51 protein-coding genes, 1 tRNA gene and 1 riboswitch (1 of these 53 only partly in view) are annotated in these 55,587 nt (G+C 72.7%); of the genes, 23 read left to right on the top strand and 29 right to left on the bottom strand.

The genetic code is table 11. The annotated features are described in order from the left end of the window. Positions 1-76: 76 nt before the first annotated feature. Together QMF80_RS17400 and QMF80_RS17405 are read right to left on the bottom strand one after the other, a co-directional pair. Complete coding sequence (locus tag QMF80_RS17400; protein WP_283454255.1) at positions 77-1,207, bottom strand: sensor histidine kinase; 1,131 nt, start codon at positions 1,205-1,207, stop codon at positions 77-79. Continuing rightward, positions 1,204-2,001, bottom strand: a complete 798-nt coding sequence (locus QMF80_RS17405; RefSeq protein ID WP_283454454.1) for a response regulator transcription factor — start codon at positions 1,999-2,001, stop codon at positions 1,204-1,206. Before QMF80_RS17405 ends, QMF80_RS17400 begins: the two co-directional genes overlap by 4 nt. A 120-nt stretch (positions 2,002-2,121) precedes the next feature. On the opposite strand from QMF80_RS17405, the gene QMF80_RS17410 reads away from it, so the two are divergent. The 4 genes from QMF80_RS17410 to QMF80_RS17425 all read left to right on the top strand — a co-directional run bounded on the left by QMF80_RS17410 (position 2,122) and on the right by QMF80_RS17425 (position 5,992). Continuing rightward, complete coding sequence (locus tag QMF80_RS17410) at positions 2,122-2,853, top strand: glycosyltransferase family 2 protein (protein WP_502962869.1); 732 nt, start codon at positions 2,122-2,124, stop codon at positions 2,851-2,853. Further along, complete coding sequence (locus QMF80_RS17415; protein WP_283454259.1) at positions 2,850-3,503, top strand: TIGR04282 family arsenosugar biosynthesis glycosyltransferase; 654 nt, start codon at positions 2,850-2,852, stop codon at positions 3,501-3,503. Before QMF80_RS17410 ends, QMF80_RS17415 begins: the two co-directional genes overlap by 4 nt. Continuing rightward, positions 3,500-4,243: a class I SAM-dependent methyltransferase gene (locus tag QMF80_RS17420; RefSeq protein ID WP_502962870.1), complete on the top strand. Its 744-nt coding sequence runs from the start codon at positions 3,500-3,502 to the stop codon at positions 4,241-4,243. The genes QMF80_RS17415 and QMF80_RS17420 overlap by 4 nt, the downstream gene beginning before the upstream one ends. An 87-nt stretch (positions 4,244-4,330) precedes the next feature. Further along, complete coding sequence (locus tag QMF80_RS17425; RefSeq protein ID WP_502962876.1) at positions 4,331-5,992, top strand: GMC oxidoreductase; 1,662 nt, start codon at positions 4,331-4,333, stop codon at positions 5,990-5,992. Positions 5,993-6,059: 67 nt separating this feature from the next. Here the strand turns inward: QMF80_RS17425 and QMF80_RS17430 are convergent, their stop codons facing one another. From QMF80_RS17430 to QMF80_RS17445, 4 genes are all read right to left on the bottom strand, one after another. After that, positions 6,060-6,539: a carboxymuconolactone decarboxylase family protein gene (locus QMF80_RS17430; RefSeq protein ID WP_283454459.1), complete on the bottom strand. Its 480-nt coding sequence runs from the start codon at positions 6,537-6,539 to the stop codon at positions 6,060-6,062. A 5-nt stretch (positions 6,540-6,544) separates the two neighbouring features. Further along, positions 6,545-7,624: an NAD(P)H-dependent amine dehydrogenase family protein gene (locus QMF80_RS17435; RefSeq protein ID WP_283454262.1), complete on the bottom strand. Its 1,080-nt coding sequence runs from the start codon at positions 7,622-7,624 to the stop codon at positions 6,545-6,547. A gap of 83 nt (positions 7,625-7,707) precedes the next feature. After that, a complete protein-coding gene (locus QMF80_RS17440; protein ID WP_283454264.1) occupies positions 7,708-8,184 on the bottom strand; it encodes a hypothetical protein in 477 nt (158 codons plus the stop codon). Then, a complete protein-coding gene (locus tag QMF80_RS17445) occupies positions 8,184-9,344 on the bottom strand; it encodes a molybdopterin-dependent oxidoreductase (protein WP_283454266.1) in 1,161 nt (386 codons plus the stop codon). The genes QMF80_RS17440 and QMF80_RS17445 overlap by 1 nt, the downstream gene beginning before the upstream one ends. Before the next feature lie 113 nt (positions 9,345-9,457). Between QMF80_RS17445 and QMF80_RS17450 the strand changes: the two genes are divergently transcribed. After that, the gene (locus QMF80_RS17450; RefSeq protein WP_283454267.1) at positions 9,458-10,951 is read left to right on the top strand and encodes a glycosyltransferase family 87 protein; all 1,494 of its coding nucleotides are present in this window, start codon (positions 9,458-9,460) and stop codon (positions 10,949-10,951) included. On the opposite strand, the gene QMF80_RS17455 is transcribed toward QMF80_RS17450, so the two are convergent. Further along, complete coding sequence (locus QMF80_RS17455) at positions 10,873-11,955, bottom strand: magnesium and cobalt transport protein CorA (RefSeq protein ID WP_283454461.1); 1,083 nt, start codon at positions 11,953-11,955, stop codon at positions 10,873-10,875. The genes QMF80_RS17450 and QMF80_RS17455 overlap by 79 nt on opposite strands. 370 nt (positions 11,956-12,325) lie before the next feature. On the opposite strand from QMF80_RS17455, the gene QMF80_RS17460 reads away from it, so the two are divergent. After that, positions 12,326-12,805: a peroxiredoxin gene (locus tag QMF80_RS17460; RefSeq protein WP_283454269.1), complete on the top strand. Its 480-nt coding sequence runs from the start codon at positions 12,326-12,328 to the stop codon at positions 12,803-12,805. Positions 12,806-12,889: 84 nt separating this feature from the next. Here the strand turns inward: QMF80_RS17460 and QMF80_RS17465 are convergent, their stop codons facing one another. Next, positions 12,890-13,678 carry a DUF6585 family protein gene (locus QMF80_RS17465; protein WP_283454270.1) on the bottom strand — a complete coding sequence of 263 codons (789 nt, stop codon included), beginning with the start codon at positions 13,676-13,678 and terminating at the stop codon, positions 12,890-12,892. A gap of 221 nt (positions 13,679-13,899) precedes the next feature. On the opposite strand from QMF80_RS17465, the gene QMF80_RS17470 reads away from it, so the two are divergent. Then, positions 13,900-15,420, top strand: coding sequence for an MFS transporter (locus tag QMF80_RS17470; RefSeq protein ID WP_283454271.1), 1,521 nt, complete (start codon positions 13,900-13,902; stop codon positions 15,418-15,420). A gap of 31 nt (positions 15,421-15,451) precedes the next feature. Here the strand turns inward: QMF80_RS17470 and QMF80_RS17475 are convergent, their stop codons facing one another. Continuing rightward, complete coding sequence (locus QMF80_RS17475; protein ID WP_283454272.1) at positions 15,452-16,396, bottom strand: amidohydrolase family protein; 945 nt, start codon at positions 16,394-16,396, stop codon at positions 15,452-15,454. 136 nt (positions 16,397-16,532) lie between these two features. Next, complete coding sequence (locus QMF80_RS17480; RefSeq protein WP_283454273.1) at positions 16,533-17,837, bottom strand: cytochrome P450 family protein; 1,305 nt, start codon at positions 17,835-17,837, stop codon at positions 16,533-16,535. A gap of 256 nt (positions 17,838-18,093) precedes the next feature. On the opposite strand from QMF80_RS17480, the gene QMF80_RS17485 reads away from it, so the two are divergent. The 4 genes from QMF80_RS17485 (at position 18,094) to QMF80_RS17500 (ending at position 21,178) form a co-directional block, all read left to right on the top strand. Continuing rightward, entirely contained in the window at positions 18,094-18,651 is a 558-nt protein-coding gene (locus QMF80_RS17485) for a hypothetical protein (protein ID WP_283454274.1), read from the top strand. Positions 18,652-18,675: 24 nt separating this feature from the next. Then, positions 18,676-18,987 carry a hypothetical protein gene (locus QMF80_RS17490; protein ID WP_283454276.1) on the top strand — a complete coding sequence of 104 codons (312 nt, stop codon included), beginning with the start codon at positions 18,676-18,678 and terminating at the stop codon, positions 18,985-18,987. 68 nt (positions 18,988-19,055) lie between these two features. Then, positions 19,056-19,892, top strand: coding sequence for an SDR family NAD(P)-dependent oxidoreductase (locus QMF80_RS17495; protein ID WP_283454278.1), 837 nt, complete (start codon positions 19,056-19,058; stop codon positions 19,890-19,892). Then, the gene (locus QMF80_RS17500; RefSeq protein ID WP_283454280.1) at positions 19,889-21,178 is read left to right on the top strand and encodes a preATP grasp domain-containing protein; all 1,290 of its coding nucleotides are present in this window, start codon (positions 19,889-19,891) and stop codon (positions 21,176-21,178) included. Before QMF80_RS17495 ends, QMF80_RS17500 begins: the two co-directional genes overlap by 4 nt. Positions 21,179-21,327: 149 nt before the next feature. Here QMF80_RS17500 and pgm read toward each other — a convergent pair whose 3' ends face one another. Continuing rightward, positions 21,328-22,977 (bottom strand): phosphoglucomutase (alpha-D-glucose-1,6-bisphosphate-dependent), encoded by a 1,650-nt coding sequence (pgm, locus tag QMF80_RS17505; protein ID WP_283454282.1) that lies wholly within the window; start codon positions 22,975-22,977, stop codon positions 21,328-21,330. A gap of 286 nt (positions 22,978-23,263) precedes the next feature. On the opposite strand from pgm, the gene QMF80_RS17510 reads away from it, so the two are divergent. After that, positions 23,264-23,650, top strand: a complete 387-nt coding sequence (locus tag QMF80_RS17510; protein ID WP_349372217.1) for a C40 family peptidase — start codon at positions 23,264-23,266, stop codon at positions 23,648-23,650. Positions 23,651-23,840: 190 nt separating this feature from the next. On the opposite strand, the gene QMF80_RS17515 is transcribed toward QMF80_RS17510, so the two are convergent. Beyond that, positions 23,841-23,914, bottom strand: a tRNA-Pro gene (locus QMF80_RS17515). A 137-nt stretch (positions 23,915-24,051) separates the two neighbouring features. On the opposite strand from QMF80_RS17515, the gene QMF80_RS17520 reads away from it, so the two are divergent. Together QMF80_RS17520 and QMF80_RS17525 are read left to right on the top strand one after the other, a co-directional pair. Continuing rightward, on the top strand, positions 24,052-24,753 hold the full coding sequence (locus QMF80_RS17520) for a thiamine pyrophosphate-binding protein (protein ID WP_283454283.1): 702 nt from the start codon (positions 24,052-24,054) through the stop codon (positions 24,751-24,753). 8 nt (positions 24,754-24,761) lie between these two features. Further along, entirely contained in the window at positions 24,762-25,700 is a 939-nt protein-coding gene (locus QMF80_RS17525) for a transketolase family protein (RefSeq protein WP_283454286.1), read from the top strand. Between the two features lie 339 nt (positions 25,701-26,039). On the opposite strand, the gene QMF80_RS17535 is transcribed toward QMF80_RS17525, so the two are convergent. The 8 genes from QMF80_RS17535 to QMF80_RS17570 all read right to left on the bottom strand — a co-directional run bounded on the left by QMF80_RS17535 (position 26,040) and on the right by QMF80_RS17570 (position 33,226). Then, positions 26,040-26,591 (bottom strand): GAF domain-containing protein, encoded by a 552-nt coding sequence (locus QMF80_RS17535; protein ID WP_283454287.1) that lies wholly within the window; start codon positions 26,589-26,591, stop codon positions 26,040-26,042. Then, positions 26,588-27,235 (bottom strand): GTP-binding protein, encoded by a 648-nt coding sequence (locus tag QMF80_RS17540; RefSeq protein ID WP_283454289.1) that lies wholly within the window; start codon positions 27,233-27,235, stop codon positions 26,588-26,590. The genes QMF80_RS17535 and QMF80_RS17540 overlap by 4 nt, the downstream gene beginning before the upstream one ends. Next, the gene (locus tag QMF80_RS17545; RefSeq protein WP_283454291.1) at positions 27,213-27,626 is read right to left on the bottom strand and encodes a DUF742 domain-containing protein; all 414 of its coding nucleotides are present in this window, start codon (positions 27,624-27,626) and stop codon (positions 27,213-27,215) included. The genes QMF80_RS17540 and QMF80_RS17545 overlap by 23 nt, the downstream gene beginning before the upstream one ends. After that, positions 27,623-28,054, bottom strand: a complete 432-nt coding sequence (locus tag QMF80_RS17550) for a roadblock/LC7 domain-containing protein (RefSeq protein WP_283454293.1) — start codon at positions 28,052-28,054, stop codon at positions 27,623-27,625. Before QMF80_RS17550 ends, QMF80_RS17545 begins: the two co-directional genes overlap by 4 nt. 41 nt (positions 28,055-28,095) lie before the next feature. Continuing rightward, positions 28,096-29,820 (bottom strand): sensor histidine kinase, encoded by a 1,725-nt coding sequence (locus tag QMF80_RS17555; RefSeq protein ID WP_283454296.1) that lies wholly within the window; start codon positions 29,818-29,820, stop codon positions 28,096-28,098. A 253-nt stretch (positions 29,821-30,073) separates the two neighbouring features. After that, positions 30,074-31,234, bottom strand: coding sequence for an MBL fold metallo-hydrolase (locus QMF80_RS17560; RefSeq protein WP_283454297.1), 1,161 nt, complete (start codon positions 31,232-31,234; stop codon positions 30,074-30,076). Between the two features lie 151 nt (positions 31,235-31,385). Beyond that, positions 31,386-32,162, bottom strand: a complete 777-nt coding sequence (locus QMF80_RS17565; RefSeq protein ID WP_283454464.1) for an SGNH/GDSL hydrolase family protein — start codon at positions 32,160-32,162, stop codon at positions 31,386-31,388. 236 nt (positions 32,163-32,398) lie between these two features. Further along, entirely contained in the window at positions 32,399-33,226 is an 828-nt protein-coding gene (locus tag QMF80_RS17570) for a YhjD/YihY/BrkB family envelope integrity protein (RefSeq protein ID WP_283454298.1), read from the bottom strand. Positions 33,227-33,877: 651 nt separating this feature from the next. Here QMF80_RS17570 and QMF80_RS17575 point away from each other — a divergent pair. From QMF80_RS17575 to QMF80_RS17590, 4 genes are all read left to right on the top strand, one after another. After that, positions 33,878-34,096, top strand: a complete 219-nt coding sequence (locus tag QMF80_RS17575; RefSeq protein ID WP_283454299.1) for a hypothetical protein — start codon at positions 33,878-33,880, stop codon at positions 34,094-34,096. Positions 34,097-34,241: 145 nt separating this feature from the next. Next, entirely contained in the window at positions 34,242-35,048 is an 807-nt protein-coding gene (locus tag QMF80_RS17580) for an HlyD family efflux transporter periplasmic adaptor subunit (protein WP_283454466.1), read from the top strand. After that, positions 35,045-37,282, top strand: a complete 2,238-nt coding sequence (locus QMF80_RS17585) for an NHLP family bacteriocin export ABC transporter peptidase/permease/ATPase subunit (RefSeq protein ID WP_502962871.1) — start codon at positions 35,045-35,047, stop codon at positions 37,280-37,282. Before QMF80_RS17580 ends, QMF80_RS17585 begins: the two co-directional genes overlap by 4 nt. A gap of 1 nt (position 37,283) precedes the next feature. Further along, positions 37,284-40,154 (top strand): NHLP bacteriocin export ABC transporter permease/ATPase subunit, encoded by a 2,871-nt coding sequence (locus tag QMF80_RS17590; RefSeq protein WP_283454301.1) that lies wholly within the window; start codon positions 37,284-37,286, stop codon positions 40,152-40,154. 281 nt (positions 40,155-40,435) lie between these two features. On the opposite strand, the gene QMF80_RS17595 is transcribed toward QMF80_RS17590, so the two are convergent. Further along, on the bottom strand, positions 40,436-40,588 hold the full coding sequence (locus QMF80_RS17595; protein WP_283454303.1) for a hypothetical protein: 153 nt from the start codon (positions 40,586-40,588) through the stop codon (positions 40,436-40,438). A 350-nt stretch (positions 40,589-40,938) separates the two neighbouring features. Between QMF80_RS17595 and QMF80_RS17600 the strand changes: the two genes are divergently transcribed. From QMF80_RS17600 to QMF80_RS17615, 4 genes are all read left to right on the top strand, one after another. Next, the gene (locus tag QMF80_RS17600) at positions 40,939-43,290 is read left to right on the top strand and encodes a sensor histidine kinase (protein WP_283454304.1); all 2,352 of its coding nucleotides are present in this window, start codon (positions 40,939-40,941) and stop codon (positions 43,288-43,290) included. Then, complete coding sequence (locus QMF80_RS17605) at positions 43,287-43,709, top strand: roadblock/LC7 domain-containing protein (protein WP_283454306.1); 423 nt, start codon at positions 43,287-43,289, stop codon at positions 43,707-43,709. The genes QMF80_RS17600 and QMF80_RS17605 overlap by 4 nt, the downstream gene beginning before the upstream one ends. Positions 43,710-43,804: 95 nt before the next feature. Next, positions 43,805-44,080, top strand: a complete 276-nt coding sequence (locus QMF80_RS17610; RefSeq protein ID WP_283454308.1) for a DUF742 domain-containing protein — start codon at positions 43,805-43,807, stop codon at positions 44,078-44,080. Then, entirely contained in the window at positions 44,067-44,666 is a 600-nt protein-coding gene (locus tag QMF80_RS17615; RefSeq protein WP_283454311.1) for a GTP-binding protein, read from the top strand. Before QMF80_RS17610 ends, QMF80_RS17615 begins: the two co-directional genes overlap by 14 nt. Positions 44,667-45,297: 631 nt before the next feature. On the opposite strand, the gene QMF80_RS17620 is transcribed toward QMF80_RS17615, so the two are convergent. Together QMF80_RS17620 and QMF80_RS17625 are read right to left on the bottom strand one after the other, a co-directional pair. Next, entirely contained in the window at positions 45,298-45,999 is a 702-nt protein-coding gene (locus QMF80_RS17620; protein WP_283454313.1) for a LuxR C-terminal-related transcriptional regulator, read from the bottom strand. A gap of 2 nt (positions 46,000-46,001) precedes the next feature. Next, the gene (locus QMF80_RS17625; protein ID WP_283454315.1) at positions 46,002-47,021 is read right to left on the bottom strand and encodes a M23 family metallopeptidase; all 1,020 of its coding nucleotides are present in this window, start codon (positions 47,019-47,021) and stop codon (positions 46,002-46,004) included. Between the two features lie 4 nt (positions 47,022-47,025). Then, positions 47,026-47,177: riboswitch (cyclic di-AMP (ydaO/yuaA leader) on the bottom strand. A 321-nt stretch (positions 47,178-47,498) separates the two neighbouring features. Between QMF80_RS17625 and QMF80_RS17630 the strand changes: the two genes are divergently transcribed. Next, a complete protein-coding gene (locus tag QMF80_RS17630; RefSeq protein ID WP_283454317.1) occupies positions 47,499-48,305 on the top strand; it encodes a tyrosine-protein phosphatase in 807 nt (268 codons plus the stop codon). Positions 48,306-48,396: 91 nt separating this feature from the next. Here QMF80_RS17630 and QMF80_RS17635 read toward each other — a convergent pair whose 3' ends face one another. From QMF80_RS17635 to hpnE, 6 genes are all read right to left on the bottom strand, one after another. Next, positions 48,397-49,803, bottom strand: coding sequence for an aspartate aminotransferase family protein (locus tag QMF80_RS17635; RefSeq protein WP_283454319.1), 1,407 nt, complete (start codon positions 49,801-49,803; stop codon positions 48,397-48,399). Continuing rightward, positions 49,800-50,831, bottom strand: coding sequence for an adenosyl-hopene transferase HpnH (gene hpnH, locus QMF80_RS17640; RefSeq protein ID WP_283454321.1), 1,032 nt, complete (start codon positions 50,829-50,831; stop codon positions 49,800-49,802). Before hpnH ends, QMF80_RS17635 begins: the two co-directional genes overlap by 4 nt. A gap of 5 nt (positions 50,832-50,836) precedes the next feature. Then, the gene (locus tag QMF80_RS17645) at positions 50,837-51,490 is read right to left on the bottom strand and encodes a phosphorylase family protein (protein WP_283454322.1); all 654 of its coding nucleotides are present in this window, start codon (positions 51,488-51,490) and stop codon (positions 50,837-50,839) included. Further along, positions 51,487-53,538, bottom strand: a complete 2,052-nt coding sequence (shc, locus tag QMF80_RS17650) for a squalene--hopene cyclase (RefSeq protein WP_283454324.1) — start codon at positions 53,536-53,538, stop codon at positions 51,487-51,489. The genes QMF80_RS17645 and shc overlap by 4 nt, the downstream gene beginning before the upstream one ends. A 121-nt stretch (positions 53,539-53,659) precedes the next feature. Next, a complete protein-coding gene (locus QMF80_RS17655) occupies positions 53,660-54,841 on the bottom strand; it encodes a polyprenyl synthetase family protein (RefSeq protein ID WP_283454327.1) in 1,182 nt (393 codons plus the stop codon). Further along, positions 54,838-55,587, bottom strand: partial view of a hydroxysqualene dehydroxylase HpnE gene (gene hpnE / locus QMF80_RS17660; RefSeq protein ID WP_283454328.1) — the 3' portion only. The gene runs 624 nt beyond the window's last position; the window shows 750 of its 1,374 coding nt (coding positions 625-1,374); its start codon lies off the right edge, out of view — the gene reads right to left on this strand; the stop codon is at positions 54,838-54,840. Before hpnE ends, QMF80_RS17655 begins: the two co-directional genes overlap by 4 nt.

The raw sequence follows: 55,587 nt of genomic DNA on the forward strand, positions 1-55,587 counted from the left end.
GGGGCGGAGCCCCCGCCCCCGGGCCGCGCCCGCCTAAGCCAGCGGCCCCTACACCCCCGCCCCCGCCCGGCAAGGGCTACCGCACCGGCAGCGTCACCTCGAACCGGCACCCTCCCGGCACGTTGCGGACCTCGGCCCGCCCCGCGTGCGCCTCCACGATCCCCCGCACGATCGCCAGCCCCAGCCCCGCCCCCGCCGGAGGCACCGGTCCCGCCCCCGCCGGGGGCGTCCGCGCGGCCGTCCCCCGCCACCCCGTGTCGAAGACCCTCGGCAGGTCCTCCGCCGCGATCCCCCCGCACCCGTCGGTGACGGACAGCACCACCCCGTCCCCCCGCCGCTCGGCGGCCACCGCCACCGTCCCGTCGGCCGGGGTGTGCCGGATCGCGTTGATCAGCAGGTTCGCCAGCACCCGGGTCATCTCCTTGCCGTCCACCTCCACCGGCACCCGTTCCACCGCGTCCCCCACCAGCCGCACCCCGTGCTCCCTGGCCAGCGGGTCCACCCCCGACAGCGCGTCGCCGATCAGGTCGTAGGCCGACATCCGGCTCGGGGTCAGGGACAGCGCGCCCGCGTGGATGCGGGAGAGTTCGAAGAGGTCGCCGACCATGGAGTTGAGCCGCTCCACCTCGGTACGGATCTGCCGGTGGTAGCGCGCCGGGTCGGCGGCCATGCCGTCCTCCAGCGCCTCGGACATGGCCCGCAGTCCGGCCAGCGGGGTCCGCAGGTCGTGCGAGATCCAGGCGACCAGTTCCCGCCGGGAGGTCTCCAGCGCCCGCTCGCGTTCCCGGGAGGCCGCGAGCTTCGCGCTCGTCGCGGCCAACTCCCGTGAGAGCCCGGCGAGTTCGGCGGTCGCCGGCGCGGCCGGCGCCGCGAAACTGCCGTCGTCACCGAAGTCGCGCGCGGCCAGGGACAGTTCACGGCTGCGGGCGACCACCCAGCGGCCCAGTATCAGCGCGGTGGCCAGCGAGACCACGGCGGCCATCGCGGCCACCAGGGTGACCACGCCCAGGTCGTGCCGGGACAGGAACATCGCCTGGGCGACCGCGAGCGTGCCGGCGAGCATGGCGGTGACGGTCACGGCGCCGACCACGGCCAGCGACACGGTCATCGACCGGTGGCGCACCAGCCGCAGCACGAGGGCGCCGAGCGCCCCGGCGCAGGCGGCCCCGCCGAGGGCGAAGAGCGCGATGAGCAGGATGTCCTTCATGCCGCCTCCTCCCGTCCGGCGTCGAAGCGGTAGCCGACTCCCCACACCGTCTGGATGAGCCGGGGACTGCCGGGATCGTCCTCGATCTTGGCCCGCAGCCGCCGCACGTGCACGGTGACGGTGGAGAGGTCCCCGAAGTCCCAGCCCCACACCTCCCGCATCAGGTCCTCCCGGCCGATGGCCCGCCCCGGGTACCGCAGGAAGTGGGCCAGCAGGTCGAACTCGCGCAAGGTGAGGGCCAGTTCACGGCCGTGCTTGGTGGCCCGGTGGGTGGTCGGGTCGAGCGCGAGACCGGCGCCCGCGAGTACCGGCGGCCCGACGGCGGGAGCGGCCGCGGGGGAACCCGCCGTGCCCGCCGCCCGGCTGCGGCGCAGCACGGAGGTGACGCGCAGGACGAGTTCGCGCGGGCTGAAGGGCTTGGTGACGTAGTCGTCCGCTCCCACCTCCAGCCCGGCGATCCGCTCGTCCTCGTCCCCGCGCGCGGTGAGCATGATGACGGGCACCGGTCCGGTGGCGCGCAGCCTGCGGCACACCTCCAGGCCGTCGATGCCGGGGAGCATCAGGTCCAGGACCACCAGGTCGGGCCAGGCCCGCCCGGCGCTCGCGAGGGCGGCGGGGCCGTCCGCGGCGTGTTCCACGACGAATCCGGCGCGGTGCAGGTAGCCGCTGACCACCTCGGCGACCGTGGGGTCGTCGTCCACGACGAGGATCCGGCCGCCCGGGTCGGCGGCGGCCCCGGAAGCGGACACGAGCCCGGACGCGGGCGCGGGCGCGGAGGGGTGTGGGGAGTCCATGCTCATGGGTCCAGCCTCCCACCCGCGCTCCGGCGACGGAGTGGAGCGGACCCCCGGCGGGGGTGACGTCCGCGTTTCGTAAGGAGTCGATGCCCCTTTCCGGGGCTCGTGATTCCTACGGTGAAACCTGTGACCGTAGACGTCGTACTTCCCTGTCTGAACGAGGCCGAGGCACTGCCCTGGGTACTCGCCCGCATCCCGTCCGGCTGGCGCGCGCTGGTCGTGGACAACGGCTCCACCGATGGTTCCGCCGAGATCGCCCGCGCGCTGGGCGCCACGGTGGTGTCCGAGTCCCGGCGCGGTTTCGGCGCCGCCTGCCACGCCGGTCTGCTGGCCGCCGAGGCGGACATCGTCTGTTTCTGCGACTGCGACGCCTCCCTCGATCCCGGACTGCTGACCGGGTTCGTGGCGGCCGTCGCCGCCGGTGAGGCGGACCTGGTGCTGGGGCGGCGCCGCGCGCGGGGGCTGCGCAGCTGGCCCGTGCACGCGCGGGCCGGGAACCTGGCGCTGGCCCGGCTGCTGCGCCGCCGTACCGGGCTCGCGCTGCGCGACCTGGGCCCGATGCGGGCCGGGTGGCGGGCCGGGCTGCTGGGACTGGAGCTGACCGACCGGCGCAGCGGCTACCCCCTGCAGATGGTGGTCCGCGCCGCCGACGCGGGCTGGCGGGTGCGGGAGGTGGACGTGCCGTACCTGCCGCGCGCGGGGAAGTCGAAGGTGACCGGGACCTGGCGGGGCACCTGGCAGGCGGTGCACGACATGAGCCGGGTACTGGCGGAGCCCGCGGGCGCCCCGGCCGCCGCTCCCGCGGGTGGCCCGGCCGAGGGCGGGGCCGCGGCGGGGGGTACCCGGTGACCACACTGCTGGTGATCGCGAAGGAGCCGCTGCCGGGCCGGGTGAAGACCCGGCTGACCCCGCCGTTCACGCCCGAGGAGGCGGCCGCCCTCGCGGAGGCCTCGCTCCGCGACACGCTCGCGGCGGTGGCGGCGACCCCGGCCGCGCGGCGGGTGCTGGTGCTGGAGGGGCGGCCGGGGCCCTGGCTGCCGACCGGTTTCGACGTGGTTGCGCAGTGCGCCGGAACCCTGGACGAGCGGCTCGCGGCGGCGTTCGCGGGCTGCGACGGACCCGCGCTGCTGATCGGGATGGACACGCCGCAGGTCACGCCCGAGCTGCTGGGCCGGGCGGCCGACCCGGCGGGCTGGGCGGCGTACGACGCCTGGTTCGGGCCGGCCGTCGACGGCGGGTTCTGGGCGCTGGGGCTGGCCGACCCGGATCCCGCGCTGCTGCGCGGCGTACCGATGTCGGTGCCCGGGACGGGCGCCGCGCAGTACGCGCGGCTGCGCGCGGCCGGGCTGCGGGTGGGGCGGCTGCCGGAGCTGCGGGACGTGGACAGCGCGCAGGACGCCCGGCTGGTGGCGGCGCAGGTGCCGGGGAGCCGGTTCGCGGCCCGGTTCGCGGCGCTGACGGCGCCAGCCGCGACGGCGCCGACGGCGGCCCGCTCGTGACGGCGCTGAGCGCGGTGGACACCGCGGGCGCGGCCGGTACGGGCGCCACGACGGCGGCGGCGTGGACCGCCGACCCCTACACCCGCGCCCTGCGCAGCGGCCGGGGCCCGCTGTTCCTGCGGCGCGGGGACGGCTGGCTGCTGCCGCTGGACGTGGAGCGCTGGTGCGAGGCCCCCGACCGGGCCGACTGGACGGTGCTGGACCGGTGCCGGGGCACGGTGCTGGACATCGGGTGCGGGCCGGGCAGGCTGGTCGCCGCGCTCGCCGGGCGGGGTCACCGGGCGCTGGGCATCGACGTGAGCCCGGAGGCGGTGGCCCGGACGACCCGCTCGGGCGGGGCCGCGCTGCACCGGTCGGTGTTCGAGCCGCTGCCCGGGGAGGGCCGTTGGGACACCGCGCTGCTCATCGACGGGAACATCGGGATCGGCGGGGATCCGGCCGCGCTGCTGGGGCGGATGGCCGGGGTGTGCGGGCCCGCCGGTTCGCTGATCGTCGAGTGCGTTCAGGGCGTGCCCGGGGAGGTCGACGAGCGGTGCGAGGTCCGGGTCGACGACGGCCGGGGCGGGCTCGGTACGCCGTTCCCGTGGGCCCGGGTCGGCGCCGGGGCGCTGGCCGGACACGCGGCGGCGGCGGGCTGGGTTCCGGCGGAGCGGTGGACGTCCGGCGCGCGGGTCTTCGTACGGCTCGCCCGGCTCGTCCGGCCGGGTCCGCAGGGGCCGAACCGGCCGCAAGTTACTTAGACGTATCTAGTGACTTAGCACGCAAGCAACAGTAGAACTTGTTCCCACTCGGCCCAGAGTGAGGAAGATCACATGAGTGATTCCACCATGCCCGACAAGGGATCCAAGGGGTTCTCGCGTCGTGGGTTCATCGCAGGAACAGGTTCTATTCTAGGGGCGATGGCAGTCGCTGGCCGCGCCAATGCGGCACAGATGCGCGGCGGGGCGGCGGCCGGCGCGGCCGGCGCGGCCGCCGGTCCCGCAGCCGCCCCGATCGCCGACGGGGCCCACGTTCCGGTCCTGGTGATCGGGACCGGGTACGGCGGTTCCGTCGCCGCGCTGCGCCTCGCCCAGGCGGGCGTCGACGTCCAGATGATCGAGATGGGCATGGCCTGGGACACCCCCGGGCCGGACGGCAAGATCTTCTGCAACACCCTCAACCCGGACCAGCGGTCGTACTGGCTGCGCAGCAGGACCAAGGCGCCGCTGAACTACTTCCTCGGCTTCCCCATCGACAGGGACATCCCGAAGTACACCGGCATCCTGGACGCCGAGGACTTCGCGGGCATCACCGTCTACCAGGGCCGCGGCGTCGGCGGCGGCTCGCTGGTCAACGGCGGCATGGCGGTCACGCCCAAGCGCGAGAACTTCGGCGCGGTCCTCCCGTCGGTGGACCCCGACGAGATGTACAGCACGTACTACCCCCGGGCCAACGCCGGGCTCGGCGTGGGTCTGATCGACCCGGCCTGGTTCGACACCGTGGACTGCTACCAGTTCGCCCGGGTCGGCCGCAAGCACGCCCAGCGCTCCAACTTCCCCTACGTCTTCGTGCCCGACGTGTATGACTGGGACTACATGAAGAAGGAGGCCGCGGGCACCGCCACCAAGTCGGCGCTGGACGGGGAGATCCTGTACGGCAACAACAACGGCAAGAAGTCCCTCCAGAAGACCTACATCGCGGCCGCCAGGGCCACCGGCAAGGTGTCGGTCTCCCCGCTCCACAAGGTCACCACCGTCTCCCCCTCGGGCGGTGGCGGCTACACGGTCGTCATCCAGCAGCTCGACACCACCGGCGGCACCGTCGCCACCAAGAGCGTGACCGCCGACAAGGTGTTCTTCGCGGCGGGCAGCGTCGGGACCAGCAAGCTGCTCGTCACGCTCAAGGCCACCGGCCTGCTGCCGAACCTCAACAACGAGATCGGCAAGGGCTGGGGCGACAACGGCAACGTCATGTGCGGCCGCGCCAACCACCTGTGGGACCCCACCGGCAAGCTCCAGGCCACGATCCCCTGCGGTGGCATCGACAACTGGGCGGCGGGCGGCGCCTTCGCCGAGGTGGCACCGCTGCCGACCGGCATCGAGACGTACGCCTCGTTCTATCTGTCCATCACCAAGAACCCGAACCGCGCGCAGTTCACCTACAACGCCTCCACGGGCGGCGTGGACCTGGACTGGCAGACGGCCTGGAAGCAGCCGGCCATCGACATGGCCAAGACCATCTTCGACAAGATCAACTCCAAGGAGGGGACGATCTACCGGACCGACCTCTTCGGCACCTACAAGATCTGGGGCGACCACCTGACCTACCACCCGCTCGGCGGCGCGATCCTGAACAAGGCCACCGACAACTACGGGCGGCTGCACGGGCACCCCGGGCTGTACGTCATCGACGGAGCGCTGATCCCCGGAAACACCAGCGTCAACCCGTTCGTGACGATCACCGCGCTCGCCGAGCGCAACATCGAGAAGATCATCGCCACGGACCTGTGACCTGGCGGGACGCGAGACGGAGGCGGGGCCGACCGGGTTCACCGGTCGGCCCCGCGCCTTTCCCTCGTCACTGGCCGGGCAGCACGCAGACGCTGTCGAGGCCGAGCACATGGTTGAGCCGTCCGAAGGCCAGCCAGGAACCGATGCTCATGCTCAGTTCGACGATCTCGACCTGGCTGTAGTGCGCCTTCATCCGGTCCCAGAAGTCCTCGTCCAGGCCGTGGTGGTCGAGGGTGTAGCGCTCCGCGTACTCGGCGGCCAGCCGGGCGCGCTCGTCGAAGGCGTCGGTCGTACGCCACTCGCTCACCGCGTCGGGGAAGGCGTCCTCGACCTTCTCGCCGTCGCGGTCGGTACGCCAGTCGAGGCAGAAGGCGCACCCGTTGATCTGCGCGACGCGCAGCCGGGCGGCCTCGAACTCCCTCAGTCCCAGGGTGGTGTGGGCGTAGACCGAGAGCGAGAAGTTCGCGGCGGCCATTCCGATGCCGGGGACCATGTCGCCCCAGACGTACTCGATGGGGTGCTGGCCTTCGGGGATGTCGATGTGCATGGCGTTCATGCCTGCTTCCTTCCGAGTCTTCCGACTGCCGGGCGCAGCGGTACGTCGAGCGCGTCGTAGAGGCCGGGTTCCGCGTCGGCCAGCCAGTCGATGGCCCCCACCAGGCGTCCCACGGCGGTGGCGTTGCCGCCCGCGGAGCGGTTGTCGCCCTCGTCGGTGGCCTCGATGGTGACCTCGATGCGGGGGCGGCCCTCGATGACGACGCGGTGCGCGCCGGCGCCGTCGGGCGGGCTGGGCCAGTCCGGGGCGCAGGAGGCGTGGATGCGGGTGACGTGCTCGATGACGATGCGGGGTTCGCCCTCGACGATGCCCTGGACCTCGAAGCGGATGGCGCCCTGGGTGCCCACTTCGAACTCGCCCATGGTGGGCGTCCGTACGGTGGTGTCGAGGGCGCGGCGGTCCGAGGTCTCGCGGATCTCGTCGAGTTCGACGCCGAGGGCGCGGGCCATCATCCGGATCTGGCCGCCCCAGACCATGGTGGGGACGGACGGCATGAGCATCATCGGCTCGAAGTCCATCGGCTGGCCCATGCCGACGAGGTGGCGGACGGAGTCCGGCTGGTCGTAGGTGGAGTAGTCGAAGATCTCCTGGCAGCGGATCACGTCCACGGTGGTACCGAGCCCGCTGATCAGCAGGGGCAGTACGTCGTTGCCCCAGCCGGGGTCCACGCCGGAGGCGAAGAGGGAGCCGCCGCCCTCGGCGACCGCGGCCACGATGGGGTCGCGGAACTCGGGCGGGGCGCTGCGGTGGTCGTAGAGCGGGTACAGGGCGGGGCTGACGACGACGGCCCCGGAGCGGACCGCCCTGGCGAGGTCCGCCAGGGCGTCGTCGGGGCGGATGTCGCCGGAGGCCGCGTAGACGACGGCCCGGTGTCCGGCGGCCAGGACGGACGCGATGTCGTCGGTCGCCGGAACCCCGAGTGCGTGGGTGAGCCCGGCGAGTTCGCCCGCGTCGCGGCCGACCTTGTCGGGGTTGTGGACGATCACTGCCGCGAGTTTCAGGGCCGGATGGGCCTCGACGGCGCGGATGGCCGCGCGGCCGACGTTGCCGGTGCCCCAGACAACCGTGGAAATCATGCGCGGAGGGTAGCGAGCGGGCCCGCAGGTTCCTAGTGCCACGGCCCCTGGAACTTGTGCCGCGTCAGGCACCAGAACCGGATTCAGTTGTGGTCAGGGGCGTCACGGGTGTCAGGGGTGTCCCGGGCGCGGGCGCGCCGCCGGGCGGCGAGGAACCCGGCGGCGGCCAGGGTGAGGAGGAGGACCGCGCCGAGCACGATCAGCAGGTTGCGCCCGTACGGCAGCGGCAGCGCGGACGGGTTGGGCGCGGCCCCGGGGCGCAGCAGCAGCGGGAGCGTGATCAGCGTCAGCGCTCCCCCGGTGAGCAGGGCGCCGCGTACGAGGCCACGCGCGGGTCCGGCGGCGAACGCGGCGGCGCCGAGCAGGCCCACCGCGAGGACGAGCGGGGCGATGAGCCCGTCGTGCAGGACGAGGCCGCCGCCGAGCCAGATCAGTACGCTCAACGGGTCGGGCAGGGCGACGACCTGGCGCAGCCCTACGGCGATCAGGAGCAGACCGAGCGCGCCGAGCAGCCACCTCCCGGGGGCGGTTGTCCGCCGCCGCGTGCCGGAGCGGGCCATCAGAGCACCTCCAGCAGGGTGACCCACTTGGTCTGGAGCACGCCGGGCCGGTTCGGCGCGATGATCCGGGCCGGGAAGCCGTGGTCGGGTGAGAGCGCCTCGCCGTTGAGGGTGAGCGCGAGCAGGGTCAGCGGGTCGCGGGCGTAGGCGCGGCCCATCTCCATCACCCGGTAGGCGCCGCTCTGTTCGAGCGAGGTGACGCGCACGGCGGCGCCCGGCGGGGCCCCGGCCCGGTCCAGCAGGTCCCGCATCCGTACGCCGCCCCACTGCGCGTCCACGCTCCATCCCTCGACGCAGGCGATCGGCAGGCTCGCGAACGTCTGCTGCAGCATCAGGAGTTGAGCGTGCGTCAGGCTGTACGGAACGGGCCCGCGCACCTCCAGCCGCCAGTCCCGCAGCATCACCGCGCTCACCCCCGCGGCGACCGCCGTCCGGTTCACCGGCAGCCCCTGGGGCCCGCGGTCGGGATGCCGGGGCGCGAGCAGGTCGAGGCTCTTGAGGGGGGTGAAGGCCTGGCCGACGGTGGTCAGGGTGACCACGCCGACCGCCGCGCCGAGGCCGATCATCAGCGCGCGCCGGTCGGGGCCGTCCTGCGGCGGGAGTTCGAGGGTTCCGGGCGAGCGACGGCCCCAATGCGCCCTGATCTCAGGGGTCTTGACGGCGATGTGCAGCAGGATCGACCCGGCCGCGACCCAGGCGACGGCGAAGTGCACGGGCACGAAGGAGAACGGCCACGGATACCACTCGGCGATGTTGAGCAGCCCGCTGAACAGTTCGAAGACAGCGGAGGCGACGAGCAGTGCGACCGAGAGCCGCTCCAGGCCGTGGCGCACCGACCGCAGTGGCGGCCAGACGAACAGCCGGGGATAGACCGTCCACAGCTTCACCAGCAGCAGCACGATCGCGGCGAGCCCGGTGCCGACGTGCAGGCCCTGGCTCAGCCGGTAGCCCCAGACCGGTCTGCTCGGCAGCGCGTCCGCCGCCCAGGACGGCGGATGCTGGAGGTAGTGGCTGATCAGCCCGGTCACGAAGCACACGGCGAAGGCCGCGCCGAGCCATCGGCCGACGGCGGTGGCGGTCCGGGCGTCGTGCAGCGCGCCGGAGAAGGAGGGGGGTCGGACGGTCGGCAGGGTGAGCCTGCGCCGGGTTCGTGCGCTCATGCCCCCATCAGAGCCGCACGGCCCGCCGCGCGGGGGGGTGCGACACCTTACGAAACGCGGACGCCGGGCCCGGTCGGTCCCGTCCGCGCGCACCCCGCTGCCAGGCTGTCCCCATGCCCAGCCCCCGCACGTCCGCCCGGCCCGCGAAGGCCCCGCCGCGCCTCCCGCCCGCCCCGCCCGCCCCGCCCGTCCTCGGCGTCCTCGGCGCCGTCGCCGCCCTCGCCGCTCTGGTGGCGACGCTGACGGGGACCGTCCGCAAGGACGGCTTCTTCACCGACCAGGCGGCCCTGACCTGGTGGTTCGCCGGTTCCTGGGCCTTCTTCGCGGTGGCCGTGGCGGCCCTGCGCGCGGCGCCGTCCCGGTACGTCGTCCCACTGGTCCTCTCCGGCGCGCTCGCGGTGGCCGCCACGGGGCTGGTCGCACCGCCGCGCACCAGCACCGACTCCTTCCGGTACGCGTGGGACGGCCGGGTGCAGGCCGCCGGGACCTCCCCCTACGACCACGCCCCGGCGGATCCCGCGCTCGCCCGGCTGCGCGACGACTGGCTCTTTCCGAGCGGCGCCGCCTGCGCCGGACCGGACCGGGCCGCGGTCTCCGAGGAGGTGTGCACCCGGATCAACCGCCCCCGCGTGCACACCATTTACCCCCCGGTCGCGGAAGGCTACTTCCTGCTGGTGCACGCGCTGTCCCCGCCCGGGGTGCGGCACAAGGCCCTCCAGGTCGGCGGGGCCCTGCTGGCGGTGGCCGTGACCGCCTTCCTGCTGCTGATCCTGCGCCGCCGGGGCGCCGATCCGCGGCGCGCCGCCTACTGGGCCTGGTGCCCGGCGGTGCCGGTGGAGGCGGTGAACAACGCGCACGCCGACGTCCTCGCGGTGCTCCTCGCGGTGGCCGCGCTGGGCGTGGTAGCCCGCCGCCGGGGGCTCGGGGGCGCGCTGTTCGGGCTGGCCGTCGCGGCGAAGCTGCTGCCCGCCGTGCTGCTGCCGGGCGCGCTGGCCGGCGTACGGCGGTGGCGCGACGCGGCGGCCCTGCTGCTGCCCGCCGCCGCGACGGTGGCCCTGACGTACCTGCCGTACGTCCTGGTGTCCGACTCCTCGGTCTTCGGCTACCTCGGCGGCTACGCCGAGGAGGAGGGGTACGAGGACCCGGCCGCCAAGGGCCGCTACGCCCTGCTGCGGCTGGTCCTGCCGGACTCCTGGTCCCTGCCCGCCGTGGCCGTCGTGCTGCTGGCGGTGATCGCGTACGTCTGGCGGCGCGGCGACCCGGAGCGTCCGTGGAGCGGTTCGCTGCTGGTCACCGGCGCCGCGTTCCTGCTGCTGACCCCGGGGTACTCCTGGTACGCGCTGCTGCTGATCGCTCTGGTGGCCCTGGACGGCCGCTGGGAATGGCTCCCGACCGCGCTGGCGGGCGCCGCGTCCTACGTCGCCTCCTCCCCGGCGGCGCTGGGCCCCGGCACCCCGACCGCGGCCTACGCCCTGGCGGCGGGCGCGGCCGTGGCGGGCGCGGCGGCCCGGTGGTGGGCGGGAGGCGGTCAGAGCCAGCCGTTGCGGCGGAAGCCCCGGTGGATGACGAAGCAGGCCGCGGCCATGACGAGCAGGACCCCGGGGTAGCCGTAGCGCCAGTGCAGCTCGGGCATGTGGTCGAAGTTCATGCCGTAGATCCCGCAGACCATGGTGGGGACGGCGAGGATCGCCGCCCACGCCGTGATCTTGCGCATGTCCTCGTTCTGGGCGACGGTCACCTGCGCCAGGTGGGCCTGCAGGATCGAGTCGAGCAGGGCGTCGTAGGAACTTATCTGGTCGGTGGCCCGGGACAGGTTGTCGGCGACGTCCCGGAAGTACGGGCGGACATCGGCGGGGACGGGCGGCATCGGCTCGGCGCCGAGGCGGTGCAGGGGGCGGCCGAGCGGGGCCACCGCCCGCCGCAGTTCGAGCAGTTCGCGCTTGAGCTGGTAGATCCGGCCCGCGTCGCCCTGGCCGCTGTACTCGCTGAAGACCGTGCTCTCGACGGAGTCGATGTCGCTCTGGACCGAGTCGGTGACGCAGAGGTAGTCCTCGACCACGTGGTCGGCCATCGCGTGCAGGACCGCCGCCGGGCCCTTCGCCAGCTGTTCGGGGTCACGCTCCAGGGCTTCGCGCAGCGGTCCGAGGGAGCCGTGGCCTCCGTGCCGGACGGTGATCACGAAGTCGGTGCCGACGAAGGCCACCAGCTCGCCCGTGTCGACGACCTCGCTGGTCTCGGTGAGCCGCTCGTGCTCGACGTAGCGGACCGTCTTGAGGACGGCGAAGAGGGTGTCGTCGTACCGCTGCACCTTCGGCCGGTGGTGTGCGTGCACGGCGTCCTCCACGGCGAGCGGGTGCAGCTCGAACAGTGTGGCGAGCCCGGTGAGTTCCTCGCTCTCCGGCTCGTGCAGGCCGATCCAGACGAAGCCCTCGCCGCTCTTGCGGACCCGGCGCAGCGCCTCCTCGGCGTCGGCGCAGTCCTCCTGCCGGACGCCGTCCCGGTAGACCACGCAGTTGACCACGGCGCTCCCGAGCGGAGACCTGGCCGGGTGGCTGAGGTCCACCGCCCGCCGGTAGCTCCGGCGCACGGCCTTGCGCAGGCTGCTGAACATCGACACGGTACGTACTCCTCTTCGGCGGATCGCCAGCCAGTGTGCCACCGACCAGCGTCGACCCTGGATGATCACCCGAGCCGGACCGCTCAGCGCGAGGGATTTTCCGTGCCGGGTACCAGTGCCGCCGCCGTGCGCCGGTTGGTTCACTGGGTGGCGTACGGCCGGGAGCCGGCGGCATCACCGCCCTCCCGCGCCGCGCGCCCCGCCGACCGGGGCCGCGGGCGGCTCCGCGCCCCGGGCGAGCGGGGCTGAAGCCCCCGTGCGCCGATCGCGGTGTTCGATGCGCGGGGGCTCCGACACGCCGCGCCCGCCGGGCCGCTACCGTTGCGCCGCGTACGGCGTGACGGGTGAACCGAAGGAGACGGTCGTGGCGGCAGCACCGGAAGTGGGATCCGCGGTGGGTGACTTCACCCTGCCCGGCGGTGAACTGGTGGGTGACGTCTTCGAGCGTCGCGCTTACGCGCTGGGCGGGCGGCGCGGCGCGCCCGTGGTCCTCGCGTTCTACCCGGGTGACAACACGCCCGTGTGCACGAAGCAGCTGTGCTCCTACTCCAGCGGCTTCGAGGAGTTCACCGGCCTGGGCGCCACGGTGTGGGGCATCAGCCCGCAGGACGTCGACAGCCACGAGGGCTTCGCCCGGCAGCACGGACTGCGGATGCCGCTGCTCGCGGACACCGGGCGCGAGGTGGCGAAGGCGTTCGGGGTGAGCACGCCGGGGATCGGCGTGCGCCGGTCGGTCTTCCTGATCGCGCCGGACGGCACCCTGCGCTGGAAGCACGTCGCGCTGCTGGGCGTGACCTTCCAGAGCGTCTCGACGCTCGCCCAGCAGCTGGCGGCCTTCGCGTAGGCCGCAGGAGGCCGACCCGGGCCGCGTCGGGCGGGGTGGGCGGCCGGGGCTGCGGCCCGGTGCGGCCGGGCCGCCCGGGTGCCGTCAGGACCCGGCCGCGGTCCGCAGCCGCTGCGCGAGGGCGAGGAAGAGGAAGGCGTCCGGGGTGAGCCGCAGGTAGCCGACGGCCAGCGGGCCGCGGCGGCCGGTGGCCAGGACCTTGATGGAGCCGTCCGTCGCGTCGACGGCCTCGATCTGGGGCCACGGCGCCGAGGTGCGGCCGGAACCCACCTCCCGCGCCGTCAGCCAGAACGGCCCGAAGTCGAGGCGTTCCCCCGCGCGCGGCCGGTCGAGCGCCCCGGGCAGCTGGGCCGCGGTGACGTCCTGGCGCAGCCGGGGCCCCCATAGCTCCCCGCCCGCGAAGAGGCTGCCGACGGTGAGGTCGCGGCCCGCGGTGTCGGTGAGGCCGAAGGAGTAGGTGACGGAGAGCGTGCGGCCGTACTGCGTGCGGCGCACCACATTGTCCAGGACGGTCGTGTCGGCGTAGCGCACGGCCCGGATCCGTCCCCGCTGGAGTACGAGGAGCCCCTTCTCGTACAGCTCCAGGCGCGACGCGGTGTTGCGGCCCGAGCCGAAGGCGTGGCCGAGCAGGGACGCGAGGCAGATCAGCAGCACGGGCGCCAGGGCCAGGGCGAGCGCCGGGTACGACGAGGACACGGCGGCCACCATCGCGATCGACGTCAGCACCGCGAGGCCCCCGGCGGCCCGGGCGCGGCCGCTGTGCGCCGGCGCCGCCGACGGGTAGCTCGCGCGACGCGCTCCGAGCCCCTCGCGTACCGCGGTCTCCCGGAGTTCCCGGTCGACCTGGTCCTGGACGCTCCCGGTCTGGTCCATGGGTACCCCCACCCTCGTGTCGCTGCCCGCGTCGCCCCATCGTCGGCAGCCGCCGCTGAACACCGGCCCCGGCGCCGGCCGACGCCCGGCCGAACAGCCCGTGAACGGCCGCCGCCCTCCCCGGAGCGCTCACCCGGTTGCCGCACCCCTGTGACGGAAACCGGGCGGGCGGGCAGACATGTCGTCCCGGCCGAACCCGCCCCCGCCCGTGAGGAACCCCGATGCCCAGCGCTCCGCACGCCCTGCGCACAGAGAACAGTCCGTCACCTCGCCAGGGCGAGGTGACGGCGATGATCCTGGTGGTCGCCTGCGCGGCCCAGTTCATGACCGTCCTGGACGTGTCGATCGTGAACGTCGCCCTCCCGGACATGAAGGCCTCCCTCGGCCTGAGCCCGGCCGGACAGCAGTGGATCGTCAACGCCTACACCCTCGGCTTCGCCGGGCTGCTGCTCCTGGGCGGCCGGGCCGCCGACCTGGTCGGCGCCCGCCGCACCTTCCTCGTCGGCCTCGCCGTCTTCACCGCCGCCTCGCTCGCCTGCGGCCTCGCCACCAACGGCGGGGCGCTGATCGCCGCGCGGGCCGTCCAGGGCATCGGTGGCGCGGTCCTCGCCCCCGCCACCCTCACGCTGATCATGACCAACTACACCGAACCGCGCGCCCGCACGCGCGCCATGGGCGCCTGGGGCTCGGTCATCGCCGCGGGTGGCGCGGCGGGGGCGGTGATCGGCGGGGTGCTGACCGAGTACGCGGGCTGGCGCTGGGTCTTCTACGTCAACGTCCCCATCGGCGTCGCGATCTTCGCCGTCGCGCTCGCGCACGTACCCGTCGCGCACGCGCATGCCGCCCTCCCGCAGGCACCCGCCGGGCAGGGCGGCCGGGGCGGCCCGCGCCGCCTGGACCTGCCCGGCGCACTGGCCGTCACCGTCGGCCTGACCGCCCTCGTCTACGGGATCATCTCCACCGGGTCCAGCTCCTGGCGCTCTCCGCACGTCTGGGCCGCCCTCGCCGTCGGCGTGCTGCTCCTGGCCGCCTTCGCCGTCATCGAATCGAAGGCCGCCTCCCCGCTGGTACCGCTCTCCAGCCTGCGCCGCCCCGCCCTGGCCGTGGCCAACCTGGTCGTGGCCGGCCTGGGCGCCGCGATGTTCGCGATGTGGTTCCTGCTCTCCCTCTACATGCAGCAGGTCCTCGGCTACAGCGCGCTGCGGACCGGCCTGTGGTTCATGCCGGGATGCCTCGCGATCGTCATCGGCACCCGGACCTCCACACGCCTCATCCCCCGCACCGGCCCGCGCCCCCTCCTGGTAAGCGGCATGTCCCTGAGCACGGTCGGCTTCCTGTGGCTCTCGCGCATCGACGCGTACGGATCGTTCACCACCGACGTCATCGCGCCCTTCGTGCTCTGCACCCTGGGCCTCGGACTGGCCATGCTGCCGGTCACCGCGGCGGCCACCACCGGGATCCCCCCGCGCGAATCGGGCCTGGCCTCCGGGCTGGTCAACACCTCCCGCCAGGTCGGCGGCGCGCTCGGCATCGCGATCCTCGCCACCATCGCCTCCCGCACCGCCCGCGGACACGGGGGCGGTACGGCCCAGGCACTCACCGCGGGCTACGGAAACGCCTTCCTCTGCGCCGCCCTCTTCACCACCGGCGCCGCTTTCGCGTCCCTCTACCTCCCCGGCCGCCCCGACGCGGCGGCCGCCGCAGCCCCCACGGCCCCCGGCGGGCCCGGCCGACCGGCCTGACCGGTCGGCCCGGTCGGCCCGGTCGGCCCGGTCAGACTGTCGCCAGCTGCGGGACCAGCCGCAGCGCGTTGTCCCGGTAGACCCCGCGCAGTTGCTCCGGGGTGAAGGCCGGGTCGGCGTCGAGCGCGGGCAGCGCCTGGTCCAGCACCGTGTCCGGGGGCACGGCGGGCCAGTCGGTACCGAAGAGCACGCGGTCGGCGGGCACGTGGGCGAGGAGCGTCGCGGCCGGGGCCATCGGTCCCGCCGTGTCGTAGTAGAAGCGCCGCAGGTGGTCACGGACCGCGGCGGGCTCGACGGGCGGGTCGCAGAACCGTCCGAGGGCCTGCATCCGGTGGGCGATGTACGGCAGGAATCCGCCCGCGTGCGGCAGGATGACGGAGAGGTCCGGGAAGCGGTCCAGCGTCTTCCGGCTGATCATGTTCACGGCCGCCCGCGTGGTGTCGAGCAGGAAGTCGCACATGAAGTTCGGGATGCCCGGAACCGTCATCGCCCCGGGCCGACCGGGCGGGCCCCCCGGCAAATGGTGCGGATGCGTGTCCACCACGGCGGCGAACTCGTTCAGCTCGGCGAAGATGCGGTCGTAGGCGGGATCACCGAGGTAGACACCCCCGTAGTTCGCCGTCACGTTCACGCCGACGGCCCCGAGCTGCCCGAGTCCCCGGCGCACGGCCCAGGAGGACGCGTCGGGGTCGTCCAGGAACAGCGGGACGTAGAACGAGAAGCGGCCCGGATGCGCCTGCGCCACCTCCATCATCGAACGCAGGGTGATGCTGATGGCTTCGCGCAGCTGCGCCGACGAGCGGTAGCGCGCGGGCAGCATGGGCTTGAGCACGGCGGTCGCGATGCCCGCGCGGTCCATGAAGCGGACCGACTCGTCGGCGCCGAGGTGCGCCCAGCGCGGCAGCTGTTCCGGCGTGATCAGCCCGTGGTGTTCGGCCCACTCGCGCCATTCCGGTGCGCAGAAGTGATGGTGCATGTCGATCTTCTGCCCGGCCCGGTCAGCCGGCGCCGTCGGGGCTTGCGACCCCCCTGCTTCCAGGTGTCCTTCGAGGTCCAGGCCGGACGTACTCCCAGAATGCTGCATACCGATCCACCACCCGTCGCTCTGGTTGTCAGGTTGCGGAGACCACGGGCGCCAGGGCGAGGTCGCCCGTCGGCCGCGACGGCTCCAGGACGAGCCGCAGCCGTTCCAGGCCCCGGAACGCGGCCACGGGGCCCTTGAGCCGCGCCCCCTCGCTCTCCTGCGCGTCCGCCAGTTCCATCTCGGGGAACTCCCGGAGCAGGCAGCCGAGCGCGATCTCCAGTTCGAGCCGGGCCAGGGGCGCTCCGAGGCAGTAGTGCGTTCCGTGCCCGAAACCGAGGTGGGTGCCCTGGATCCCCTCGCGCGTCACATCCAGGACGTCGGGCGAGTCGAACTTCTCGTGGTCCCGGTTCGCGGAGGAGAGGGCGATCTGGACGAGGGCCCCCTTGGGGATGACGGTCCCGCGGATCTCGGCCTCCTCGGCCGCGTACCGGAAGGTCGAGGTCTCCACCGAGCCGTCGAACCGGACGAGTTCCTCGACCGCCCCGGGGATCAGCCGCGGATCCCGGCGCAGCAGCGCCAGTTGATCGGGGTGGAGCAGCAGGTCGAGGACGGAGTTGCCGATCTGGAACGCGGTGGTCTTGTGTCCCGCGAAGAACAGGACCCACAACGACGCGACCAGGTCAGCGTCGTCGAGAGCCTCCTCCCCCGTGATGAGGTCGCTGAGGAAGCAGTCCGACGGGTGGGCCCGGGCGTGCGAGACGAGCCGCCCCAGCCGGTCCTGCAGCCACTTCTCGGCGGTCTTCAGCTCCGCCTTCAGCCGGGGGTCGAACCGGGACCGCGTCACCACCGCGAACTGCGCCAGGATCTCCGGCCGGTCCTCCTCCGGGATCCCCATCAGCTCGCACAGGACCGCGACGGGCAGCGGGAAGGCGAAGGAGGACATCAGGTCCACCGTGTCGCTCGTACGGCATTCCCTCAGGAGGCCCTCGGCGATCTCGGTGATCCTCGGGCGCATGTCCTCCACCCGCCGGGGGGTGAAGGCGCTGCGCAGGACCCGGCGGAGCCGGGTGTGGCGCGGCGGATCCGCGAACAGCAGGTTGTCGTCCAAGGCGTCGAAGAAGCTGCCGAACACGGCGTGGTAGGTGTCCATCGCGCCGCGCATGTCCTTGCTGAAGCGCCGGTCCGACAGCGCGTCCCTGGCGTCGTCGTACCGGGTGATGAGGTACGTCTCGACCCCGTGCGGGGGTGTCAACCGGCAGACCGGCGCCTGCTCGCGCAGGGCGGCGTAGGCCGGGTAGGGGCACGTACGGTACTCCGGCGCGCCCGTGGACACGGCTGCTACGAGGTCGCGCAGCGCTTCGCCGCTGTCCGGTGCCGCCTTGTCCTGCGTCATGTTCCGCGTCCTTCGTGGTGTCGGTGCTGGGTGTGAGTGACGGTGTTGGGTGCGGGGTGTCGGGTGCTCGGTGTCGGTGTTCGGTGGACACACCGGTTCCCCCTGGAGGGGTGTCGCGAAACGGTCCTTGGTTCGTTCGGGTCGGTCGCGTCCGCCGGGGTCAGCCGTCTGGTTCGGCCGTGTGGCAGGCCGGGCGGCGGCGGGACATGCTGCTCGTGACCGACCGCCCGCCCGCCCGCCACCGAGGAGTCCGCGCATGGTCCGCAGTTCCGCCCTGACGCTCGCGGCAGCCGCCACCCTCGCCGTGGCGGCCGTCGCCGCGCCCCCCGCCTCCGCCACCCGCGCGGACCCGGGCCGGGCCCGGGCGGACCGCGCGCTCACCTACCGCGCGACCGCCCGGTACCAGCGGCACGACGCCGCCGTGAGGGCGGGCTACGTCCCCGACAGGTACTGCGTCCAGGACCCGGCGGGATCGGGCGCTCTCGGCTACCCGCACTTCCGCCACGCCTACGACAACTCCCTCGACCCGGCGAAGCCCGCCGCGCTGTTCTACGAGGACGACGGGCACGGCGGCAAACGCCTCCTCGGCGTCCAGTGGGTCGTCTACGACCGCGATCAGGACGTACGGACCGACGACGACCGCCCGACGCTGTTGGGCCAGCACTTCACGGGCCCGCATCGCGGCCACTTCCCCGGCCAGCCCGTCCACTACGCCCTGCACCTGTGGCTCTGGAAGGACAACCCCGACGGCGCGTTCCAGACCTACAACCCCGCGGTGACGTGCCGTCCCGGCACCACCCGCCCGAAGCCGTAGCCGCGGCCCGGGGACCCCGGTCCGATGACGCGGAAGGAGCCGCCGCCCCTCACCCCCGACGGGCACTACGTCGTCATCGACGGCCGCCGCTGGCGGGCCACCGACCCCGGCGTCCCCGCCGACGCGGGCTCCCGCTTGCGCGTGCACCTCATGGCGGCCCGCAGGGCGGTCGCCGCCGCGCGGCGGGCTCAGGACCCCGGGGCGGAACGCGCCGCCCGCGACCGGGTGCACCGGGCGAAGGTCGCCCTCGGGGAGCGCGGTACGCCGTGGTGGGAGCAGAGCGCCGAGGAACGCCACGCCCGCTGGGGGGACGGGCTGGCCGCGCTCGACGCGTGACCCGGACCCGCGGTCCGGAGGTACATCCCATCGCTGTTTCGCTCGGGGACGAGGGGTAGACGCCGTACATGAACGACATCAGACCCCTCGCCGTGGTGACCGGAGCGTCGAGCGGCATCGGGTTCGAACTGGCGCGGCAGCTGGCGGAGCGCGGGTTCGACCTCGTGATCAACGCGGAGGACGACGAGCGTCTCCAGGCATCGGCGCGCGACATCCGGCAGACCGGCGCCGCGGTGGAGACCGTCCGGGCGGACCTGCGCCGCTCCGAGGAGATCGAGCGCTTCTACGGCGCCGTCACCGCGCGGGGGCGGCCGGTGGCCGTCGCGGTGCTGAACCCGGGCGTGGGGCGCGGAGGGCCGTTCGTCGACACGGACCTCGCGGACGAGCTGGAGACCGTCGACCTCACCGTCCGCTCCACGGTGCACCTGGCCCAGCGCGTCCTGCGGGACATGGTGTCCGACGGCGCGGGCCACGTGCTGGTGACCTCCTCGATCGCCTCGACGGTGCCGGGTTCCTTCCAGGCCGTCTCCCACGCGTCGAAGTCCTTCGTGCAGACCTTCGCCCAGGCGCTGCGCGAGGAACTGAAGGACACGGGCGTGACCGTCACGTCGCTGGTGCCCGGCCCGACGGACACCGGCTTCTTCCGCCGCGCCGGCATGGAGGGCGCCGCGGTCGGCCGGCAGTACGAGGACGCCCCCGCCGACGTGGCCCGGCAGGGGCTGGACGCCCTCTTCGCGGGCAAGGACACGATCGTCGGCGGTTCCCTGAAGACGGGCGGTTCCCTGAAGACGAAGGTCCAGGGCCTGGCCGGCAAGGTGCTGCCCGACCGGGCCACGGCCCAGATCCACCGGAAGACGGCGGAGCCCGGCTCGGGTGACGCCCGGCCCGCCGAAGAGCGCTCGTGAGCGCGGCCGCGCCGGTCGCCCCGCTGGTCGTGTTCGCCAACTTCCTCTCGGACCTCGCGGTGGACCTCGACGAGGGCGAGGTGCTGGCGCAGTGGGCGCGGCAGGCGCCCCGCAAGGCGTGGCTGCTGCGGCCGGGGGACGTGCTGGTGACGCCCGTACCGCTGAGCGCCGAGTTCCGCCGCTACGTCGGCGCACTGACCGGGGTGGCGGCCGACCGGACGACGGTGCTGGAGGTGCCCCCGGCCGGGGCCGTTCCCCTGGCGCGGGCGGTGCGCGAGGCCGGGCTCGTCGAGCGGGTGCGGGAGCTCGTCGGCGGTACCGGCGCGGCCCTGCTGCCCACGGCCCTGGACGGGTCCGCGCTCGCCTTCGCGCGGGAGCTCGGGCTCACCGTGTACCCGTACCCCACGATCGACGCCGCGGCCGCCGCCCTGCGCACGACGATGCTGCTGAACACGAAGGCCGGGTTCCGTGCGGCGGCCGAGCGGGCGGGGATGCGGCTGCCCGCGGGGCGGGTGTGCCGACGCGCCGAGGTGGAGGGCGTCGTGCGCGAGCTGCTGGAACACCACGAGCGGGTGGTGGTCAAGCCCGACCGCTCCGCCGGGGGCCACGGACTGCGCTTCCTCGCCCGCGGCGACCTGGCGGGGGCCGAGCTGGTGCTGGACTCCGTCGGCGGCCCCGAGGGCACGTGGGTGGTGGAGGAGTGCGTGGACGTGGCCGCGTCGGTCAGCGTCCAGGTGGAGGTCGACGCCACGGAAGCGCGCGCCGTGTTCAGCGGGGCGATGCGCACGGCCCACGGCTCCTTCACCGGGTACGTCTCCCCGCTGCCCCCGTCCTGCGCCCATGTCGGCGAGGAGCTGGAGGAGTGGGGGACGCGGCTGGGCGACCACCTGGCCGGGGAGGGCTACCTCGGTCCGTTCGGACTGGACGCCCTGGTCGGCGCGGACGGCGTGGCCTACGCGAGCGAGAGCAACGTACGCCGTACCGCGACCACCACGCCCCACGCGATGGTCACCCGGCTGACGGCGGCGTCGGCCGTCACGCGTCCGGCGTGGGCGGTCGCGAAGGGACGGAGCGGCAGACCCTTCGGCTTCGAGGAGGCCGTCCACCGGCTGCGTGAACACCGCCTCGACTTCGACCCGGCGCTCGGTGAGGGGGTCGTGCTCTACTCGGACGCGCCGCCGGACGGTACGTCCTGGCGGTACGCGGTCATCGCCGCCCACGCGGAGGGTGTGCGGGAACGGGAGGAGCGGCTGGCGGCGGCCCTGGAGTTCGAACGACCCGCCTGAGTCACCCCCCTGGATGACTCCGCACGGACGGCGCGGGACCGGGGGGGCCGGGAAAGCGGCCTCCGGTCGCGCGCGTCGCCGGGCCGCGGGAAGGCGATCCGGAACTGCACGACAGCGCGGGTCAATTGGTACGGGCCGGTGACGGCTGGTCAGCCGGCGAGCGCCGCGGAGACCACCGACCGGGCCTCGTCCTGTACGCGGGCCAGGTGGTCGGGGCCCAGGAAGGACTCGGCGTAGATCTTGTAGACGTCCTCCGTGCCCGACGGGCGGGCCGCGAACCAGGCGTGGGCGGTGGTCACCTTGATGCCGCCGAGGGCCTCGCCGTTCCCGGGGGCCTTCGTGAGCACACCGGTGACCGGCTCGCCCGCCAGGGAGTCCGCCGTGACCTGCCGCGGGGACAGCCGGCCCAGTACGGCCTTCTCCTCGCGGGTGGCCGGGGCGTCGATCCGGGCGTAGGCGGGCTCGCCGAAGCGTTCGGTGAGCGCTGCGTACCGGCGGCTGGGGGTCTCGCCCGTCACCGCCAGGATCTCCGAGGCCAGCAGGGCGAGGACGATGCCGTCCTTGTCCGTGGTCCACACCGAGCCGTCGCGGCGCAGGAAGGAGGCGCCCGCCGATTCCTCGCCACCGAAACCGAGGGACCCGTCGCTCAGACCGTCCACGAACCACTTGAAGCCGACCGGCACTTCGACCAGGTCGCGCCCCAGGTCCGCGGCCACCTTGTCGATCATCGACGAGGAGACCAGGGTCTTGCCCACGCCCGCCCGCGCCGGCCACCGCGCGCGGTGGCGGTAGAGGTAGTCGACGGCGGCGGCGAGGTAGTGGTTGGGGTTCATCAGGCCCGCGTCCGGGGTGACGACGCCGTGCCGGTCGGCGTCGGCGTCGTTGCCCGTGGCGATCTGGAAGCGGCCCCGGCCCTCGATCAGCGAGGCCATCGCGTACGGCGAGGAGCAGTCCATCCGGATCTTCCCGTCCCAGTCCAGGCTCATGAACCGCCAGGTGGGATCGGTGTACGGGTTGACCACGGTCAGGTCGAGGCGGTGCTCCTCGGCGATGCGGCCCCAGTACGCCACGGACGCGCCGCCGAGCGGGTCGGCGCCGATGCGCACCCCGGCGGCGCGCACGGCGTCCATGTCGAGGACGGAGGGCAGGTCGCGCACGTACGTCCCGAGGAAGTCGTACCGTCCGGTGGTCGGCGCCGCGAGCGCCCGCGCGTACGTCAGCCTCCGTACGTCCTTCGAGCCCGCGACGATGATCTCGTTGGCGCGGTCCTGGATCCAGCCGGTCGCCGCGGACCCGGCGGGGCCGCCGTGGGGCGGGTTGTACTTGAACCCGCCGTCCCGGGGCGGGTTGTGCGAGGGGGTGACGACGACGCCGTCGGCCAGGGCGGTGGCGCGTCCGCGGTTGTGGGTGAGGACGGCGTGCGAGACCGCGGGCGTGGGGGTGTAGCCGTCGGCCGAGTCGATCAGCACGGTCACGCCGTTGGCGGCGAAGACCTCCAGGGCGGTGACCCGGGCGGGTTCCGACAGGGCGTGCGGGTCGACACCGAGGAACAGCGGTCCGTCGGTGCCCTGTTGGGCCCGGTACTCGGCGATCGCCTGGCTGGTCGCGGCGATGTGCTCCTCGTTGAAGGCCGTGGCCGTCGAGGATCCGCGGTGCCCCGAAGTTCCGAAGCTCACGCGCTGCGCCGGATCGGTGCAGTCCGGATGCAGGGCGTAGTAGGCGGTCACCAGTCGGGCCACATCGATCAGGTCGTCGGGCCGCGCCGGTCGGCCCGCGCGCTCATGGTTCCCCTGGGACATGTGTCGACTCCTCCGTGTGCCGGGCGGGAAGATCACTGCTACCGCGCATATTATATGGGTATTCTTTTACTCAATCGAAACACTTCTGAGCGTGTCCGAATCCCGCCGGAAGCGGGCCATCGGGGATAGCTTGGCGGTCGTCGAGATTCGTTACGCATGCAATGCGGAGGTATCACGATTGCCCCCAACCGACATGACATTCCAGGAGTGCGTAAAAGGTCGACGAAATGCCCGCAGCTTTTCCCCGCCCATCGTCGCCCTCTTCCTCATACTCTCGCTGGCCACCATGACGAGCCACGCCACACCGGCCCGGGCCTCCTCCACGTACGGCGCCAAGGCCGTCCAAATCGCCGCATCGAAGCAGGGCGCCCCCTACGCCTACGGGGCGGCGGGCCCCAAGATATTCGATTGTTCCGGCCTCACTCTCTACGCTTTCCGAAAGGCCGGCCGCAAGCTTCCCCGCACGGCCGAGCAGCAATACAAGAGCACCCGCCACATCCCGCGGACCGAGCGCACACCGGGAGACCTCGTCTTCTTCCCGTCCGGGGACACCATGGGCCACGTGGGCATTTACGCCGGTGACGACCGCATCTGGCACGCCCCCCGCCCGGGGACGCGCGTACGGCTGGAACGGATCTGGCGCGGGGACGCCCGCTACACGCGCGCCAACTGACGGCGGACCGCCTCACTCCGCTCGGAGGACACCGGCGGCATGCCATGCCCGCCGGTGTACGGAGTCGGCGGGCCAACGGAGACAGCGGGCCACCAGCCCGCCACCCCGGCGCGCGACCGGACCCCGAAAACGTTCAAGGGGCCGTTTCAGATTTCTCTGAAACGGCCCCTTGAACTACGACTCTTTCGAGTCGGGACGACAGGATTTGAACCTGCGACCCCTTGACCCCCAGTCAAGTGCGCTACCAAGCTGCGCCACGTCCCGCTGCCTCGCTGACCTGCGGCTTTTACCGCGATCGCTCGTGCACGAGAACGATACCGCACTTCCGGGGGTGGTCGCGCGCACCTTTCGGGCAGGGGCGGGGTTGACCTCAAGCGCGGTTGAGGTAGCACGGTGTGTGTATGACGCAACCGACCGCGGACGCGGAGTTCCGCCACCAGGACCTCGACCGGCTCATGGGGCTCATGACCGGGGACGAGAAGCACGGGCCCGCCGCCACCTCCACCCTCGACGTGCTGTGGGTGCTCTACGACCGGGTGCTGCGGGTCGCGCCCCGGACCGCCGGGGACCCCGGGCGGGACCGGTTCCTGCTCTCCAAGGGGCACGGGCCGATGGCGTACTACGCCGTCCTCGCCGCCAAGGGGTTCTTCCCCGTCGACTGGCTTCCCGGCTTCGGCGGGTACGAGTCCCCGCTCGGCCACCACCCCGACCGCACCCTCGTCCCCGGCGTGGAGATCGGCAGCGGCTCCCTGGGGCACGGCCTGCCGCTCGCCGTCGGCAGCGCGCTCGGGCTGACGGCGCAGGGGCTGACCGATCCCGCCGTATGGGTGCTGATCGGGGACGCCGAGCTGGACGAGGGGAGCAACCACGAGGCCCTGGCCTACGCGGGGGCGGCCGGCCTGGACCGGCTGCACACCGTGGTGATCGACAACGACTCCGCCAGCCACGGCTGGCCCGGCGGGATCGCCTCCCGCTTCGAGGCCGCGGGCTGGTCGACCGTGACGGTCGACGGGCGGGACCACGAGGCGCTGTACGCCGCTTTCACCGCGCACCACCCCGGGCGGCCGCACGCCGTGGTCGCCCGCGTCGAGACGAAGGGCTGAGGAACCGAATGGACACCGTGGCGGGGAACACCATGCGGGAGCGGTTCGTCAGCTTCACCACCCAGCGGCTCGACGAGGACCCGCGGCTGGCCGTGGTGCTCGCCGACATCACCACGGACGGGTTCCGTCCCGCCCGCGCGCGCCATCCGCACCGGGTGATCAATGTCGGGATCCGGGAGCAACTGCTCGTGGGCGTCGGCGGCGGGCTGGCGCTGACCGGGCTGCGTCCGGTGGTCCACTCCTTCGCGAGCTTCCTCGTGGAGCGGCCGTTCGAGCAGCTCAAGCTGGACTTCGGGCACCAGGGAGGGGGCGGGGTCCTGGTCAGCGCGAGCGCCTCGTACGACTGGCCCGCGGGCGGGTTCACCCACATGGCGCCGGGGGACGTGGCGCTGCTCGACACCCTCGACGGCTGGACCGTACACGTCCCCGGGCACCCCGACGAGGCCGAGGCGCTGCTGCGGCACGCCTACGCCGCCGGGGACGACAAGGTGTACGTCCGGCTCTCCGAGCAGTCGAACGCCGCCCCGCGCCCGGTCGACGGCGCCCGCTTCCTGACCGTCCGCGAGGGGCGTGCGGACGCGGGCGCGGTCGTGGCCGTGGGGCCGCTGCTGGACAACGTCCTCGCGGCCACCGAGGGGATGGACGTGACCGTGCTCTACGCGACGACCGTACGGCCCTTCGACGACGAGGCGCTCCGCGCGGCGGTGGGCTCCGGCGCGCGGTCCGGCGGGGGCGAGGTCGTTCTGGTGGAGCCGTACCTCGCCGGTACGTCGTCCAGCGCGGCCGGGGCAGCGCTGATCGAGGTCCCGCACCGGATCCTGGCCCTCGGCGTCGGCCGGGCGGAGCTGCGCAAGTTCGGCACGATGGACGAGCACACCGCCGCCCACGCCCTGGACCCCCGGGGCCTGCGCACCCGGATCACCGGCTTCCTCACCCCCCGCCCCTGACCGCGGCCCCGACCTGCGCTCCCGCTCCGGACCGCCGTCAGCGGCCCGGGTCGGGGGCGCCGGCTCCGGGCGGGCCTGGGCCAGGCGTTTCGGGGCCGCCTGGAGCCAGGAGTCGACCAGGATCGCGCGCAGCGCGGCGGGCCCCTCCACGGCCGCGAGGCGGACCCGCAGCCAGGCGTAGTCGTCGTCGCCCGTCGGTCCGGCCGGCCGATGGTGCGGTGATCCGGCGGGCCGACGGTGCGCCGGGCTCCGCAGCTCGGCCGTACGACCGACCGTAGGCCCCGGCACTGACAACCGCCCCCGGCTGCTGGCCCGCAGCCGCCCGGAGGGCGGCCGGCCTCAGCCCGCCCGGAGGGCGTCCTCGCGGGCGTGGAAGACGGTCACCAGTTCGGCGGCCAGGGCCTTGATCGTGGCCAGCCCCTCCAGACCCCACCGCCTCGGGACCACGTCCACCGCGCACACCGTCCCCAGGACCACCCCCCGCCGGTCGGTCAGCGGCGCGCCCAGGTAGGAGCGGATGCCGCTCTCGTCCACCACCGCGTTCCCGGCGAACCGCGCGAAGTCCCGTACGTCCTCCAGGACCAACGCCCGTCGCCGGACCACCACATGGGGGCAGTACCCCTGGTCCCGGGCGAGCACCCGCGCCGGATAGCCGGTCGTCGGCGCCGCGCCGCCATGGTGCAGTCCGGCGAAGAACTGCCGTTCCTCGCCGATGAAGTTGACTCCGGTGTACGGCGCGGCCAGCGTGTCCGCGACCCGCCGCGCGAAGGCGTCGAGTTCCGCGTCCACCCGCTCCCCCAGACCCAGTTCGCGCAGCCGCACGACCCGTGCGGGTGCCTCCCGGTCCACCGGTGTGAGCAGCAGGTGTCCGGTCGATTCGTAGTACGTCATGGTTCCCCCGACTCCGAAGCCTTGGCCGTGGTCAGCAGATGGTGGACGAGGACGGCGAGCACCCCCGTGCCGGACCCGGTGAGCCGTGCGTCGCAGCGCACGACGGGCACCTCCGGCGCGAGGCCCACCGCCTCGCGGATCTCGGCGGCCGGGTACCGGTGGCCGCCCTCGAACTCGTTGACGGCGACGATGAACCCGATCCCCCGCCGCTCGAAGAAGTCGACGGCCGCGAAACAGTCCGCGAGCCGCCGCGTATCGGCGAGGACCACGGCGCCGAGCGCGCCCGCGCACAGTTCCTCCCACAGGAACCAGAAGCGCTGCTGGCCGGGCGTGCCGAAGAGGTACAGCACCCGGTGCCCGTCGAGGGTGATCCGCCCGAAGTCCAGCGCCACCGTGGTCGTCGTCTTCGCGCCGGTCCCGTCGAGCGGGTCGACGCCCTCGCCCGGCCCGCTCAGCAGTTCCTCCGTGCTCAGCGGCTCGATCTCGCTCACCGCCCCGACGAAGGTGGTCTTGCCCGCGCCGAACCCGCCCGCGACCAGGATCTTCAGCGTCTCCGGCGGACCCGGCCCCTCCTGCGGCCCCGGTCCGTCCGGCAACCCCTGGCCGGGCCGGGACCCGGCGTCACAGCCTGCGGCGTAGGCCATCGAGCACCGCCCGCAGCAGGGACTGGTCGTCGGCCGCGATCCCCGGTACCCCCGGCGCGCCCGGGAAACGGGGCGCCAGTGCGGTGACGGCCCCGTGGTCCATCAGGTCGGAGAGCAGCACCTTGGTGACCACGGCGGGCAGCCGCAGCTGCCCGGCCACCTCGGCGACCGTGACGGCCACCGCGCCCGCGCACAGCCGCAGCGCGAGGGCGTGGTCCGGGCCGAGCGGGGCGCGCGGGCGCACCCCGGTGGCGCTCAGCAGAGACAGCAGGTCGAGCGCCGTTCCCGGGCGGGTCCGGCCGCCACTGGCGGTGTACGGGCGCATCACCCGCCCCGCCGTGCCGTCGACCCAGGGCGTGTCGCGCGCGGCCCCCGTGGCACGCCGCGTCATCGCTCCGGAGCGGCGGCCGGGCGCCGGGGCGGGACCGCCAGGTACGGACGTACGCTCTTGACCAGCATCGCCATCTCGTAGCCGAGCACTCCGGCGTCCGCCTCGCGGTCCGCGAGGACGGCCAGGCAGGTGCCCGAACCGGCGGCCGAGACGAAGACGAGCGCCGAGTCCAGCTCGACGACCACCTGCCGGACCTCGGCGCCGTCCGCGAACCGCGAACCGGCGCTGCGGCCCAGCGAGTAGAGACCGGACGCGAGCGCGGCCAGGTGGTCGGCGCTGTCGGCGTCCAGGCCGTGCACACACGTGGCGATTCCGTCGGAGCTGAGCAGCACGGCGCTGCGGGTGTACGGAACCCTTTGCACCAGGCCGCTCAACAGCCATTCCAGATCCGCGAGTTGAGTGATCGACGAGGCGGCTTCGGCGGTCATCGGGGGATTCTCCTCACTGAGGGACGGGGTACCCGGCATGGTCATGAGCGGTTCTCTGACTCGGCGAGGCCGAAGCCCCGCTGGAAGGCGGCCATCAGACCCGGGTCGTGCAGCGGCGGTTCGGCGTCCTCGGTACGGCCGCCCGCGCGGCGCGGCGCGGGCACCTCGCGCAACTGCGGCGCGAGGTGCTGCTGGGCCCGCCGCCGGGGCAGCGGCGGCCCGCTCTCGCCCCGCGCGGCCGGTACCAGGGATTGCGGAGGCAACACGGCGGTGATCAGCGCCGGTTCGGGAGCCGCCACCGCCTCCGGTTCGGGTGCGCGTTCCGGTTCCGGCTCGGGCACCATCGCCCGCGCCGGGCGCTCCGCCTCCGCCCCGGCCCACACGGGTACCTCGGCCCACACGGGTACGTCGGCCCACGCCGGGACCGCCGGTCCCGCGCCCGGCCCTGGACGCGGCGCCGTGGCAGTACGTACGGGCTCCAGCGGCGGCCCGGTGAACCCCGCGCCGGATCCCCACGAGGTGGCCCGCGAGCCACCCGCCACGTCGGCCGCGCCGGGCGCCTCCGCGCCCAACAGCTCCTGCGGCAGCACCAGTACGGCGAGCACCCCGCCGTAGATGTTGGACTTCAGCTCGACGGCGATGCCGTGCCTGCGGGCCAGGGCGGAGACCACGAACAGGCCGATCCGCCCGTCCGCCAGCAGCCGCCGGACGTTGATCTGGTCGGGGTCGCTCAACAGGGCGTTCATGCGGTGCTGTTCCTCGGCGGGCATGCCGAGGCCGCGGTCCTCCACCTCGACGGCGATCCCGGCGGTGACCCGCTCGGCGCGCAGCACCACATCGGTGTCGGGGGCGGAGAACACCGTCGCGTTCTCGACGAGTTCGGCCAGCAGGTGCACCACGTCGGCGACGGCGTGTCCGCGCACCGTGCCGCCCGCCGGGGGCACCACCTTGACCCGGGTGTACTGCTCGACCTCGGCCACCGACGAGCGCAGCACCTCGCTGAGGTCGATGGGGCGGGTCCACTGGCGCCGGGACGCGGCCCCGCCGAGCACCGCGAGGTTCTCGGCGTGGCGGCGGATCCTGGTCGCGAGGTGGTCGACGTGGAACAGTTCCTTGAGCAGGTCCGGGTCCTCGACGATGTCCTCCAGGTCGTCGAGCAGCGAGATCTCTCGGTGCACGAGCGACTGGAGCCGGCGGGCGAGGTTGACGAAGACCTCGACCTTCTGGTCGCTGTCGGAGGGGGCCGGGGGCGCGGCGAGCCGCACCAGCGTCGCGTGGGCCTGTTCCCGGGCGCCGCGCAACTCCTGGGAGAGCAGCCAGAATTCGTCCACGACCGCCGGGTCGGCGCCGGTCCCGGAGTCCGGCGGCCCGCTGCCGCGCGGCGGGCGGGGCGACGTATCGCCGCGTTCCAGCCGGTCGGCGACGGTCCGCAGTTCCTGGCGCCCGCGCACGCTGGAGCGGCGCAGCGCCTCGCAGCGGTCCCGTACGGCCTTGCCCGCGCGCTGGGCCCCGAGCAGGGCGGCGGCGAGGGCGCCGACGACGAGCAGGGCGCAGCCGGAGAGCACCGGCCACAGCCGTGCGTCGCGCGCGCCCGCGCCGCCGCCGAGCTGCAGGGTGAAGATCACGGCGGCGGCGCCGCTGAGCCCGGCGGCCAGGGTGGGAAGGACGGCGGCGCGGATCAACTGGGGCCGTATCTGGCGGCCCGGACCGGTGACGGCGTGTCTCGACGGGGAGTGGCGGGGGCGGGCGGCGCGGGGTCCGGACATCGGCGTCCTCGGTACGGTACGTGGGCCCGGGCCCCCGCGGTCGGCGGGACCCGGTGTTGATCACCGGGTACCCACGCTAGACCGCGTCCACGTTCCGTAGGCGGCCAGTTGGGGAACTTCACCGGGCGGGGTCCCGCTCCGGAAGGAGCGCTCGTACGGGCGCCCGAATACCCCTTCGGGCGCCGCCCCGGCGCCCCTTGCCGCCCGTGCGCCCCCTCCCGGCGCGCTGCCCCGCGTGCCGGGAGCCCGGCTCTCAGCTGCCCACGGCCTCCGACTCCTCGCGCGCGGCCGGTCCGGCCCCGGGCAGCGGGCGGGACGGCGCGACCGGCGCCGTATCCGGTGCGGGTACCGAGACGAACGGGCGCCACCACGGCTCGGCCGGGGCGTCCGCCGCACCCGGCTCGAACGGCTGGCCCGGCACCGGCAGGGCGATCGCCGCGCCCGCGAGCCCGGCGGCCGCGAGGGTCCCTTCGCCGGGCTCGTCCCACGGGTGCGGGGCGAGGTTGAAGGTGCCCCAGTGGATCGGCAGCATCGCGCCGTGCGGGGCGCCCCCCTGGAGGTCGAGGTGGGCGGCCATGCCCTCCTCCGGGGTCATGTGGATGTCGGGCCAGTACTCCGAGTAGGCGCCGATCTGGATCATCGTGGCGTCGAACGGTCCGTGCTGGGCGCCGATCTCCTTGAACCCGGGGAAGTATCCCGTGTCACCGCTGTGGAACACCCGGTGCTCGTCGCCCGCGACCACCCAGGAGGCCCACAACGTGTACTGCTGGTTGCGCAGGCCGCGCCCGCAGAAGTGGCGCGCCGGGGTCGCGGTCAGCGACAGCCCGGCGACCTTGGTGCTCTCGTTCCAGTCGAGCTCGCGCAGCCGGTCGGCGGGGACCCCCCAGTGCTCCAGGTGCGCGCCGACGCCGAGCGGGACCGCGAAGACGGTGTCCGTACCGGCCAGGGCCTTGATCGTCGGGAGGTCGAGGTGGTCGTAGTGGTCGTGCGAGATCACCACGACGTCGACCGGGCCCAGCGCGGCCAGCGGCACCGGCACGGGGTGGAGTCTCTTGGGCCCGGCGAAGGGGAAGGGGGAGCAGCGCTCACCCCACACCGGGTCGAACAGCACCCGGCGCCCGTCGATCTCGGCGAGCACGGTGGAGTGCCCCATCCACGTCAGCCGCAGGCCACTGGCCGGGGGCTTCGCCAGGTCGGCGAGGGTGGTGGGGTGGACCGGGACCGGCGCGCCGGGATTGCGCCGGACCCGCTGCTCCTTGTGGAAGTAGATCTTGGCGAACTCCAGCATCGAACCGGAGGGCCTGGTCCTGGCACCGACGGGATTCTGGAAGACGCCGTCGGCGAAGTTCGGCGAGCGGCGGATGCGCTCCAGCCGGGTGCCGGAAGGATCCGCGCCGAAGGCTTCGGGCCGCATGGCACGCAGCCGAGGACGCAAGGGACGGGAGCCGGGGCCGGAGCCGGTCAAGGCGCCTCCAGAGAGGAAGTGGGCAAGGCGGATCGTACGTTCTACCACCAACCCAACGCGCAGCGCTCCCGAAGGATTCCGCTTCGGCCCCCCGACCTCGCTACAGCGGCAGGAGATCCGGACGCTTGGCCTCCATGTGGTCCCCGGAGGACTCCCCGCGCAGCCGCCTGCCGATCCACGGCACGAGGTACTCCCGCGCCCACTGGACGTTGTCCCGGGTCACCTCGGCCGAGCCCCGGGGCTGCTGCGGCGGCCACGGCTGGTCCGGGTCGGCGGGCACCTCCAGCCCGAGCACCTGCGCGGCGCGCAGCGCGACCCGGGTGTGCCCCTCGGGCGACAGGTGCAGCCGGTCGTGGTCCCAAGCACGCCGGTCCTGTACGGACTTGAGCGACCAGAGGTCGAGCACCGGGCAGCCGTACCGGTCGGCGATGGACCGCACGTGCGCCGAGTACGTGGCCACCTTGCCCCGGATGTGCTTGAGCACCGGGACGCCACGGGTGTCGAAACCGGTGGTGATCATCACCTGGCCGACGGACCCGGCGAGGTCGGCGAGGGCCGCCTCGAACCGCTCCGCCACGTCGTCGGGGTCGCTCCCGGGCCGGATGATGTCGTTGCCCCCGGCGCAGAAGGTGACCAGATCGGGCGCCAGCTCCTTGGCGCGCGGAATCTGATCCGCCACGATCTGGTCCAGGAGCTTCCCCCGCACGGCCAGGTTCGCGTACCGGAACGCGTGCTCCTCGTGCTGATCCGCCAGGAGCACGGCGAGCCGGTCGGCCCAGCCGAGGAACGTCGGCCCCGGGCCCGGGTCCCCCACGCCCTCCGTGAAACTGTCCCCGATCGCCGCGTACGAGCCAATGCCCCGCGAGGCCGTCTTCATCGTCTTCGTCGTCTGCGCCGTCTTCGTCGTCTGCGCCGCTGCCGTCTTCGTCGTCGTCAATCTCGTCGCTGCCACGAGAGGACATACTTCACCCCCGGACACGACCTACGCCATCGTAGGCAGCCCTTCACGGACCGTGATCTATACCACCCGGTAGGTAAGGAATAAGTGAACGGTCCTGCGAGGGGCAGAGCAGTGGGACCGGCACCCCCTCGGGCCCCGGCCCCACCCGGCCTTCAGCCCCCGAGATCCGCGGGTTTCGCACGGCGCTGCATCTCGTCGTGGAGCAGACGCCCGATGAGTGCGCCGCCGAACACCACGACGCCGACGCCGACGAGCCAGGACTGGATGACGAGGACGGTGCCGAAGACGCCGTAGGTGACCGCGCTCGACGCGATCAGCGGGGAGAAGACGAGCCGGGAGAAGATCCGCAGCCCGAGCAGCCCCAGCATGGTGGCCACCGCCCCGGGGAACAGCGCGAGCCAGGGCACCCGGCCCGCGAGCAGCAGCCGCTGGGACCACCAGAAGAAGAGGGTGCCGATGAGGACCGTGACGAAGCCACGGGCCGGAGAGTCGCGCCAGGGCGGGGAGAACGCCGACAGGTACAAGGCCCCGATCAGGACGCCGAGCCACAGCACGTGCCGCCACCTGGCCCACCAGCGGGCCGGGGGCAGGTCCCAGACCGCCTCGTAACCGCTCTGCAGCGCGGTGGCGAAGGAGAGGCCGAAGACGGTGAGCAGGGCGAGACCGAAGGCCGTCGTGGTCCGCCACGCCTGGCCGGGCTGGGCGAAGAGCCGCTCGATCTCCAGCCTGGCGGTCGCCGACACGCCGAGTCCGTCCCCGAGCCACTCCGCGAAGCCCTGCCCACCGCCGGAGTCCGCCGCGGACACGACGATCAGCAGCGGCACCAGGGTCAGGAAGCCGAGCGCCGCGAATCCGAGCGCGCGCCGCAACAGCTCCACCGCCCGCACGTGCCCCCAGCGGCGCCCGGCCCGCGCACGGCGGACCGCGCTGCCCACCCGTCCGAGGGGCGACAGCTTCCAGAACCTCTCCGGCCTCGTCATCCGGCCGCTCCAGCCGCTCCGGCCGCCGCGGTTGCCACCGCAGGACTCGACGCCGAGGACTCCACGGCCGGAACTCCACGGTAGGCCCCCGCGCCCGCCCGCTCCACCGGTACGGCACGCCCCGGCCGAGCCGCGCTCCGCCGACGCCCTCCGGCCGCACTCGCAGAGGTCCCTCGCCGCCACCCGCGCCGTGGCGCTGCCGTGCCCCGTTGGGGCACCGCTGCTCCACGTCGTCACAGGGCGCCGCGCGTGGTTTTCGGGAAATCTTCACAGGGCGCGAGGGGCGGGGCGCCCCGCTTCCACCGCTCCTTGATATGCCGGTTATATCCCATTCGCTTGGCGTAGCTATGCCTGGATATGTCCCTCGGGTGCAGCCCACCGCGTGAATCTGTTACTCGATCTTGTGGAGAAGATGTGATGATCCAATAAAGGAATCGGAATGCCTGCTTCCGGAGTGGCCGCCCCGAATGCCGCGAGACGGCAACACGGTTGGGCGGGTGACTGGTTCACGTGCTTACATCGGCCCACCGCGGTGGTTTCCGGAAGGGTGGTTGATGCCGTCCGTGCCGTCGCGGGAGCGGACGGACCGTCATGTCACGCTCCGTCCAGGTCATTTGATAAACAGCCAGACCAATGAAGGGTGCGCACATCATGCGTAACGACATCGAGACCCGCGAGATCGCCGACACCGAGCTGGACGCCGTTTCCGGCGGTATCGGCATCTCCGGTGGCCTCCTCGGCGCCGCGACCAGCGACGTACACAACGTGCTGGGCGCGGTGACCTCCCTGGAGACCGTCCACGGCGCGCTGGCCGTGCCGGGCCAGGTCGCGGGCATCGCCGGCGTTCACGTCGGTGTCGCCGGTCTCTGACCGGGATGTCCCCAGCCCGCGAACCCCGGAATTCTGACGTTCCGGGTTTCGCGGGCTGCCCGCCGTACCCGCCAGGCCCCGCGGTCGGCGGGTTCAACCGTGCAATCCGGCACCCGTGTGACGAATGCCGTCGAAGGAATGGTTCGTGCAGTTCCGTCAAAAGGCGCTTTCCAAGCTGCAATCGCCTGAAGAACTCGATCTGCCCGTACGATTCGCGCGTCCACAGGGCAGGCTCGTGCTGGCTGTCACGGTCCTCGTCATGGTTGCCGCGAGCTTCTGGGCATTCACCGGATCCGTGTCCTCGAAATTGAGCGCACGCGGCATCCTCACTCATGCCGAGGGCAGTTACCGGCTGCAGAGCCCGTTCGCGGGACAAGTCACCGCAGTCCTCGCCCAGGAGGGCCGACTGCTGTCCCCGGGCGCGCCTCTGCTCCAGGTCAGCACGGTTCAGGGTGACCGCACCATACGCGTGGTCGCCGGAGGGCGGGTGACGACCCTGATCGCGAAGATCGGGTCGGTCCTCGCGACCGGCGCGGACGTGGCGACCGTGGAACGTGCGAAGAATCCGGACGACCCGCTGGTGGCCATGCTCTACATACCAGGCGGGAGCGGCGCGGCGATCCCGGTGGGCGCCTCGGTCGACCTGAGCGTCCAGACCGTACCCCAGCAGCAATTCGGCGTGCTGCGCGGCCGCGTCAAGGAAGTCGGCCGTGCGCCGCAGTCCCAGGCGCAGCTCGGTGGCTTCCTCGGCGACGACCGGCTCGCCGCGCAGTTCGCCCGGGAGGGCGATCCCGTAGCAGTGCTCGTACAGCTAGAGCGCTCCTCCGCGACCAGGTCCGGCTATCAGTGGTCCTCCGCGGACGGGCCCCCGTACGCCATCGACTCCACGACACCGGTCAGCGGAGCCGTCCACCTCCGCGCGCAGCGCCCCGTCGATTGGCTCCTGCCGTGACCGCGCCGCAGCATGCCCAGGACCAGAACACCAGGCGCCGCTCCTCGCGCGGCAGGCCCGCGTCCGCCCCCAAGGGCCGCACGCCCCGGACCGTACGTACCCCCACCGTGCTGCAGATGGAGGCGGTGGAGTGCGGCGCCGCCGCGCTGGCCATGGTGCTCGGCCACTACGGCCGCTTCGTCCCCCTGGAAGAGCTGCGCATCGCCTGCGGAGTCTCCCGTGACGGGTCCCGCGCCAGCAACCTCCTCAAGGCCGCGCGCGGTTACGGGCTGAAGGCCAAGGGCATGCAGATGGATCTGGCGGCGCTCGCCGGAGTGAGCCCACCAGCCATCCTCTTCTGGGAGTTCAACCACTACGTCGTCTACGAGGGCATGGGCCGCCGCTTCGGCCGCCGTGGCGTGTACATCAACGACCCGGGCAAGGGCCGGCGGTTCGTCCCCATGGAGGACTTCGACAGCAGCTTCACCGGCGTCGTACTCACCCTGCAGCCCGACGAGGGTTTCCGCCGCGCCGGCCGCAAGCCAGGTGTCATGGCCGCCATGCCGGCCCGCCTGCGCGGTACATCGGGCACGCTGCTCGCCGCCGTGATCTCCAGCCTCCTGCTGGTGCTCGTCGGCGCGACGGTGCCCGCGCTGAGCCGTACGTACATCGACATGTTCCTGATCGGTGACCAGACGTCCCTGCTGGGCGTGCTCTTCACATCGATGGCAGCCGCCCTGGTGCTCATCACCGCGCTCACCGCGCTACAGCAGGCCAATCTGCTGCGCGGGCGCATCATCTCCTCCACCCTGAGCAGCGCCCGCTTCCTGCGGCATCTGCTCAGACTTCCGGTCACCTTCTACTCCCAGCGCAACCCGGCGGACCTGGTCCAGCGCCTGCAGTCCAACGATGCGGTGGCCGAGACCCTGGCAAGGGACCTCACCGCCGCCGGGGTGGACGCGGTGGTCGTGGTCCTCTACGCGGTGCTGCTGTGGACGTACGACCCGCAGCTCACCGTCGTGGGGGTGCTGATCGCGCTGCTCAACATCGTGGCCATGCGGATCGTGATCCGGGTGAGGGCCACCGGCACTCAGAAGCTGCGTGCCGAAAGCGCCCGGCTCACCAACACCTCCTACAGCGGTCTCCAGCTCATCGAGACGATGAAGGCCACCGGAGGGGAGAACGGCTTCTTCCAACGCTGGGCCGGCCAGCACGCGGTCACTCTCGACGTGCAGCAGCGGCTCGGCGTCCCCAGCGCGTGGCTGGCGATCGTCGCGCCGTCGCTGGCCGCGCTCAACAGCGCGCTGATTCTGTGGATCGGCGGCCTGCGGGCGGTGGAGGGGCATCTCTCGGTCGGCCTGCTCGTCGCCTTCCAGGCGCTGGTGACCAGCTTCACCTCGCCGATCACCCGCCTCAACGGCGTCGCCGGACGGATCCAGGATTTCGCGGCCGACGTCGCCCGGCTCAAGGACGTCGAGAACTTTCCCGTCGACCCGCTCTACCAACGGCGCGAGCCCCGTGCCGGAACCCGCCGTCTCAGGGGCCAGGTGGAACTGGACGGCATCACCTTCGGTTACAGCCCCTTGGACGCCCCACTGCTCAAGGACTTCTCACTTTCGGTCGGCCCCGGGCAGCAGGTCGCGCTCGTCGGCGGCTCCGGCAGCGGCAAGTCCACCGTCTCCCGGCTGATGTCCGGCCTCTACGCACCCTGGGAGGGCTCCATCCGCATCGACGGGATGCGACTGGAGGACATCCCGCGCGGCGCGCTGGCGGCCTCCGTCTCCTTCGTCGACCAGGACGTCTTCCTCTTCGAGGGCACCGTCCGTGACAACGTGGCGCTGTGGGACCCCTCCATCCCGGACGAGGCCGTTGTCACCGCCCTCGAGGACGCCGCCGTGTACGACGTGATAGCCCGGCGCCCCGGCGGTATCCACAGCCGTGTCGAGCAGGACGGCCGCAACTTCTCCGGCGGCCAGCGCCAGCGCCTGGAGATCGCGCGGGCGCTGGTGCGCCGCCCGAGCGTCATGATCCTGGACGAGGTGACCAGCGCCCTGGACACGGTGACCGAGCAGGTCGTCATCGACAGCCTGCGCCGCCGCGGCTGCGCCTGCGTGGTCATCGCCCACAGGCTGAGCACGGTGCGCGACAGCGACGAGATCGTCGTGCTCGACCGGGGCACGGTCGTGGAACGCGGTCGGCACGAGTATCTGATCGCCGCGCAGGGCGCGTACGCCGCACTGGTCAAGGAGCACTGAGGTGACGTCCCCGCACCACGCCACGGTCACCGCCGCACAGCCGGGCCCGGTCCCGGCCCCCGACCCGGTCGTAGCGGCCCTGGGCGGACTCGGCTCGGAGGTCGACTGCGCAGACACGCGCGGCCTGTCCCTGGAGGGTCCGCTCGTGATGTGGCTCGTCGTGGACGGCGAACTGGATCTGTTCGCGGTCGACGTCGCGCAGCTGGGACACTGGCATTTCCTGGGTCGGCTGGAGGCGGGCACGCTGCTGCTCGGGCCGCCCGAGGGCCCCGAACACACCCTGCTGGGTCGGCCCCTGCACGGCTGCCGGCTGCGCCGCATCGAGCTGCACGAGCTGTACCGCCCCGAGTACGACGGGCCGTACGACGCGCAGTGGTACGACCAGGGTCGGTACGGCGCCCCCGCCGCGCCGCTGAGCCCCCTCGAGTACGCCTTCGCGCTCGGCATCGGCCGCGGCCTGCGCACGCTCTACCAGGCGCCGTTGGAGAGCCGGACCACCGCCCGCCAGGGCGGGGCGGACGACGACATCCTGTGGATGCGGATCCCCCCGGGCAGCATCCAGTACGGCGCCGCGTACGAGGGGTACGACACGGTCGGGGCGCTCCTCGTCGACGGGGCGATGTGGCAGGGCATGGTGGACCAGCAGTACCGGCTGCTGTACGCCCTGGACGACTGGATCGAGCAACTGGAGCGGGCCCACGAGGACCGCACGGCGGCCGGTATCGAGGCCGGCGAGGTTGCCCGCACCCAGGCGGACCGAGCGCTGCTCGCCTCCATCGGCCGCTCCCGCGGGAGTTCCCGTCGCGGCGCCGGCGACGACGCGACCTTCGCCGCCTGCCGCCTGGTCGCCGCCGAAGCGGGCATCACCCTGTCCGAGCCCGGCCCGGCCACCACCGCCGCGCAGACCGACCCCGTCGAACGCATCGCGCTCGCCTCGCGCATCCGCACACGCAGCGTCCGGCTCGGCGGCCGCTGGTGGCGGGAGGACAGCGGGCCCCTGGTGGGCCGGCGCGAGGAGGACGGGACACCGGTCGCGCTGCTGTGGCGGCGCGGTGGATACGAGGCCGTGGACCCCGCCACCGGCGCGCGGGAGCGTTTGGGAAAGGCCAATGAGGCAGCCTTCGAACCGCGCGCCGTCATGCTCTACCGCCCGCTGCCCGACGGGCGGCTCGGCTTGCTGAGGCTGCTGCGCTTCAGCGTGCGCGGCACCGGCAAGGAGCTGCGCAGCATCGCCTTGGGCGGGCTGGTCGCTGTCGTCCTGGGCGCCCTCGTACCCGTTGCCACCGGCAGGGTGCTCGGCGAGTACGTACCCCACGCCGAGGACAGCCTCATCGCGCAGACCGCTCTGGCGCTCATCGCGACCAGCGTTCTCTCGGCCGCGTTCATGCTGCTCCAGAACATCTCCATCCTCCGCATGGAGGGCCGTATCGAGGCCACCCTGCAGCCGGCCGTATGGGACCGCCTGCTGCGGCTGCCGACGAGGTTCTTCGCGGGTCGCTCCACCGGCGAACTGGCCGGCGCGGCCATGGGCATCAGCGCCATCCGGCGCGTGCTGGCCGGTATCGGCCCGGTGGCCGTACAGGCGAGCACCGTGGCCGCGATGAACCTCGTGCTGCTGCTCGTCTACAGCGTTCCGCTGGCGATGGCGGCGGTCGCCATGCTCCTCGTCATCGCCACGGTCTTCCTCGGCCTGGGGCTGTGGCAGCTGCGCTATCAGCGACAACTGATCAAGCTCGGCAACACACTCAACAACCAGGCGTTCCAGACGCTGCGAGGGCTGCCCAAGCTGCGCGTGGCGGCGGCCGAGAGCTTCGCCTACGCGGCCTGGGCAAGGGAGTTCGCCCGCACGCGCGAACTGCAGCAGCGCATCGGCCGGATCAAGAACGTCATCACGGTACTCAACGCGGTCTATCTGCCGCTGTGCACGCTCGTGATGTTCATGCTGTTGGCCGGACCTGCCCGCGGCAGCATGTCCGCCAGTGAGTTCCTCACCTTCAGCACCGCCGTGACGATGATGCTGGGCTCGGTCACCCAGCTGACCGGAGCGCTCATCTCGGCCGCCGCCGTGCAGCCGATGTTCGAGCAGATCAAGCCCCTCCTCGAGGAGACCCCCGAGGCATGCGGCTCCCGCACTCAGCCAGGCGCGCTCAGTGGCGCCATCGAGGCGAAGAAGCTGTCCTACCGGTACACCGACGACGGCCCGCTCGTACTCGACGACGTGTCGTTCCAGGTGCGGCCGGGCGAGTTCGTCGCGATCGTCGGGGCCAGCGGATGTGGCAAGTCGACACTGGTGCGACTGCTGATCGGCTTCGACAAGCCCCTCTCCGGCAGCGTGCTGTACGACGGCCAGGATCTGGCGGCGCTCGACCAGGCGGCCGTGCGTCGGCAGTGCGGCGTCGTCCTGCAGAGCGCACAGCCCTTCTCCGGCTCGATCCTCGACTGCATCTGCGGCGCCGAGACGTTTTCGCTCGAGGAGGCGTGGGAGGCTGCCGCGATGGCGGGCCTGGCCGAGGACGTCAAGGCCATGCCCATGGGCATGCACACCATGCTGTCCGACGGCGGCGGCAGCGTCTCGGGTGGCCAGCGCCAGCGGATGATGATCGCCCAGGCCCTCATCCGCAAGCCGCGCGTCCTTCTCCTGGACGAGGCCACCAGCGCGCTGGACAACGAAGCCCAGCGCGTGGTGATCGAGTCCACCCGCGCCCTGCGCTCCACCCGCATCGTGATCGCCCATCGGCTCTCCACGGTCATGGACGCGGACCGGGTCATCGTCATGTCGGAGGGGCGGGTCGTCCAGCAGGGGCCGCCGGCTGAACTCCTCGCGGATACGCGCGGCCCCTTCCGCGAACTGGTCCGCCGTCAGATCAGGTGACCGGGAGAGAGCTGACCGAAGTGGCGAATCATCGTAGGCTCCGGGCTGGCGCCCCGTATCGTCCTGGCGGATAGCACCGTCGGGCGCGGTCGACGTCCTGCGGCCTGGGAGGAGAGACGCAGGCGCGCCTCTGAACGGCGCCGAGTGCGGTGCTTCGAGGTGCCAAGGCCGCCGGGTGTCGGGAGGCCCGTGGTGTCCGTCGGCCGACGGGGTGGTGACGGGCCGCCAGTCGACGGTGCCGAAGCCGCTCGCAGGCCCGCCGCCTACAGGTCGGGGTGCGGCTACTCGTGGAACTCGTAGGGGGCGGGCAGTTCGGTCAGGAAAGCCGCACGCAGCAGCGGAACCTCCGGGCCGGGCACCCGCTCAAGGAGGGTGACGCCCGCCGCGCCCCGGTTGCCCTCGGGGAGCGGCGGGCGGTGGGGGATGACGGCCATCAGCCGGCGCGTAGGGGGCGCACTGTCGTCAGGCCCCGGGTGCACCGGCTGCGAACCCGGTGATGACGCCACCACTCGCGCCGTGGAACAGATCGCCACGCACGGGGCGGCAGATGTAGCGGACAGTGCGGTGCAGCGGCGATGTGGACTCCGACCGGTGACATCGCGGCGCCCCTACCACGTATTGGTGGAGAAGTAAGCTCTCCGTTTATTCGGATTGGCTGGATATGATCGGTACTCTCGCCCCACAGGGCCGCGTCGGCAGTTCCCTCATGCCCCTCCCCCGAGGCCGTGCCCGGCCGCCTGTGGGCCCGTCCCTGTTCCGCCGCTCCCGAGGACGAATGTCTCCGATGGAACTCGAAGGCCCACCGAGCCCGCCGCCCGTTCGGCGCCGCCACACCGTGCGCCTGCGTACGATGCTGGTCTGGCTGGCCGTCGTCCCGACCGTGGCGATGGGGGCTCAGGTGGCCGTGACCGCCCAGCGGTTGCTGGCCCAGTCGGAGCACCTGCGCACCGACGTGGAGGCCGGCGAGCGGATCGGCGTACCGCTGGTCGGGCTCATGAACGAGCTGCAGGCCGAGCGGACGATGACGGCGGCGCGGTGGGCGGGCACCCCCGTTACCGGCGACGACCTGCGCGAGGAGCGGGCAGCGACGGACCGTGCGGTGGCGGAGTTCCGGCGGCTCTCAGGAAGTAGCAGTAGCCGTAGCGGCGGTATACAGCATTCCGGGCAGGTCGACGGGCACATTGACGAGCTGAGCGGCAGGCTCGACCAGCTGATTGCGTACCGCAAGCGCGCGGACGCCCACAACGGTAGCGCCGAACAGGCAGTCGGCTACTACACCGGCGTGATCGGCTACATCATCCGCGTGTATCAGGATGAATTCAGCCATGTGGAGGACGTCGAACTCGCCCAGGAGAGCCGGCCCGTCGTCGCCTCGTTCTCTGCGGTCGAGATGGTCGCGCGCGAGGACGCGGCGCTCGCGCTGGCCGGGCCATCCAGGGAGCTGGCGTCCACCGGGTTCTCGGAGTTCTTCGACGCTGTCGGTACCCACCGGTACCTGTACGACACCTGGATCGTGCCGTACCTGCCGCCCGCGGAACAGGCGTCGTACGACAAGCTCACCAGTTCGGACGCCTGGCAGACCAAGCTCCGCATCGAGAGCGCGGTCGTCGCCGACCACCAGGACACCGCGTCCGGAGTGAAGCTGCCGCCCGAGGTCGCAGGCTGGCGTCCCGCGCACGACACGTTCGCGCCGCAGTTGGCCGCGCTCAGCGCGGAGCGGTCGCGGAGCGTGCTCGCGCACGCCGACGCGAAGGCCTCCGAGCTGGAGACCAAGGTCTACTGGCTGATCGGGGCCAGCGGCGGCGCCTTGCTGGTGGTCGCGGTGGTCGTCGTCCTCACCACGCGGTCGGCGCTGCGCCGGCTGAGTCGCCTGCACACCCGTACGGTCGCCATCGCCGAGGAGACACTGCCCGAGGTGGTGGCCCGACTCCAGCGCGGGCAGGCCGTCGACGCCGAGGCGTTGCCGTCCGTGGGCGGACACGAGGATGAGGTCGGACGGATCAGTGACGCGTTCGCCCGGGTCGTCGCCGTGTCCGTCGAAGGGCACCGGCAGCTCGCGGCCGAGCGGCACGGCTTCGGCCTGTTCGCCTCGGGCATCGCCTCGCGCACCGGAAACCTCGTCAGCCGCCAGCTGAGCCTGACCGAGGACCTCCAGGACACCTTCGGCCACGACGAGGCGCTCTTGGCCCAGTTGATGCGGTCCGACCAATTGACGGTGGGAATGCGGCGCCAGATCGAGAACCTGCTCATCCTCGCCGGTGGCGAGATCCCTGACCCGCACACCGAGCCCATGCGCGTTGCCGACCTGCTGCGCGAAGCCGCCGCGGAGGTCGAGGACTTCCGGCGGATCGAACGCCAGGCGCTGGACGAGACGAGCGTGCAGCCGCACGTCATCAGCCAGATCAGCCACCTGCTGGCAGAGCTGCTGGACAACGCGACCCGTTTCTCGCCCCCGCGGTCGAAGGTGGTCGTGCGCGCCGAACTGGTGGCGGACGGGCTGTTGGTCGAGATCGAGGACCGCGGACCGCGCATGGCGTCAGCCGGGTACGAGGAGATGAACCGGCGACTGCACACTGCGCCGCCTTACTCCGTCCTCGCGGAGAACGCGCACCGGCTGGGGCTCTTCGTGGTGGGCCACCTGGGGGAAAAGCTCCAGGCGCGGGTCACGCTGCGGCGCTCGGTGTACGGGGGGACGGCGGCCGTGGTGTTCCTGCCGAGCGAGCTGCTGGTGCCGACCGAACGGAAGACGGAGCGGATGCCAGTGCCCGCACCGGGACCGGTACCGGTACCGGCGGAGCCCGTGCCAGGGTCCGAGCGGGATCCGGAGCCGGCCGCCGTTCTCACTCCCGTGCGAGCACCCGTACCAGAGGTCCTGCCGGCTCCCGCCCCGATGCCCGTACGGCTACGGAGCGAGCGGGCGCTGCCCGCTCGCTCCGGACCCGGCGACGACGCGCGGCCGGCCCTGCCCGAGCGCGTCCCGCAGACCCACCTCACCCGGCAACTCCGTGGGCCCCGCGCCCCGGAGCCGGACGCCGGCCGGGACGCTGCGACACCCGAAGAGGTGGCCGACGCCTGGGCGGACTACGAAGAGGGGACCCATAAAGTGGAAGCAGAGCTCAGACAGGATCAGCCATGACGACGACAACCAACGACATGATCTACAGCGTCCTGGACAACAACCTGAGCAGGATTGCCGGCATCCAGGGAGCCGTGCTCCTGTCCAACGACGGGATCAAGCTCAGCGCCTACCTGCTGGAGCGGGACCAGGCGGAGCGCATCGCGGCCGCGTCCTCTGGGATCGCCGCCACGATGAAGGCGATATCCAGGGAGATCGGTGGCGGCCGGGTCATCCGCCAGCTCGTGGAGATGGACGACCGGTACCTCTGCGTCGTCGGGTGCGGGGAAGGCAGCACGCTCATCGTGGTGACCTCCCGCAAGGCACGGCTCGGGGAGCTGGGAGGCGAGGCAGTACGGACCGCCCAGGCGCTCGGCGAGTGGCTGGGCACCCCCGAGCGCACCCCGGCGCCGACGTCGACACCCGCGTCGACGTCGTAATGCCGGACGAGCCGCATCGCAGGAGCCTCCGCGGGACACGGCTGTACGCGTTGACCGACGGCCGTACGGCCGCCGCTCCGGCGACCGTCCTCACGATGGACACCACGATCGTGGCGGCGGTCGCCGAGAAAGACGCCCTCAGCGGCCTGCCCACCGAATGGCAGGTCATCCTCGCCATGTGCGCACCGCCGGGCGGACTGGCGGTCGCCGAGATCGCCGCACGGATGCACATGCGCCTCACTCCGATGACGCTTCTCCTCGGCGAACTCGCGGACCGCGGGCTGATCCACCATCGGCCGCCTCTGGAGGGGGCCGAGACCACGAATGTCCACCTGCTCATGAGAATCAGGGACAACCTTGCCCGGATATGACACCGATGACGCTCCTGTCCTCGCAGCGGCCCCTGTCAAGATCCTGATCGCCGGTGGATTCGGAGTCGGCAAGACGACTCTGGTCGAGGCGGTCTCCGAGATCGAGCCGCTGCGTACGGAGGAGCGCCTCACGAGCGCGGGAGTGGGCGTCGATGACCTCGACGGCATCGAGTCCAAGACACTCACCACCGTCGCGATGGACTTCGGCCGGATCACCCTCGCGGACGCCGGAGTCGTCCTCTACTTGTTCGGCACACCCGGCCAGGAGCGGTTCTGGTTCATGTGGGACGACCTGCTGAACGGGGCCCTGGGGGCACTCGTGCTCGTCGACACGCGGCGCCTGGACCGTGGCTTCCCGGCCATCGACTTCTTCGAGAGCCGGGGACTACCGTTCGTGGTCGGCGCGAACTGCTTCCACGGGGAGCAGCCGTACACCGCCGAGGAGATCGCCGCCGCGCTGCACCTGCGCGACCCCGCCACGCCGGTCCTCCTGCTCGACGCCCGCTCCCGTGCGGACGTCCGTGACTCCCTGCTGGCCCTTCTCGACGTGGTCATCGCCGAGGCGCGACCCGCGGCGAGCGCCTGATCGTGCATCAGGAGGGGCGCAGCGCGACGGCTCTCTGACGAGGCCTGCCCGGATCTGCGCCCCGGTGCCATGGAACTCCTGTGGATCGTCGACGCCTGCCCGGAGGCCGTCTACGCCCGGATCCGCGTACTCAGCATCGGTCCTGGTCGGGTCCCGCGGTCGCTGACCTCGGGCACCACAGCGGGGGGATGGTCCAGCGGCCTCCCGGCCGGCGCCGGACCGAGGCCGCGTCGTGGATCCTCGCCTTCACCTCCACTGCGTCGCCGGTACTGGGCGGTGTACGCCGGGCATACTGCACGAACCGCGCCGAGTCGTGGTTGCCTGATGGGCCCGACGGGCACGGCCCGGGCGCAGGGCCCATCGCGCGTGGCCCGATCGGCTCGCTGTATCTGCGACGACACCGGAGATCCGGGACCGCACCGTCGCCGGGAGAGCGAGGCCCCCTCGCGCCGCGAGTGGTACGGGGGCGCATACGGGCCCCGCGCCAGCACGTCCGACTTCGTCTGGCGAGGCCGGCCCTGGGACCCGCTCTGTCCGTACCCGGCGAGTCGGCGGCGGCGATCTCCCGGTCGGCGGGCTACCGCGGCCGGCCTCGGCCCGCGGTGGGGCGGAGCAGCCGCTGACATCGATATCAACATGGCCGTACCACTGGTTTCCGGGCCTTCGGATTCGAGCAGCGCGTGCAGGGGGGCGAGGTAGCCGAGCTGGAAGCGGCTCGTAGCCCCAGATGGCGCATGATGTCGGAGACGTGGCGCCGGCAGGTGCGCACCGAGATGCCCAGGGCCCGTGCGGTGGCCCGGTCGTCATCACCCTGGACCAGATGCCGGAGGATGGATCGTTTCGTCTGGTCCGGGCTGCGCACAAGCAGCGCTCCGCCCGTCGCGTCCTGGAGGGGGAGGACGAGCAAGGTGCGGTCGAAGATGAGGCATTGGGTCAGGCCGCCGGTTACCGTTCTGGCCTCGGCTCCCAGATCCGCCGCGTATCGCACGGTCACCGGGTCGAAGCGGGCCGAGTGCTGGTAGAGCGTGCGCAGGTGGACGCCGCGGGTCAGCAGATCCTGGTGCCGGTCGCGGGCGCGGCCCAGTTCGATGGCGGGCTGGGGGCCGCCCGGCTGGGCGCTGAGCACCTCCTGAGTGCAGGCGATGGCCTGCTGGTCGAGCATCTGGTGCACCTCGGCGGCCGACTCGATCCGTTCCAGCGGTGGCCCCTGGAGGGTGCGCTGCCGGGCGGCGTGGACGAGCGCGAGCTCCGCCAGTTGTCCGCGCATGCGCAACAGGTCGAGCTGGGCGCCTTGAACCCGGTCCTCCCAGCGTTTGAGCTGAGCGGCTGTCACGCTCAGACGTTCACGCCCTTCGAGCGCAGGTAGCCCAGCGGGTCGATGTCGGTGCCGTAGCCCGGGCCCGTCCGGATCTCGAAGTGCAGGTGCGGGCCGGTGACGTTGCCCGTGGCACCCGAGAGGCCGATGCTCTGGCCCGCCGAGACGCTCTGGCCGACCGAGACCGAGAGCTGCGACATGTGGCCGTACTGCGAGTACCGGCCGTCCGCGTGCCGGATGACGACCTCGTTGCCGTACGCGCCGCCCCATCCCGCGGAGACCACGGTGCCCGAGCCGACGGCGTGGACGGTGGTGCCGGTGCCCACGGCGAAGTCGACGCCCGTGTGGTAACCGCTGGACCACATGCTGCCGCTCGCCCGGTACTGGGTGGTGATGGAAGCGGTGACCGGGGCGACGAACCCGGAGGCCGCGACCGTGCCGGAGCCCGAGCCCGTGCCGGAGCCGGAACCGGAACCGGAACCCTGCGGGGCCTTGTCGGCCGCGCCCTCGCCGCTCGTACCCTGGTCGGCCGCGCTCCCGCCGCTCGCACCCTCGTCGCTCGCACTCTCGTCCGAGCCGCTGCCGTCCGCGGGCGAGGCCGGCGCCGGGGCGGCCTGTTCGGCGGGTGCCTCCGCCGGGGTCCCGGCCGGCGTCGGGGCCGCGGCCTCGGCCCGCGCGCCCAGGGTCAGCTTCAGCCCCGGGTGGATCAGCGACGGGTCGGAGCCGACGGCCTCGCGGTTGTCGGAGTAGATCCGCTGCCAGCCACCGCTCAGGTGCCGCTGCTCGGCGATCTTGGAGAGGTAGTCGCCCGGAACCACGGTGTACACCGAGGACGTCGTCAGCGGCGCCGCGGCCGGAGCCCGGAGCGCCACCGGGACCTGAACGGGCCGCGCCTGAACGGGGACGGCGGCGGGGGCCGCCTGGGCACCCGCGGCGCCGATCAGCGGCAGCGCGAGCGCCGCACCGCCGGTACCGGCGACGGCGAGGCCGCGGCTGAGCTGGCTGGACTTGGGACGGCGGTGCTTTCCCTGTGCGGGCATGGCGAATTCCTCTCCGTCGCCTGCGAGGTGAGCTGTCGGGTTCGGACTGGAGCTGTCCGGCCGTGCGTGCACGGCTTCACCCCGAGCCGTTCCGGATACCGAATGCGGAACGGCGGCTTACCTGGTTCCCCCGCTCCTGCCGGGCGCGTGGATCGTCGGGTGCGGTTTCGGATGGTGGCAGGATTAGGCGGTCCATCCGGGTCGTCGCGAAAGGTATTCCAGTCCGGCCGCACTGAACAAGCCATGAATTCCCCGAAGGAATGGACCGGGTGAGGGCCCGACGGAATTCCGGTCACCCTCCGTCGAATCGCCGACGACAACAGCCGCCCCCACAAGGCAATTCGGCTTTCGCGATCACACACTCACGGTCACCGTATGATCTGGCTCACGGGGCCGGGCCCGATCTCCTCGCCCCTTACGGCAAGTTGCGCTCAACCAGTGCAATTCGGACACGCCCGACGACGCGGAGGAGTTCCCGTGACCCAGCAGATACCCCAGGCCCCGTCCACGGAGCCGGAACTGACCGGAGTGCGCAACTTCCGTGACGTGGGCGGCCTCCCGACCACCGATGGACGGCGGGTCAGATCGGGACAGGTCTACCGAAGCGGACATCTCGCACATGCCACCGAAACCGACGCGGAATACCTCGCCTCGCTCGGGCTGCACACCATCTTCGACTTCCGCAACGCCGCCGACCACGCCCTCGAAGGCCCCGATGTCGACCTGCCCGGGGTCCGCAACCTCAACCTCCCGCTGTCCGACCCCGCGGACGGAACGGAGTTCTGGCGGATGGTCCGCGACGGCGACCTCGACCAGTTGCGCGAGGTCCTCGGCGACGGCAAGGGCGCCCGGCGGATGGCGAACTCCTACCGCGAGATCGTGCGCACCCGCACCGCCGAGCACCGCCAGGTCGTACGGGCCCTGGTCGAGGACGAGGTGCCGGTCCTGATGCACTGCGCGGCCGGGAAGGACCGGGCCGGGCTCTCCATCGCCGTGGTCCTGCTCGCGCTCGGCGTGGAGCGCGAGGCGATCGTGGCCGACTACCTGGAGTCCAACGCCCCGCACCGCCGCTACCGGGTGCGCCGCAGCGGCGCGTCCCCCGAGGCCCGCTCCCCCGAGGTGATGGAGCTGCTCGCGCCGCTCTTCGACGCCCGCGCCGCCTACCTGTACGCGGCCTTCGAGACCCTTGAGGAGATCTGGGGCAGCACCGACCGCTACCTCGCCGAGGGCCTCGGACTCACGCCCGAGACCCTCACGGCGCTGCGCGACCGCCTCCTCGACTGACGCGCCCGGCGCCCGGTCGGCCCCACCGCCCCACCGCCCGGCCGTCCGCCCGATCGAGCGGACGGGCGGACGGGCACCGGGGCCGGCCGGGTCAGCGGTTCGCCACGGCCTGCTTCACCAGGGTCCTGCCGAACTCCCACATCAGCCCGCCCCCGCCGTGGGCGTCGTCCATGACCTCGCGGAAGGCGCCCACGAAGCGGTCCACGTCCGCCTCGTTCACGATCAGCGGCGGAATGAGCTTGATCACCTCCAGGTGGTCACCGGAGACCTGGGTCAGGATCCGGTGCTTCTGGAGCAGCGGTACGACGACCATCTGCGCGAAGAGCCCCTTGCGGGCCGCCTGGAGCATGGTCCACCGGCTGCGCAGCCCGAGCGAGGACGGACGGCCGAACTCGATGCCGATCATCAGCCCCCGGCCGCGCACCTCGTGCAGCAGCTCGTACTCGTCCACCATCGCGGCGAGCCTGCCGCGCAGCAGGTCGCCCATGGCGCGGGCGTTGGCCACGACCGACTCGTCGTCGATCACGGAGAGCACGGCGAGCCCCGCCGCCATCGCCTGCGCGTTGGAGCCGAAGCTGGCCGAGTGCACGAGCACCCGGTCCATGGACGAGTAGACCTTCTTGAAGATCCAGTCCTTGCCGAGGGTCGCCCCGACGGGCACGTAACCGCCCGACAGCGCCTTGGCCACGCACACCAGGTCGGGTTCCACCCCGGGCTCGTGCTGGTACGCGTAGAAGTCCCCGGTCCGGCCGAGGCCGGTCTGCACCTCGTCGGCGATCAGGAGCGCCTTGTGCCGGTGCAGCAGGTCCTGCGCGGCCTTCAGGAACCCGGGCGGCGCCGCGTGCACGCCCTTGCCCTGGATCGGCTCCACCACGAAGGCCGCCACGTCGCCGTGCTTCAGCTCGCGCTCCAGGGCCGTGAGGTCCCCGAGCGCGATCTTCGTGTCGGGCAGCAGGGGTGCGAACCCGTCCCGGAAGCCGGCCTCCCCGTTCACCGACAAGGAGCCGGTGGTGAGCCCGTGGAAGGCGTGGTCGCAGTACAGGACCCTGGGGCGGCCCGTGGCGAAGCGGGCGAACTTCAGGGCGGTCTCCACGGCCTCGGTCCCGCTGCTGCCGAAGAAGACCCGGTCCAGGTGGGGGCTGTAGGACAGCAGCTTCTCCGCCAGCAGCCCGGGCAGCGGCTGGCAGTCGAAGCGGGTGAGGTCGGCGAGCCGCGCGTCGAGTACGTCGTGCAGCGCGCGCCGGACCACGGGGTGGTGGCGGCCCAGCCCCATCACCCCGAAGCCGGCGAGCATGTCGAGGTGGTCGTTGCCCTCGGCATCCCAGAAATGGGCGCCCTCGGCCCGCTCGTAGACCTTGTCGAAGCCGATGGTGTGGAGCATCCGGGGCAGCTGGTGGTTGAGGTGGCGGGCATGCAGCTCGTAGCGCTCGCCACCCCGCGCGGCCAGCAGGGAGCCCAGGTCGAAACCCTGGCCCGGACCCCCCGGGGCCGCCGTCATACCCGCTTCTCCCAGTTGCCCCCCACCGTCTCCCGGGCCGCCCGCAGGGTCTCCTTGAGCGATCCCATCGTGGCGAGGACGGCGGTCGGCTCGTAGCCGCAGTGCGCCATGCAGTTCGCACAGCGCGGGTCCTTTCCGCGGCCGTACTTGCTCCAGTCGGTGTCCTCGATCAGCTCCCGGTACGTGGGCACGTACCCGTCGCTCATCAGATAGCAGGGGCGCTGCCAGCCGAAGAGCGAGTAGTTGGGAATGGCCCAGGCGGTGCAGGGGAAATCGGCCTTGCCTTCCAGGAAGTCCAGGAAGAGCGGGGAGTGATTGAGGCGCCAGCGGTTCCGGTTGCCGCCCGAGAAGGCCTTCCGGAAGAGTTCCCGGGTCTGTTCCACGCCCAGGAAGTGCTCCTGGTCGGGAGCCTTTTCGTAGGCATAGGCGGGCGAGATCATCATTTCGTCGACCTGGAGGTCGTCATTGAGGTAGTTGAGGACCTCGATGATGGTCTGAGGGGTGTCGGTGTTGAAGAAGGTGGAGTTGGTGGTCACCCGGAACCCGCGCCGCTTGGCCTCCTTCATGGCGGCGACGGCCTCGTCGAAGACGCCTTCTTTGGCGACGGACTCGTCGTGGCGCTCGCGCAGGCCGTCGATGTGGACGGCGAAGGCGAAGTACGGCGAGGGGGTGAACTTGTCCATCTTCTTGCGCAGCAGCACGGCGTTGGTGCACAAGAAGACGTACTTGCGCTTGGCCACCAACTGGCGCACGATCTCGTCGATCTGAGGGTGCATCAGGGGCTCGCCGCCCGCGATGGACACCATGGGCGCGCCGGACTCCAGCACGGCGCCGACCGCCTGGGCCACGGGCATGCGCTGCTTGAGGACCCCGGCCGGGTGCTGGATCTTTCCGCACCCCTCGCACGCCAGGTTGCAGGCGTAGAGCGGTTCCAGCTCGACGATCAGCGGGAACTTCTCACGCTTGCGGAGCTTCTGTTCGAGAAGATACGTCCCGACCCTGATGGACTGTCGCAACGGCATTGCCATCTGGCTCACCTCCTGGGGAGCAGCGAAGAACGGTGCCATTCATAAAATGCGGGCAGTACCGCACGCAATACGCGGAAAGCTGATATTCCACCGCGCACGGTGCCGATACGGACGAGCTCATGCTCCGGAGCGTCCACGATCACCCGGACGGCCGCAACCGGACGCGGCCCGGCCGGGTCGCCCAGCTGCGCGGCGGTCCAGAGGGTGGCCGCCGATTCCATGTCGACCGCGATGGCGCCGGTGGCGCGCAGCCGCGCGCGCTCCTGGCCGCGGACGACGTGGTCGGAGCCGATCAGGGGGCCGGTGTGGACGGTCCGGCCGGGTACGGCCCGGGCCAGCGCCTCGGCGAGGCGCGCGGTACCGACACCGGTGACGGTGCCGCGCGGGTCCACGGTCTCGGTGGCGACGACGAGGTCACCCGGGTGCGTGCCGGGTACGAGTCCGGCACAGAACCCGGTGGCCAGGACGGCCGCCCCGCGCATCCGGGGGTCGGCCAGGGCGCGGATCACGGACCGCTCGGCGGCGCGCGGCCCCATCCCGGTGCGCAGGACGGCGTTCCCCTCGGGCGCGTCGCGGTGGCGGCGGCTGCGCAGGGCCACTTCCTCGATGCGCAGCGCGCAGGCGATGAGGAGGGGGCCCCGCGGCCCGGTCGCGGTCACCGGACCTCCTCCGCCGCGACCAGGGCGCGGACGGTACCTCCGGCGAACGGTTCGCCGTAGAGGTAGCGGCCGAGCGCGGTGAGCGGGAACACCTGCCGGTAGAGGTGGTAGTTGATGGAGAAGTCCCAGGGGAAGCCGGTGCCCGTGAAATAGGGCTCGTCCCAGGAGCCGTCCGGCCGCTGGGTCTCCACGAGGTAGGCGATCCCGCGCCGTACGGCGATGCTCTCGCGCTCACCGGCCGACAACAGGGCCATCAGCGCCCAGGCGGTCTGGGAGGCGGTGGAGGCGCCCCGTCCGGCCCAGGACGGGTCCTGGTAGGAGCGCTGGTCCTCGCCCCAGCCGCCGTCCTCGTTCTGCACGGTCTCCAGCCAGGCCACCGCACGCCGGATCGCGGGATGCGTGAGGGCCATTCCGGCGGCGGCGAGCGCGGGGACCACCGAGCCGGTGCCGTAGACGTAGTTGGTGCCCCAGCGGCCGAACCAGGCGCCGCTGGGCTCCTGTTCGGCGAGCAGCCACTCGATGCCGCGTCGGGTGCGGGGGTCGCCCGCCTTGCCCTCCACGGCGAGCATCTCCACGACGTGGGCGGTGACATCGGCCGAGGGCGGGTCGATGACCTCGCCGAAGTCGCAGAAGGGCAACCGGTTCGGCAGCACGCTGGTGTTGTCCGCGTCGAAGGCGCCCCAGGCCCCGTTGCGGGACTGCATGCCGAGGTTCCAGGACACCCCCCGGGCCACGGCCGCCTCCAGCCGCGCGGGGTCGGGGTGACGGATCCGGCGCAGTGCGAGGACCACCTCGGCGGTGTCGTCGATGTCGGGGTAGTTGTCGTTGTGGAACTCGAACGCCCAGCCGCCGGGGGCGAGTCCGGGCCGTTTGACGGCCCAGTCCCCGCTGCGGACGATCTCCTCGCCGAGCATCCAGTCGGCGGCCTTGACCAGGGCGGGGTGGTCGGGGCGCAGCCCCGCGTCGGCGAGGGCGATCGCGGCGAGGCAGGTGTCCCACACCGGGGACTGGCAGGCCTCGATCATGCGCGCGCCGTCCTCGCGCCAGATGGCGAACCGGTCGAGGGACTCCAGCCCGGCCCGCATCACCGGGTGGTTCAGGTCGTAGCCGAGGAGGTGGAGCGCGATGACGGAGTACACGGCGGGCGGTTGGATGCCACCCCAACAGCCGTCGCTCTCCTGGCGTTCGATGATCCAGCGGGCGGCGGCGTGCATGGCGGCCTTGCGCAGGCGGCGCGGCGCGAGCCTGCGGTAGAGGTGCAGGGCCTTGTCCATGCGCTCGAAGGCGCCGTCCCAACTGACCATTCTGGCAAGGGGTTTGGCGGGGAAGGGGCTGCGCGCGTCCGTATGGAGTTCGTCGAGGGCGAAGGGCGCCGGGCGGACCGGGCGCTGCGCGGAGACGATCGTCAGCGGCACGATGGTCTGCCGGGCCCAGCAGCCGAAGTCGTAGATGTTGAGCGGTACCCACTTGGGCAGGAAGACCAGCTCGGGCGGCAGTTCGGGCAGGTGGTCCCAGTTCCACCAGCCGAACAGGGCCAGCCAGATCCGGGTGAAGACGCGGGCCGCGGCGATCCCGCCGTGGGCCCGGATCCAGGCCGAGGCGCGGGCCATGTGCGGCTCGTCCGGGTCGTCCGCGGCGAGCCGCAGGGCGACGTACGCCTCGATGGTGGCGGACAGGTCGGGCGGACCGCCGTGGAAGGTGCCCCAGGTGCCGTCCGGGCGCTGCTCGCCGCGGATGAACAGGCCCGCGGCGCGGGTGGTGGCCTCGTCCCGCACGCCGAGGAACTGCCGCAGCAGCAGGTCCTCGGCGTCCATGGTGACGTTGGTCTCCAGGTCGCCCTTCCACCAGCCCTCGGGGTCCTGGCGGTCCAGCAGGTTGCGGGTGGCGCGGTCGGTGGCCTCGCGGGCGGCCCGCTCGGCCCGGTCCGGCCCGGCGGCAGGGCCGGGCCGGCCCGGCGGCCCGGGGTGGGCCGGCCGGACCGCCGCTTCGGTGTCGCTGCCCGAGTCGGTGCCGCAGTCCCCGGCACCGCCGTCGGTCGTCGCTGTCATGGCTTCCCCTTACGTGCAGTGTCCTCTGCTGTGCTGGGGTCTGCCGTCGGCCGGTGCGCGCTATCAGCAGGAAGCGGCTCCGGTCGGCGACTTGCGCGTCATATCCGCGTACGGGTGGCGATCACTTCTTGCGCACGACGACGAAGTCGGCGAGGGCGACGAGCTGGTCGCGCACCCGCTGGGGCATGTCCACGTCGTCGAGCGCCTTGACGGCGATCACGTGCTGGCGGCGCGCCTCGTCGGCGGTCCACTGGCGGCCGCCCGCCGCCTCGATGAGGGCGGCGCGGGCCGCGAACTCCTCCTCCGAGAAGTTCTCGAAGTCGTTGCTCTTGGCGTCGGCGGCGAGGAGTTCGGCCAGTTCCTCGGAGGCCGGGCCGCCCGCGGCGAGCGCGGCGACCACGGGCAGGGACTTCTTGCGCTGGCGCAGGTCGCTCCAGGTCTGCTTGCCGGTGGCCTCGGGGTCGCCCCAGATGCCGAGCAGGTCGTCGACGGCCTGGAAGGCGAGGCCGAGGTGGTAGCCGTACTCCTCCAGCTTGTCGGCCGTACGGTCGTCGGCGCCGCCGAGGACCGCGCCGATGGAGACCGCGCAGGCCAGCAGCGCGCCGGTCTTGTTGCCCTCCATCTCCAGGCACTCCTCGACGCTGACGCGCTCGCGGTGCTCGTAGGAGATGTCCTGGGCCTGACCGTCGATCAGTTTGCGGCTCGCGGTGGTCAGTCGGAGCGCGGCGCGGCCCGCTTCCACGGTGCCCAGTTCCAGCAGGACCTCGTTGGCGAGGGCGAACAGGGCGTCGCCGACGAGGATCGCCAGTGCCGGGCCGTGCACCTTCCACACCGTGTCGCGGTGGCGGCGCTGCTCGTCGCCGTCCATCAGGTCGTCGTGCAGGAGCGAGAAGTTGTGCACCAGCTCGACGGCGACCGCGCCGGGGATGCCGACCTCGGCCGCGGCGCCCGCCGCTTCCGCGGAGAGCAGGGCCAGGGCGGGGCGCACGGCCTTGCCGCCGTCGCCGTCCGCCGGATTTCCCTGGGCGTCGATCCAGCCGAAGTGGTAGGCGGCGACGGTGTCCATGGGCGGTGCGAGCCGTTCGACCGCCGTCCGCAGGACGGGGGTCGACAGGGTGCGGCCCCGGTCGAGGAGCGCGACCGTGTCCGTCTTCTCCGCGCCGCCGCGGGGCGCGCCCGCGGGGCTCCCCGCGCTCTCCGCACTCGTGGCGGATTCGGCGCTTCCGACAGCCGGGTTCCCCGGGTTCACTGGCTCTCCTCTGGTTCCTGTACGTGCGGTACCGGTCGTGCTGGTGGTCGTCATGCCGCCTCCTGCAGCGGGTGTTCGCGGGGGCGGCCGAGGGCGGCGAGGGCGGCGTGCGCCGCGCTCAGTCCGCTGCGCACGGCGCTCTCCATGGTGGCGGGCCAGCCGGTGGCGGTCCACGCTCCGGCCAGGTAGAGCCCGGGCGCGTCGGTGGTGGCGGCCGGCCGCAGCCTGCCGACGCCGGGCGCGGGGGCGAACGTCGCCGTCCGTTCCCGGGTGACGAAGAAGTCGCGGACCTTGGCGCCGCGGGCGGCGGGCAGCAGCCGCTCCAGTTCGGGCAGGTACTTGGCGCGCAGCACCGAGACGGGCTCGTCGATGTCGTCCTGGGCCACGGACTGGGACAGGGCGAGGTACTGGCCGCCGTCGGCGAGCCCGGAGCTGTCGGTACGGTCGAAGACCCACTGGACCGGGGAGCCGAGGGCCGCGAAGAACGGCTGCCGCAGCACCTTGCGGTCGTAGACGACGTGGACGTTGAGGATGGGCGCGGTGCCGATGTCGAGGAGCTTGTCCGGGTCTACCAGGGCTCCGGCCGGGAGCAGGCCGTGGGCCTCGCGCTGCGGGACGGCGAGGACGACGGTGCCCGCGTCGATGCTCCGGTCCTCGGTGGCGACGCACCAGTCGCCGTCCGGGGTGCGGCTGATGTCGGTGACCCGGGTGCGCAGTTCGGTGCGTACGCCGGCCGCGTCGAGGGCCTTGCGGGCGAGGGTGTCGTGGAGTTCGCCGAGCGGGACCCGGGCCCAGCCGAT

The sequence above is a fragment of the Streptomyces sp. G-G2 genome (assembly GCF_030063135.1).
GTDB lineage: Bacteria > Actinomycetota > Actinomycetes > Streptomycetales > Streptomycetaceae > Streptomyces.

Excerpts from the sequence above, each read along its gene's own strand:
- QMF80_RS17450 (WP_283454267.1), top strand. The coding sequence starts at position 9,458 with ATGCCCAGCCCCCGCACGTCCGCCCGGCCCGCGAAGGCCCCGCCGCGC.
- QMF80_RS17425 (WP_502962876.1), top strand. The coding sequence starts at position 4,331 with ATGCCCGACAAGGGATCCAAGGGGTTCTCGCGTCGTGGGTTCATCGCA.
- QMF80_RS17480 (WP_283454273.1), bottom strand. The coding sequence starts at position 17,837 with ATGACGCAGGACAAGGCGGCACCGGACAGCGGCGAAGCGCTGCGCGAC.
- QMF80_RS17445 (WP_283454266.1), bottom strand. The coding sequence starts at position 9,344 with ATGAGCGCACGAACCCGGCGCAGGCTCACCCTGCCGACCGTCCGACCC.
- QMF80_RS17545 (WP_283454291.1), bottom strand. The coding sequence starts at position 27,626 with ATGACGCGGCGTGCCACGGGGGCCGCGCGCGACACGCCCTGGGTCGAC.
- QMF80_RS17465 (WP_283454270.1), bottom strand. The coding sequence starts at position 13,678 with ATGGACCAGACCGGGAGCGTCCAGGACCAGGTCGACCGGGAACTCCGG.
- QMF80_RS17455 (WP_283454461.1), bottom strand. The coding sequence starts at position 11,955 with ATGTTCAGCAGCCTGCGCAAGGCCGTGCGCCGGAGCTACCGGCGGGCG.
- shc (WP_283454324.1), bottom strand. The coding sequence starts at position 53,538 with ATGACAGCGACGACCGACGGCGGTGCCGGGGACTGCGGCACCGACTCG.
- QMF80_RS17565 (WP_283454464.1), bottom strand. The coding sequence starts at position 32,162 with ATGAAGACGGCCTCGCGGGGCATTGGCTCGTACGCGGCGATCGGGGAC.
- QMF80_RS17490 (WP_283454276.1), top strand. The coding sequence starts at position 18,676 with ATGACGCGGAAGGAGCCGCCGCCCCTCACCCCCGACGGGCACTACGTC.
- QMF80_RS17595 (WP_283454303.1), bottom strand. The coding sequence starts at position 40,588 with ATGGCCGTCATCCCCCACCGCCCGCCGCTCCCCGAGGGCAACCGGGGC.
- QMF80_RS17435 (WP_283454262.1), bottom strand. The coding sequence starts at position 7,624 with ATGATTTCCACGGTTGTCTGGGGCACCGGCAACGTCGGCCGCGCGGCC.
- QMF80_RS17440 (WP_283454264.1), bottom strand. The coding sequence starts at position 8,184 with ATGGCCCGCTCCGGCACGCGGCGGCGGACAACCGCCCCCGGGAGGTGG.
- QMF80_RS17655 (WP_283454327.1), bottom strand. The coding sequence starts at position 54,841 with ATGACGACCACCAGCACGACCGGTACCGCACGTACAGGAACCAGAGGA.
- QMF80_RS17610 (WP_283454308.1), top strand. The coding sequence starts at position 43,805 with ATGGACACCACGATCGTGGCGGCGGTCGCCGAGAAAGACGCCCTCAGC.
- pgm (WP_283454282.1), bottom strand. The coding sequence starts at position 22,977 with ATGTCCCAGGGGAACCATGAGCGCGCGGGCCGACCGGCGCGGCCCGAC.
- QMF80_RS17600 (WP_283454304.1), top strand. The coding sequence starts at position 40,939 with ATGGAACTCGAAGGCCCACCGAGCCCGCCGCCCGTTCGGCGCCGCCAC.
- QMF80_RS17605 (WP_283454306.1), top strand. The coding sequence starts at position 43,287 with ATGACGACGACAACCAACGACATGATCTACAGCGTCCTGGACAACAAC.
- hpnH (WP_283454321.1), bottom strand. The coding sequence starts at position 50,831 with ATGGCAATGCCGTTGCGACAGTCCATCAGGGTCGGGACGTATCTTCTC.
- QMF80_RS17625 (WP_283454315.1), bottom strand. The coding sequence starts at position 47,021 with ATGCCCGCACAGGGAAAGCACCGCCGTCCCAAGTCCAGCCAGCTCAGC.
- QMF80_RS17635 (WP_283454319.1), bottom strand. The coding sequence starts at position 49,803 with ATGACGGCGGCCCCGGGGGGTCCGGGCCAGGGTTTCGACCTGGGCTCC.
- QMF80_RS17405 (WP_283454454.1), bottom strand. The coding sequence starts at position 2,001 with ATGGACTCCCCACACCCCTCCGCGCCCGCGCCCGCGTCCGGGCTCGTG.
- QMF80_RS17510 (WP_349372217.1), top strand. The coding sequence starts at position 23,264 with ATGACGAGCCACGCCACACCGGCCCGGGCCTCCTCCACGTACGGCGCC.
- QMF80_RS17525 (WP_283454286.1), top strand. The coding sequence starts at position 24,762 with ATGGACACCGTGGCGGGGAACACCATGCGGGAGCGGTTCGTCAGCTTC.
- QMF80_RS17570 (WP_283454298.1), bottom strand. The coding sequence starts at position 33,226 with ATGACGAGGCCGGAGAGGTTCTGGAAGCTGTCGCCCCTCGGACGGGTG.
- QMF80_RS17560 (WP_283454297.1), bottom strand. The coding sequence starts at position 31,234 with ATGCGGCCCGAAGCCTTCGGCGCGGATCCTTCCGGCACCCGGCTGGAG.
- QMF80_RS17475 (WP_283454272.1), bottom strand. The coding sequence starts at position 16,396 with ATGCACCATCACTTCTGCGCACCGGAATGGCGCGAGTGGGCCGAACAC.
- QMF80_RS17485 (WP_283454274.1), top strand. The coding sequence starts at position 18,094 with ATGGTCCGCAGTTCCGCCCTGACGCTCGCGGCAGCCGCCACCCTCGCC.
- QMF80_RS17575 (WP_283454299.1), top strand. The coding sequence starts at position 33,878 with ATGCGTAACGACATCGAGACCCGCGAGATCGCCGACACCGAGCTGGAC.
- QMF80_RS17550 (WP_283454293.1), bottom strand. The coding sequence starts at position 28,054 with ATGACCGCCGAAGCCGCCTCGTCGATCACTCAACTCGCGGATCTGGAA.
- QMF80_RS17400 (WP_283454255.1), bottom strand. The coding sequence starts at position 1,207 with ATGAAGGACATCCTGCTCATCGCGCTCTTCGCCCTCGGCGGGGCCGCC.
- QMF80_RS17495 (WP_283454278.1), top strand. The coding sequence starts at position 19,056 with ATGAACGACATCAGACCCCTCGCCGTGGTGACCGGAGCGTCGAGCGGC.
- QMF80_RS17555 (WP_283454296.1), bottom strand. The coding sequence starts at position 29,820 with ATGTCCGGACCCCGCGCCGCCCGCCCCCGCCACTCCCCGTCGAGACAC.
- QMF80_RS17430 (WP_283454459.1), bottom strand. The coding sequence starts at position 6,539 with ATGCACATCGACATCCCCGAAGGCCAGCACCCCATCGAGTACGTCTGG.
- QMF80_RS17535 (WP_283454287.1), bottom strand. The coding sequence starts at position 26,591 with ATGACGTACTACGAATCGACCGGACACCTGCTGCTCACACCGGTGGAC.
- QMF80_RS17540 (WP_283454289.1), bottom strand. The coding sequence starts at position 27,235 with ATGGCCTACGCCGCAGGCTGTGACGCCGGGTCCCGGCCCGGCCAGGGG.
- QMF80_RS17470 (WP_283454271.1), top strand. The coding sequence starts at position 13,900 with ATGCCCAGCGCTCCGCACGCCCTGCGCACAGAGAACAGTCCGTCACCT.
- QMF80_RS17520 (WP_283454283.1), top strand. The coding sequence starts at position 24,052 with ATGACGCAACCGACCGCGGACGCGGAGTTCCGCCACCAGGACCTCGAC.